At 68.7% G+C, this 56,599-nt stretch carries 52 protein-coding genes and 1 riboswitch (2 of these 53 running past the window's edge); of the genes, 30 read left to right on the top strand and 22 right to left on the bottom strand.

What is annotated here, in order from left to right:
- The 6 genes from U5817_RS02965 to U5817_RS02940 all read left to right on the top strand — a co-directional run.
- On the top strand, window positions 1-1,402 hold the 3' portion of the coding sequence (locus U5817_RS02965) for a glutamine--tRNA ligase/YqeY domain fusion protein (RefSeq protein WP_407279667.1). The gene continues 335 nt to the left of window position 1, outside the view; 1,402 of the gene's 1,737 nt are visible here — the last part of the coding sequence; its start codon lies off the left edge, out of view; it ends in the stop codon at window positions 1,400-1,402.
- An 88-nt stretch (window positions 1,403-1,490) separates the two neighbouring features.
- Window positions 1,491-2,654 carry an efflux RND transporter periplasmic adaptor subunit gene (locus U5817_RS02960; protein WP_407279666.1) on the top strand — a complete coding sequence of 388 codons (1,164 nt, stop codon included), beginning with the start codon at window positions 1,491-1,493 and terminating at the stop codon, window positions 2,652-2,654.
- A gap of 8 nt (window positions 2,655-2,662) precedes the next feature.
- Complete coding sequence (locus tag U5817_RS02955) at window positions 2,663-3,355, top strand: ABC transporter ATP-binding protein (RefSeq protein ID WP_407279665.1); 693 nt, start codon at window positions 2,663-2,665, stop codon at window positions 3,353-3,355.
- A 170-nt stretch (window positions 3,356-3,525) separates the two neighbouring features.
- Complete coding sequence (locus tag U5817_RS02950; RefSeq protein ID WP_407279664.1) at window positions 3,526-4,734, top strand: ABC transporter permease; 1,209 nt, start codon at window positions 3,526-3,528, stop codon at window positions 4,732-4,734.
- Window positions 4,731-5,930 carry an ABC transporter permease gene (locus U5817_RS02945; RefSeq protein WP_407279663.1) on the top strand — a complete coding sequence of 400 codons (1,200 nt, stop codon included), beginning with the start codon at window positions 4,731-4,733 and terminating at the stop codon, window positions 5,928-5,930. Before U5817_RS02950 ends, U5817_RS02945 begins: the two co-directional genes overlap by 4 nt.
- 133 nt (window positions 5,931-6,063) lie before the next feature.
- Complete coding sequence (locus U5817_RS02940) at window positions 6,064-6,369, top strand: hypothetical protein (RefSeq protein ID WP_169129285.1); 306 nt, start codon at window positions 6,064-6,066, stop codon at window positions 6,367-6,369.
- Here U5817_RS02940 and U5817_RS02935 read toward each other — a convergent pair.
- Window positions 6,313-7,455 (bottom strand): pseudouridine synthase, encoded by a 1,143-nt coding sequence (locus tag U5817_RS02935; protein ID WP_407279662.1) that lies wholly within the window; start codon window positions 7,453-7,455, stop codon window positions 6,313-6,315. The two genes, U5817_RS02940 and U5817_RS02935, sit on opposite strands and share 57 nt — an antisense overlap.
- A 275-nt stretch (window positions 7,456-7,730) precedes the next feature.
- On the opposite strand from U5817_RS02935, the gene U5817_RS02930 reads away from it, so the two are divergent.
- Complete coding sequence (locus tag U5817_RS02930; RefSeq protein WP_211167126.1) at window positions 7,731-8,462, top strand: IclR family transcriptional regulator; 732 nt, start codon at window positions 7,731-7,733, stop codon at window positions 8,460-8,462.
- A 42-nt stretch (window positions 8,463-8,504) separates the two neighbouring features.
- Here the strand turns inward: U5817_RS02930 and pbpG are convergent, their stop codons facing one another.
- The 3 genes from pbpG to U5817_RS02915 form a co-directional block, all read right to left on the bottom strand.
- Complete coding sequence (gene pbpG, locus U5817_RS02925) at window positions 8,505-9,587, bottom strand: D-alanyl-D-alanine endopeptidase (RefSeq protein ID WP_169129279.1); 1,083 nt, start codon at window positions 9,585-9,587, stop codon at window positions 8,505-8,507.
- Window positions 9,588-9,765: 178 nt separating this feature from the next.
- The gene (locus U5817_RS02920) at window positions 9,766-10,896 is read right to left on the bottom strand and encodes a patatin-like phospholipase family protein (RefSeq protein WP_169129277.1); all 1,131 of its coding nucleotides are present in this window, start codon (window positions 10,894-10,896) and stop codon (window positions 9,766-9,768) included.
- A 96-nt stretch (window positions 10,897-10,992) separates the two neighbouring features.
- On the bottom strand, window positions 10,993-13,269 hold the full coding sequence (locus U5817_RS02915) for an NADP-dependent malic enzyme (RefSeq protein WP_169129275.1): 2,277 nt from the start codon (window positions 13,267-13,269) through the stop codon (window positions 10,993-10,995).
- A 333-nt stretch (window positions 13,270-13,602) separates the two neighbouring features.
- Between U5817_RS02915 and U5817_RS02910 the strand changes: the two genes are divergently transcribed.
- Complete coding sequence (locus U5817_RS02910; RefSeq protein WP_407279661.1) at window positions 13,603-15,450, top strand: phosphoenolpyruvate carboxykinase (GTP); 1,848 nt, start codon at window positions 13,603-13,605, stop codon at window positions 15,448-15,450.
- A gap of 109 nt (window positions 15,451-15,559) precedes the next feature.
- On the top strand, window positions 15,560-16,720 hold the full coding sequence (locus tag U5817_RS02905) for a pyridoxal phosphate-dependent aminotransferase (protein WP_407279660.1): 1,161 nt from the start codon (window positions 15,560-15,562) through the stop codon (window positions 16,718-16,720).
- 42 nt (window positions 16,721-16,762) lie between these two features.
- Here U5817_RS02905 and U5817_RS02900 read toward each other — a convergent pair whose 3' ends face one another.
- The 4 genes from U5817_RS02900 to gcvA form a co-directional block, all read right to left on the bottom strand.
- A complete protein-coding gene (locus tag U5817_RS02900) occupies window positions 16,763-17,491 on the bottom strand; it encodes a transglycosylase SLT domain-containing protein (protein WP_246262294.1) in 729 nt (242 codons plus the stop codon).
- 404 nt (window positions 17,492-17,895) lie between these two features.
- Window positions 17,896-18,522, bottom strand: a complete 627-nt coding sequence (ampD, locus tag U5817_RS02895; RefSeq protein ID WP_211167122.1) for a 1,6-anhydro-N-acetylmuramyl-L-alanine amidase AmpD — start codon at window positions 18,520-18,522, stop codon at window positions 17,896-17,898.
- Window positions 18,515-20,701 (bottom strand): YgiQ family radical SAM protein, encoded by a 2,187-nt coding sequence (locus U5817_RS02890; protein WP_407281008.1) that lies wholly within the window; start codon window positions 20,699-20,701, stop codon window positions 18,515-18,517. Before U5817_RS02890 ends, ampD begins: the two co-directional genes overlap by 8 nt.
- Window positions 20,702-20,826: 125 nt before the next feature.
- Window positions 20,827-21,810: a transcriptional regulator GcvA gene (gene gcvA, locus U5817_RS02885; protein WP_407279658.1), complete on the bottom strand. Its 984-nt coding sequence runs from the start codon at window positions 21,808-21,810 to the stop codon at window positions 20,827-20,829.
- Window positions 21,811-21,940: 130 nt separating this feature from the next.
- Between gcvA and U5817_RS02880 the strand changes: the two genes are divergently transcribed.
- A complete protein-coding gene (locus U5817_RS02880) occupies window positions 21,941-22,117 on the top strand; it encodes a hypothetical protein (RefSeq protein ID WP_169129247.1) in 177 nt (58 codons plus the stop codon).
- Between the two features lie 28 nt (window positions 22,118-22,145).
- Here the strand turns inward: U5817_RS02880 and U5817_RS02875 are convergent, their stop codons facing one another.
- Together U5817_RS02875 and U5817_RS02870 are read right to left on the bottom strand one after the other, a co-directional pair.
- Entirely contained in the window at window positions 22,146-22,520 is a 375-nt protein-coding gene (locus U5817_RS02875; RefSeq protein WP_169129245.1) for a DUF2784 domain-containing protein, read from the bottom strand.
- Window positions 22,521-22,530: 10 nt separating this feature from the next.
- A complete protein-coding gene (locus U5817_RS02870; RefSeq protein ID WP_407279657.1) occupies window positions 22,531-23,514 on the bottom strand; it encodes a DMT family transporter in 984 nt (327 codons plus the stop codon).
- Window positions 23,515-23,745: 231 nt separating this feature from the next.
- On the opposite strand from U5817_RS02870, the gene U5817_RS02865 reads away from it, so the two are divergent.
- The 4 genes from U5817_RS02865 to U5817_RS02850 all read left to right on the top strand — a co-directional run bounded on the left by U5817_RS02865 (window position 23,746) and on the right by U5817_RS02850 (window position 27,111).
- On the top strand, window positions 23,746-24,531 hold the full coding sequence (locus U5817_RS02865; RefSeq protein ID WP_169129241.1) for a (Fe-S)-binding protein: 786 nt from the start codon (window positions 23,746-23,748) through the stop codon (window positions 24,529-24,531).
- Complete coding sequence (locus U5817_RS02860) at window positions 24,531-25,937, top strand: LutB/LldF family L-lactate oxidation iron-sulfur protein (RefSeq protein ID WP_169129240.1); 1,407 nt, start codon at window positions 24,531-24,533, stop codon at window positions 25,935-25,937. The genes U5817_RS02865 and U5817_RS02860 overlap by 1 nt, the downstream gene beginning before the upstream one ends.
- Entirely contained in the window at window positions 25,934-26,575 is a 642-nt protein-coding gene (locus U5817_RS02855) for an LUD domain-containing protein (protein WP_169129239.1), read from the top strand. Before U5817_RS02860 ends, U5817_RS02855 begins: the two co-directional genes overlap by 4 nt.
- Before the next feature lie 167 nt (window positions 26,576-26,742).
- Window positions 26,743-27,111: a hypothetical protein gene (locus U5817_RS02850; RefSeq protein WP_407279656.1), complete on the top strand. Its 369-nt coding sequence runs from the start codon at window positions 26,743-26,745 to the stop codon at window positions 27,109-27,111.
- Between the two features lie 9 nt (window positions 27,112-27,120).
- Here U5817_RS02850 and U5817_RS02845 read toward each other — a convergent pair whose 3' ends face one another.
- The 9 genes from U5817_RS02845 to U5817_RS02805 all read right to left on the bottom strand — a co-directional run bounded on the left by U5817_RS02845 (window position 27,121) and on the right by U5817_RS02805 (window position 36,133).
- The gene (locus U5817_RS02845; RefSeq protein ID WP_407279655.1) at window positions 27,121-27,726 is read right to left on the bottom strand and encodes an ACP phosphodiesterase; all 606 of its coding nucleotides are present in this window, start codon (window positions 27,724-27,726) and stop codon (window positions 27,121-27,123) included.
- Between the two features lie 11 nt (window positions 27,727-27,737).
- Window positions 27,738-28,616, bottom strand: coding sequence for a LysR substrate-binding domain-containing protein (locus tag U5817_RS02840; RefSeq protein WP_339380036.1), 879 nt, complete (start codon window positions 28,614-28,616; stop codon window positions 27,738-27,740).
- The gene (locus U5817_RS02835; protein WP_407279654.1) at window positions 28,613-29,203 is read right to left on the bottom strand and encodes a DNA-3-methyladenine glycosylase I; all 591 of its coding nucleotides are present in this window, start codon (window positions 29,201-29,203) and stop codon (window positions 28,613-28,615) included. The genes U5817_RS02840 and U5817_RS02835 overlap by 4 nt, the downstream gene beginning before the upstream one ends.
- Window positions 29,204-29,445: 242 nt before the next feature.
- Window positions 29,446-30,735, bottom strand: a complete 1,290-nt coding sequence (locus tag U5817_RS02830) for a cobyrinate a,c-diamide synthase (RefSeq protein ID WP_407279653.1) — start codon at window positions 30,733-30,735, stop codon at window positions 29,446-29,448.
- Entirely contained in the window at window positions 30,732-31,580 is an 849-nt protein-coding gene (gene cobA / locus U5817_RS02825; protein ID WP_407279652.1) for a uroporphyrinogen-III C-methyltransferase, read from the bottom strand. The genes U5817_RS02830 and cobA overlap by 4 nt, the downstream gene beginning before the upstream one ends.
- A gap of 288 nt (window positions 31,581-31,868) precedes the next feature.
- Window positions 31,869-32,480: a cob(I)yrinic acid a,c-diamide adenosyltransferase gene (cobO, locus tag U5817_RS02820; protein ID WP_407279651.1), complete on the bottom strand. Its 612-nt coding sequence runs from the start codon at window positions 32,478-32,480 to the stop codon at window positions 31,869-31,871.
- Window positions 32,481-32,482: 2 nt separating this feature from the next.
- Window positions 32,483-33,268 (bottom strand): ABC transporter ATP-binding protein, encoded by a 786-nt coding sequence (locus tag U5817_RS02815; RefSeq protein WP_407279650.1) that lies wholly within the window; start codon window positions 33,266-33,268, stop codon window positions 32,483-32,485.
- Window positions 33,265-34,245 carry a FecCD family ABC transporter permease gene (locus U5817_RS02810; RefSeq protein ID WP_407279649.1) on the bottom strand — a complete coding sequence of 327 codons (981 nt, stop codon included), beginning with the start codon at window positions 34,243-34,245 and terminating at the stop codon, window positions 33,265-33,267. The genes U5817_RS02815 and U5817_RS02810 overlap by 4 nt, the downstream gene beginning before the upstream one ends.
- 13 nt (window positions 34,246-34,258) lie before the next feature.
- On the bottom strand, window positions 34,259-36,133 hold the full coding sequence (locus U5817_RS02805) for a TonB-dependent receptor domain-containing protein (RefSeq protein ID WP_407279648.1): 1,875 nt from the start codon (window positions 36,131-36,133) through the stop codon (window positions 34,259-34,261).
- A 131-nt stretch (window positions 36,134-36,264) separates the two neighbouring features.
- Window positions 36,265-36,514, bottom strand: a riboswitch (cobalamin riboswitch).
- Window positions 36,515-36,588: 74 nt separating this feature from the next.
- Between U5817_RS02805 and cobU the strand changes: the two genes are divergently transcribed.
- The 15 genes from cobU to U5817_RS02730 all read left to right on the top strand — a co-directional run bounded on the left by cobU (window position 36,589) and on the right by U5817_RS02730 (window position 52,460).
- On the top strand, window positions 36,589-37,131 hold the full coding sequence (gene cobU, locus U5817_RS02800) for a bifunctional adenosylcobinamide kinase/adenosylcobinamide-phosphate guanylyltransferase (protein ID WP_407279647.1): 543 nt from the start codon (window positions 36,589-36,591) through the stop codon (window positions 37,129-37,131).
- 150 nt (window positions 37,132-37,281) lie between these two features.
- Complete coding sequence (locus tag U5817_RS02795) at window positions 37,282-38,718, top strand: diguanylate cyclase (protein WP_169129218.1); 1,437 nt, start codon at window positions 37,282-37,284, stop codon at window positions 38,716-38,718.
- An 85-nt stretch (window positions 38,719-38,803) separates the two neighbouring features.
- Window positions 38,804-39,853: a nicotinate-nucleotide--dimethylbenzimidazole phosphoribosyltransferase gene (cobT, locus tag U5817_RS02790; RefSeq protein ID WP_169129210.1), complete on the top strand. Its 1,050-nt coding sequence runs from the start codon at window positions 38,804-38,806 to the stop codon at window positions 39,851-39,853.
- Window positions 39,854-39,861: 8 nt separating this feature from the next.
- Complete coding sequence (locus tag U5817_RS02785) at window positions 39,862-40,632, top strand: adenosylcobinamide-GDP ribazoletransferase (RefSeq protein WP_407279646.1); 771 nt, start codon at window positions 39,862-39,864, stop codon at window positions 40,630-40,632.
- Window positions 40,617-41,168 carry an alpha-ribazole phosphatase family protein gene (gene cobC, locus U5817_RS02780; RefSeq protein WP_407279645.1) on the top strand — a complete coding sequence of 184 codons (552 nt, stop codon included), beginning with the start codon at window positions 40,617-40,619 and terminating at the stop codon, window positions 41,166-41,168. The genes U5817_RS02785 and cobC overlap by 16 nt, the downstream gene beginning before the upstream one ends.
- A gap of 67 nt (window positions 41,169-41,235) precedes the next feature.
- Entirely contained in the window at window positions 41,236-42,186 is a 951-nt protein-coding gene (rfaE1, locus tag U5817_RS02775; RefSeq protein ID WP_169129207.1) for a D-glycero-beta-D-manno-heptose-7-phosphate kinase, read from the top strand.
- A 13-nt stretch (window positions 42,187-42,199) separates the two neighbouring features.
- Window positions 42,200-43,162 carry an ADP-glyceromanno-heptose 6-epimerase gene (gene rfaD / locus U5817_RS02770; protein ID WP_169129206.1) on the top strand — a complete coding sequence of 321 codons (963 nt, stop codon included), beginning with the start codon at window positions 42,200-42,202 and terminating at the stop codon, window positions 43,160-43,162.
- Entirely contained in the window at window positions 43,159-44,208 is a 1,050-nt protein-coding gene (gene waaF / locus U5817_RS02765; protein ID WP_407279644.1) for a lipopolysaccharide heptosyltransferase II, read from the top strand. Before rfaD ends, waaF begins: the two co-directional genes overlap by 4 nt.
- A complete protein-coding gene (waaC, locus tag U5817_RS02760) occupies window positions 44,208-45,350 on the top strand; it encodes a lipopolysaccharide heptosyltransferase I (protein ID WP_169129204.1) in 1,143 nt (380 codons plus the stop codon). The genes waaF and waaC overlap by 1 nt, the downstream gene beginning before the upstream one ends.
- Window positions 45,350-46,471, top strand: a complete 1,122-nt coding sequence (locus tag U5817_RS02755) for a glycosyltransferase family 4 protein (RefSeq protein WP_169129202.1) — start codon at window positions 45,350-45,352, stop codon at window positions 46,469-46,471. The genes waaC and U5817_RS02755 overlap by 1 nt, the downstream gene beginning before the upstream one ends.
- Entirely contained in the window at window positions 46,468-47,292 is an 825-nt protein-coding gene (rfaP, locus tag U5817_RS02750; protein ID WP_407279643.1) for a lipopolysaccharide core heptose(I) kinase RfaP, read from the top strand. The genes U5817_RS02755 and rfaP overlap by 4 nt, the downstream gene beginning before the upstream one ends.
- Window positions 47,289-48,059, top strand: coding sequence for a lipopolysaccharide kinase InaA family protein (locus U5817_RS02745; RefSeq protein WP_407279642.1), 771 nt, complete (start codon window positions 47,289-47,291; stop codon window positions 48,057-48,059). The genes rfaP and U5817_RS02745 overlap by 4 nt, the downstream gene beginning before the upstream one ends.
- Before the next feature lies 1 nt (window position 48,060).
- Window positions 48,061-48,834, top strand: coding sequence for a lipopolysaccharide kinase InaA family protein (locus tag U5817_RS02740; RefSeq protein WP_169129196.1), 774 nt, complete (start codon window positions 48,061-48,063; stop codon window positions 48,832-48,834).
- Window positions 48,831-50,291 (top strand): lipopolysaccharide kinase InaA family protein, encoded by a 1,461-nt coding sequence (locus U5817_RS02735; protein WP_407279641.1) that lies wholly within the window; start codon window positions 48,831-48,833, stop codon window positions 50,289-50,291. Before U5817_RS02740 ends, U5817_RS02735 begins: the two co-directional genes overlap by 4 nt.
- Window positions 50,292-50,405: 114 nt before the next feature.
- Window positions 50,406-52,460 (top strand): LTA synthase family protein, encoded by a 2,055-nt coding sequence (locus U5817_RS02730; protein WP_407279640.1) that lies wholly within the window; start codon window positions 50,406-50,408, stop codon window positions 52,458-52,460.
- Between the two features lie 337 nt (window positions 52,461-52,797).
- On the opposite strand, the gene msbA is transcribed toward U5817_RS02730, so the two are convergent.
- Window positions 52,798-54,660, bottom strand: a complete 1,863-nt coding sequence (gene msbA / locus U5817_RS02725; protein WP_407279639.1) for a lipid A export permease/ATP-binding protein MsbA — start codon at window positions 54,658-54,660, stop codon at window positions 52,798-52,800.
- 41 nt (window positions 54,661-54,701) lie between these two features.
- On the opposite strand from msbA, the gene U5817_RS02720 reads away from it, so the two are divergent.
- Complete coding sequence (locus U5817_RS02720) at window positions 54,702-55,364, top strand: toluene tolerance protein (RefSeq protein ID WP_407279638.1); 663 nt, start codon at window positions 54,702-54,704, stop codon at window positions 55,362-55,364.
- Here the strand turns inward: U5817_RS02720 and U5817_RS02715 are convergent.
- Together U5817_RS02715 and U5817_RS02710 are read right to left on the bottom strand one after the other, a co-directional pair.
- The gene (locus tag U5817_RS02715; protein ID WP_407279637.1) at window positions 55,348-56,517 is read right to left on the bottom strand and encodes an O-antigen ligase family protein; all 1,170 of its coding nucleotides are present in this window, start codon (window positions 56,515-56,517) and stop codon (window positions 55,348-55,350) included. The two genes, U5817_RS02720 and U5817_RS02715, sit on opposite strands and share 17 nt — an antisense overlap.
- A 7-nt stretch (window positions 56,518-56,524) precedes the next feature.
- A protein-coding gene (locus U5817_RS02710) for a polysaccharide pyruvyl transferase family protein (RefSeq protein WP_407279636.1) crosses the window boundary here: on the bottom strand, window positions 56,525-56,599 show its 3' end. It continues 732 nt past the right edge of the window; 75 of the gene's 807 nt are visible here — the last part of the coding sequence; its start codon lies beyond the right edge, outside the window; it ends in the stop codon at window positions 56,525-56,527.

The raw sequence follows: 56,599 nt of genomic DNA, 5'->3' as shown, positions 1-56,599 counted from the left end.
CGACAAGATGTACGCCTGCGCCGAATACCTGATCACGGCCGGCAAGGCCTACGTGGAGTCGCTCTCCGCCGAGGAGATGCGCGCCTACCGCGGCACCCTGACCGAAGCCGGGCGCGAGAGTCCCTACCGCGGCCGCAGCGTCGAGGAGAACCTCGACCTCTTCCGCCGCATGCGCGCGGGCGAGTTCGCCGACGGCGAGCATGTGCTGCGGGCGAAGATCGACATGGCCTCGCCCAACATCAACCTGCGCGACCCGGCGATCTACCGCATCCGCAAGGCGCACCACCACCGCGCCGGCGACAAGTGGTGCATCTACCCGATGTACACCTTCGCGCATCCGATCGAGGACGCGATCGAGGGCATCACGCACTCGATCTGCACGCTGGAGTTCGAGGATCAGCGTCCCTTCTACGACTGGCTGCTGGATGCGCTCGCGACGGGCGGCTTCTTCCCCCGCCCGTTGCCGCAGCAGATCGAGTTCGCCCGCCTCAACCTGACCTACGTGGTGCTCTCGAAGCGCAAGCTGATCCAGCTCGTAGAGGAAGGCCACGTCGCCGGCTGGGACGACCCGCGCCTGCCGACGCTGATGGGCGCGCGCCGGCGCGGCTTCACGGCCGGGGGCTTCCGCCTCTTTGCCGAACGCATCGGCGTCACCAAGTCGGACACGTGGATCGATTTCAGCGTGCTCGAGGAATGCATGCGCGAGGACCTCAACGAGGCCGCCGAGCGCCGCGTCGCCGTCCTCGACCCGCTGAAGCTCGTGATCACGAACTACCCCGAAGGCCGGAGCGAGCTGTGCGAGGCGCCGAACCACCCGCTCAAGCCCGAGCTGGGCAAGCGCACGATGCCCTTCTCGCGCGAGCTGTGGATCGAGCGCGAGGATTTCATGGAGACGCCGGTCAAGGGCTTCCATCGCCTCTATCCGGGCAACATGGCGCGCCTGCGCTACGGCTACGTCGTGAAGTGCATCGGCTGCGAGAAGGACGCCGACGGTAACGTCACCGCCGTGCTGTGCGAGTACCTGCCGGACACCAAGTCGGGCACGCCGGGCGCCGACAGCGTCAAGGTGAAGGGCAACCTGCACTGGGTGTCGGTCGCGCACGGGTATGAAGCGGAGGTCCGCCTCTACGACCGCCTGTTCGCCCATCCCTACCCCGGCAATCGCCGCGAGGGCGACCCCGAGGGCTTCGAGCGCGGCTTCCTCGACGACCTCAACTACGACTCCAAGCGCACCATCACCGCGTGGCTCGAACCCGCGCTGCGCGAGGCGGCACCCGAGGAGCGCTTCCAGTTCGAACGCCACGGCTACTTCGTCGCCGACCGCGTCGACTCGCGGCCGCAGGCGCCGGTGTTCAACCGCACCGTGACGCTGAAGGATTCGTGGGCCAAGGCCAAGGGCTGAGGCGCCCCCCCCTGCGCGGTTGCACGCATCCGGCGAAGGGCGGATCATCGGCCCCTGACATGCCGTTTGGAAACCGCGCAGGAACCCCATGAAGCCCTTCGTCCGACGCAGCCTGATCGTCTTCGTCGTCCTCGCCCTGATTGCCGGGGGAATCTGGTGGCTTACCCGGCCGAAACCCATCCCGGTGCGACTCGTCGAGGTCGCACGCGGAACCGTCGAGGCGACCTTGTCGAACACGCGCGCGGGCGAAATCGAGGCCTGCCAGCGCACCAAGCTGTCGACCATCATCGGCGGACGCATCGATTATCTCGGCGTGAAGGAAGGCGACCGCGTGCAGGCCGGCCAGGTGCTGCTGCGGCTGTGGAACGAGGACCAGGAAGCGCGCCTCGCGGTGAATCGCGCGCAACTGGAAAGCGCACGCAGACGCGTGCAGGAGATCTGCACGCAGGCCGACAACGCCGAGCGCGAAGCACGGCGGCAAGAGGAATTGTTCGGGCGCAATTTTGTCTCCCGTTCGCGCGTCGAACAGGCGCAGACCGAAGCGCGGGCGCGCCGCGCCGCATGCGAAACCGGCCGAGCCGACACGCGCACTGCCGAAGCCCAGATCGCCGCGACCTCGACCGACCGCCAGCGCACGGTACTGATCGCGCCCTTCGCGGGCACCGTCGCGAAGATCACTGGCGAACTGGGCGAGTACTCGACACCGTCCCCCCCGGGCGTGCCGACGCCCCCTGCGATCGACCTCATCGACGACAGCTGTCTGTACGTAAAGGCGCCGATGGACGAGATCGACGCTCCCAAGATCCACCCCGGCCAGACCACGCGCGTGACGCTCGATGCCTTGCCGGGCAAGGTCTTCGAGGCACGCGTGAAACGCATCGCACCCTACATCACGGCAGTCGAGAAGCAGGCGCGCACCGTGGAGGTCGACATCGACTTCGCGAACCCCGAGGAAGCCATGGGGCTGCTCGTCGGCTACAGCGCGGATGCCGAGATCGTGCTGGCCGTACGCGAGAACACGCTGCGCGTGCCGACCTCCACGCTGCGCGAGGGTAATCGCGTGCTGCTTTACCGCGCCGATGACGGCCTGCTCGAGGAGCGCGTGATCAAGGCCGGCGTCTCGAACTGGGAATTCACCGAGGTGCTCGAAGGCCTCGCCGAAGGCGACCGCATCGCCGCTTCGCTCGAACGCGAAGGCGTGAAGGACGGCGCCCGCGTACGGCCGGAAAACGGGGCCGGGGCCTCGCGCTGAGGGCGGCGATGGCGCAGATCGAACTCTCGGGCATCGAGCGCGTCTTCAAGCTCGGCGACAGCGAGGTCCATGCGCTGCATGAACTGAGCGTGACGATCGAGCGCGGGGAGTACGTCGCCGTGATGGGCCCGTCGGGCTCGGGCAAATCGACGCTGCTGAATCTGCTGGGCCTGCTCGATCGCCCCAACGCAGGCACCTACCGCCTCGAAGGGCGCGACGTGACGACGCTCTCGCCGGACGAACAGGCCGAGGTGCGCCGTACGCGCATCGGTTTCGTGTTCCAGAGCTTCCATCTGGTGCCGCGCCTCACGGCCGCCGAGAACATCTCGTTGCCGCTGATGCTCGCCGGCATCCCTCCCGCAGAACGCCATGCGCGCGTGGCGCAGGCGCTGAAGGACTTCGGCCTGGAGTCGCGCGCGAGCCACCGCCCCGACGAACTGTCAGGCGGGCAGCGCCAGCGCGTCGCGATCGCCCGCGCGACCATCATGCGCCCGGCGGTGATCCTCGCCGACGAGCCGACCGGCAACCTCGACCGTTCGACCGGCCAGGACGTCACGCATCTGCTGGAAGAATTGAACGCCTCCGGGGTGACGCTGATCGTCGTCACCCACGACCCTGTCATGGGTGGACGCGCCCGCCGGCGCCTGATGATGGAAGACGGGCGCCTGCTGCAGGACGTGCGCGAGCCGGCCCCCGCATGAGATGAAGCCACTCCCACGCTCGCGTTACCCGCTGCCCCCAATAGGGGACGCAGGCCTCCCTTGGGGCAGCCCGGCGGGAGGCCTGAGATGAGACGCCCCCCACGCTCGTGTTACTCGCTGCCCCCCAAGGGGGCGCAGGCCTCCCTTGGGGCGGCCCGGCGGGAGGCCTGATGACACCCGCCGACACGCTGCGCTTCGCGACCCGCGCCGCCACCGGTTATCCGCTGCGCACCGCGCTGATGGTGCTGGCGATGTCGATCGGCGTGGCAGCGGTCGTCGTGCTCACGGCGCTCGGCGACGGCGCGCGCCGCTACGTCGTGAATGAATTCTCGGCCCTCGGCAGCAACCTCGTGATCGTGCTGCCCGGCCGCACCGCCACGGGCGGGCTCGGCCTCGGCAACATCATCACGAGCACACCGCGCGACCTCACGGTGCGCGACGCCGAAGCCCTCCTGCGCGCCCCGCTGGTCACCCGCATGGCGCCGCTGTCGGTGGGCAACTCCGAGATCGCCTGGGGCGGACGGTTGCGCGAGGCGATGGTCGTGGGCACCAGCGGCGACTACGTCGACATCCGCGCCTTCCGCATGGCCGAAGGCAGCTTCCTGCCACGCGAGGACCTCGGCCGCGCCTCGGCGGTCGCCGTCCTCGGCACCAAGCTCCGCGCCGAGATCTTCGGCAGCGCGCCGGCGATCGGCCGCATCGTGCGCGTCGGCGACCGGCGCCTGCGCGTGATCGGCGTGCTCGACAAGACCGGGCAGGGCCTGGGCATGAACACCGACGAACTGGTGTTCGTACCGGTCGCGACCGCGCAGGCGATGTTCAACACCAACAACCTCTTCCGCATCATCGTCGAGGCGCGCAGCCGCGAGGCGATCGGGCCGGCGAAGCAGCAACTCGAGGACATCATGCGCCTGCGCCGCGAAGGCGAACTCGACGTCACGCTGATCACGCAGGACGCGGTGCTCGGCACCTTCGACCGCATCCTCGGCGCGCTGACGATGGCGGTCGCGGGCATTGCGGCGATCAGCCTCGCGGTGGCCGGCATCCTCGTCATGAACGTGATGCTGGTCGCGGTGACGCAGCGCACCGCAGAGATCGGCCTGCTCAAGGCACTCGGCGCCACCGGACGCAACATCCGCCTCGCCTTCCTCACCGAGGCCGCACTGCTGTCGCTCGCGGGTGCGCTCGCCGGCTTCGCGCTGGGGCATCTCGGCGCATGGGCGCTGCGCCTCGCCTTCCCGGTCCTGCCCGCGTGGCCGCCCGACTGGGCGGTGTTCGCCGGCATCGGCACCGCGCTCGCGACCGGCATCCTGTTCGGCGTGATGCCCGCCCGGCGCGCGGCACGCCTCGACCCCGTGCAGGCCCTGTCCCGCCGATGAGCCTGCGCGATTTCATCCAACTCGCGCTGCGCTCGCTGCTCGCCCACCGCCTGCGCAGCTTCCTGACCCTGCTGGGTATCGGCGTCGGCATCGCCGCGGTGATCCTGCTGACCTCCATCGGCGAGGGCCTGCACCGCTTCGTGCTCAACGAGTTCACGCAATTCGGCACCAACATCATCGAGATCACGCCGGGCCGGCAAGGCACACGCGGCGGACCGCCCGGCCTGCCGAGCACGGCCCGCCAGCTCACCCTCGACGACGCGCTCGCGCTCGAACGCGTGCCGCACGTCACGGGCGTAACCCCGATCGTGTGGGGCAATTCGGATGTCGAAGGCGCGGGCCGCGTGCGTCGCACGAGCGTGTATGGCGTCGGCCCGGAAATGCATCGCATCTTCTCGATGCATGTGCGCGTCGGGCGCTTCCTCCCGCCCGACGACCCGAACGGCGCGCGCGCCTTCGTCGTGCTCGGCGCCAAGCTGAAGTACGAACTCTTCGGCAACGCCAACGCGCTGGGCGAGCGCCTGCGCATCGGCGGCGAACGCTACCGCGTGATCGGCGTCATGGAGGAAAAGGGCCAGTTCCTCGGTGTCGACCTCGATGACACGGCCTACATCCCGACCTCGCGCGCGCTCTCGCTCTATAACCGCGAAGGGCTGATGGAGATCAACGTCACCTACGACGAAGCGCTTCCCGCGTCGCTCGTCGCGCCCGGAATACGGAAGGTGCTCGTCGCCCGCCACGGCCAGGACGACGTCACGCTCACGACGCAGGAAGACATGCTCGCGCGCCTGTCCAACATCCTCGACATCCTCACCGCCGCGGTCGGCGCGCTGGGTGGCATCTCGCTGCTCGTCGGCGCAGTGGGCATTGTCACGATCATGACCATCGCCGTCACCGAGCGCACCAACGAGATCGGGCTGCTCGTCGCGATCGGCGCGCGGCGGGCGACCATCCTGGGCCTCTTCCTCGCCGAGGCGGTCGCCCTCGCCGCCATCGGCGGCGTGCTCGGGCTGATTGCCGGGGCGGGCTCCGCCCGGCTCGTCGGACTGATCCTGCCGGCCCTCCCGGTCCATACGCCCTGGCATTTCGTTGTCATCGCGGAGGGTCTCGCGGTGGTGATCGGACTCGTCGCCGGCGTGCTTCCCGCGATCCGTGCCGCACGCCTCGATGCGGTCGCGGCACTGCGCGCCGAATAACCATTTGTGCATCGCGGGATTTCTTGAGCCAGATCAATTCCACGCGATTCGGGCGGGCACCCCGAGCCGATGCTGACTAGATTGGAATTACAAAAATTCCCTTTTTCTGCATAACCGCTTGAAGGAGTTCGTCATGACCTTCCTCGACTCTCCCATCGGCCGCTGCGAAGCCGTCCGGGAAATGGTGCTGCTGGATGAAACGCAGAAGGAGTGCGCCCACGAGCATGGCTGCCCGGACGGTTTCGACTGCCCGCTCAAAGGCTGGTTCACGGAACAGTCCGGGGTCAGCGATCCGGCCAGCCTGCCGGTCAAGCGCGCAGCGCGGCGCCGTCGCGGCGCCGCGGCGACCAGGCCCACACCCCTGAAGGCACGGGCGAAGATGTCAAAACCGCTCGTCTTCGTGGAGAAAGCGCCATTGCCCGAGCGGAAGGTCGCCTAGCCGGACCCGCCCGATCCGTATGCGCTTGAGGCCCACCACCTTCAGGCCGACCAGCTCGCACATGCGCCGGATCTGACGCTTGCGGCCCTCGCGCAGAACGAAGCGCAGCTGATCCTCGTTGATCCACTCGACCTTGGCGCGCCGCAGCTTGCGGCCGTCGAGCTCGAGGCCGTGGTTCAGCAGCGCGAGCCCGCGCTCGTCGAGCTCGCCCTCGACGCGGACGAGGTATTCCTTGTCCACCTCGGAATCGTCGCCGATCAGCTGGCGCGCGATGCGGCCGTCCTGCGTCAGCACGAGCAGGCCGGTCGAGTCGATGTCAAGGCGTCCGGCCGGCGCCAGGCCCTTGAGATGCGCAAAATCGAAGGGCTGCGCGGTGTCGCGGTCAAACTGGTTGGCCGCACCGATCAGGGAAACGGCCGGCTCGTAGCCGGGTTCGGGCTGGCCCGACACGTAGCCGACCGGCTTGTGCAGCAGGATCGTGACGCGCTGGGACTGGCGTCGGCACGCCTGCGGTGCGAGCGTGATCTCCGCGTTCGGGTCGATGCGGGTGCCGAGTTCGGACACGCACTGGCCATCCACGAGCACCCAGCCACGTTCGATGAACTCATCGGCCTCGCGGCGCGAGCACAGGCCGCGTTCGGCCATGACTTTCGACAGGCGCACGCCTTCGGCCGCAGCCGCCGGCGAGGCAGTCGCACGGGGCGCCGGCGCGCCCGAGGCGGCCTGCCTGCGCTCGGTGCGTTCGCCCCCCGGCTTCGCTGGCGCCTTGCCGCCGTCCCTGCGCGGACGGGGCGCGGCAGCCGCCCCGGCGCCTGCCTGCGGACGCGGCTTGCGCCCCGGCGCCTCGCCCGCGTCGCGCCCGGCCTTGCGAGCCTGCGCCTTCTCGTCGCCGGCCGCCGGTTTAGACTTCGCGATTGCCTTCGCATAGCCGGGCTGGAAGCGCGCACGCACGCCAACGCGGCGCTGCGTCTCGGCGGTCGGGGCGTCGTCCTGCTTCTTCACGCCAAGCGTGCGGCGCGGCGCGGCAGTTGCGTCTTCCTGTTCGGGGGCGTCGCCGGGCGTACCGGCATCCTTTGAGCGCTTCATGGTGACAATCCGGGTCACAGGCACACCCGCGCATCGTGCGGACGAAGCCTTGAAAAAACAATGCCCGGCATCGCCGGGCGCAATCCTCGAAGTATATCGACAGGCCGCTGCAGCTTCCAGCGACGCAACGGCGGCATTGCAGGAAGCGCCGCGGCATTTCACTAGGCGAAATCAACCCGGCCGGCTAGAATGCGCGCAACTGCACATCCCTTAGCGATCGCGTGAGCACCAACACCCCCACCGAAACCAAGAATCCGATCCAGGTCGTCGAGCGCATGATGAAGCTGCTCGACGTGCTGGCACAACACCCGGACCCCGCCGCGCTCAAGCAGATCGCCCAGGAAACGGGCTTGCACCCGTCGACCGCGCACCGCATCCTGAGCGCGATGGCGCAGAGCGGTTTCGTCGAGCGCGGAGAAGGGGGCACCTATCGCCTGGGGATCCGGCTGCTTGAACTCGGCAGCCTGGTCAAGTCGCGCATTTCCCTGCGCGAAACGGCAATGCCGGCGATGCTCAAGCTGCATGCGGCCACGGGTGAGAGCGTGAACCTCGGCATCCGCGCCGGCGACGAGATCGTCTACGTCGAGCGGACCTCCAGCGGCCGCTCCGCCGTGCGTGTCGTGCACATCGTCGGCGCACGTGCCCCGCTGCACACCACCGCCACCGGCAAGCTCTTCCTCGTCGAGGACGGCTCCGAGCGCGTGCGCGAGTACGCACGGCGCACCGGCCTGCCCGGCTCGACGCCGGCCTCGATCACCGAGATCGGCATGCTCGAGAAGGAGCTCGACAAGGTCCGGCGCCACGGCGTGGCCTTCGACCTGGAAGAAGTGGAGATCGGGGTGCGCTGCATCGCAGCAGGCGTGCGCGACGACAGTGGCGAACTGATCGCCGGCCTGTCGGTGTCCACCCCCTCGGAGCGCTTCAGCCCCGACCGCGCCCCGCTCGTGCGCGAGGCCGCGGACGAGATTTCCCGCGCGCTGGGCTACGTCAAACGCCCCGCTCGCTGAGCGCCGCCCCGGCACTGCCGGGGGAGGCGCGTTCACGCAAGCTCAGATGTTTTCCTTCCCGGCCGCCGTCGCCACGCGCTGCGGGCCGGCGGCCTCGAGCCATTTCTTGATGCGCACCGCGTCCGCGGTGCGCGAGTAGCGGCCGTCGGAGTCCATCAGCACGATGATCACCGGCTGCTTCAACAGCCAAGCCTGCATCACGAGGCAGCGGCCCGCCTCGCGAATGTAGCCCGTCTTCTGGACGCCGATTTCCCAATCGGGGTTGCGCACGAGCGAATTGGTGTTGCCGAAGCGGTGCATGCGCGAACCGATCTGCACGTAACGCTCGGAAGTCGTCGAGAACTCGCGGATCAGCGGATACGTGGACGCCGCCGACACCATGCGCGCGAGGTCGTGCGGGCTCGACACGTTTTCCGGGGTAAGGCCGGTCGGATCGGCGAAATGCGTTTCGGTCAGGCCGATCATGCGCGCCTTGACGTTCATCGCCGCGATGAAGGCCGCCTCGCCCCCGGGATAGTGGCGCGCGAGTGCCGACGCAGCGCGGTTCTCCGACGACATCAGCGCGAGATGCAGCATCTCCTCGCGCGTCAGGCGGGTGCCCAGCGCGAGGCGCGAGCCCGTGCCCTTGAGCGTGTCGATGTCGCCTTCGGAAATCGTGATCTCCTCCGACAGGCTCTGGCCGGCATCGAGCACGACCATCGCCGTCATCAGCTTCGTGATCGACGCGATCGGCAGCACGGAATCACTCTTCCTCTCGAGGATCACATGGCCGGTGTTCTGGTTCATGACGAGGAAGGCCGAGGAGCGCAGATGCGGCAGGCCGGCGGCATCAAGCTGCAGCGGCGCACTGTCGATCGCCGCTTCGGGGATCACGGCATCACGACGCAGCGACACCTTGACGCGGCGTGCTTCCTGACGCGCGACCGCCTTGCGGCTCACGCGCTTCTTCACCGTCTTCTTGGCCGGCGCGCTGACCGAGCGCTTCGCGGACTTCTTGACGGACTTCGTCACGGTTCCAGTCGAATCGGACCCGGCCGCCCGCGTGGCGGCGGAAGCGGGGAGAGTCCAGCCCGCCTGCATCATCGCGAGACTGACCATCGCGATCGCCAGATTACGGAATTTCATGTTGTGGCCTGAAACAAAAGTAACACGGAAGGGAACAACATCCGTCTCATTACTATTCTTATGCAAATTAAGCAGATATCAAGTCTTTTTGAAGTATTTCGCGAAAAATTTCTTACATCGCGTCACACGTCCGTCCAAACTAATAGTTTAGATGACCCTGCGCCGCACATGGCGAACGTTACACACGGAGGAAAGCCGCCACTTCGCTGCGCCGGTCCATCGTGTCCTTGTAACCGAGCTCGATGAGCGCCTGCGTGAAGGGCGGTTCGAACAGCAGGTAGGACAGCAGCGTCGATCCGTCGCGGCGCATCGCGCCGATGCCGCGCAGCACCGTGCGCAGCGCGAGTGGCAGGCTTTCGCGGTGGCGCCCGGCGATCGCATCGAGCCGCTGCGACGGTGAAATCACGAGGGTTTCGATCGGCCGCAGGTTGACGCCGGCTGCGGCGCGCTGTTCCGGACTCATCGCCCCGGCCGTGATGTTGATGCGCTGGAGCCGCTCGAGGTCCACGGACAGGCTGTCGAGGAAGATGCTCGACAGGGCATGGCCGGCGATCTGCGCGAGCGAAGGGTAGCCTTCGGAGCGCTGGCGCCCCTCCTCCGCCAGCCGCCCTGAGCCGATCACGAGGATGCGGTCGGCCCCCAGATGGATCGCGGGACTGACCGGCGCGAGCTGGCGCATGGAGCCGTCGCCGAACCATTCGCGGTTGATGCGCACCGGCGGAAACACGAATGGAATCGCGCTCGTCGCCAGCAGATGATCGACGCCGATCGACGCCCGCATGCCAAGCCGCTGCATGCGCCGCCACGCCTGCACCTCGGGCACGGCCTCGAAGAAGGTGAGGCTCTCGCCCGAGGAATAGCCCGATGCCGCCACGCTCACCGCGTGCAGGTGACCCTGCTCGATGCTGCGGCCGATGGCCGAGAAGTCCAGCACTTCGGTGAGCAGACGACGCAGCGGGGAATTGTCGAGCAGGGAGCGCGGCGTCTGGTGTATCGCCCAGCCCAGCGTCAGCGCCGATGCCCAGCGCAGGCCGTTCGCAAGCAGTGCCGCGGCGTCCGCACGATACACCTGGTCGACGTGGAACTGGCGCCAGATGCGCGCGAGCATGCGCACGCCGCGGGTGAAATCGCTGGAAAAAACCGCCAGCGCGACGGCGTTGATGCCGCCCGCCGAGGTGCCGCACAGGATTGGAAACGGATTGCCCGCCTGCCGCCCGCGGATCTCGCGGATCGCCGACAGCACCCCTACCTGGTAGGCGGCGCGCGCGCCGCCTCCCGTCAGTACCAGCGCAGCCTTGCCTTCAGCCATCGAGCCTCCGGTCGCTTGCGGACACTACCGGGAAAATCTTGCCACGCGGGTGCCGGCCGGGAAAGGCCCGCACCCGCGTTTTCACGGCCAGGTGCGTCAGATTTGACGCTGCGCCGCTTCGACGGCCGTCAGTGCGGTCATGTTGACGATGCGGCGCACGGTCGCCGAAGGCGTGAGGATATGCACCGGACGTGCCGCACCGAGCAGGATCGGGCCGACCGTCATGCCTTCACCCGCCGCCGTCTTGAGCAGGTTGAAGGCGATGTTGGCGGCGTCCAGCGTCGGGAAGATCAGCAGGTTGGCAGCATCGCGCATGCGCGCATTGGGGAAGATGCGCAGGCGCAGCTCGGCGTCGAGCGCCGCGTCGCCATGCATCTCGCCCTCGACCTCGAGCTCGGGGTGACGCTCGTGCAGCAGACGCAGCGCGGCGCGCATCTTCTCGGCAGTCGGCGAGTCGGCGCTACCGAAGGACGAGTGCGACAACAGCGCGACCTTGGGCGAAATGCCGAAGCGCGCCATCTCCTCGGCCGCCAGCAAGGTCATCTCCACGATCTGTTCCGGCGACGGGTCATAGTTGATGTAGGTGTCGGCGAGGAACAGCGTGCGCTCGGGCAGGTTCACAACGTTGAGCGCGTAGCAGTGCTTCACACCCTCGCGCCGGCCGATGACCTTCTCGATGAAGTCGAGGTGCAGCCGGTGCATGCCGTAGGTGCCGCAGATCAGGCCGTCGCCATAGCCCTGCTTGAGCAGCAACGCGCCGATGAGCGTGGTGCGGCGGCGCACTTCCTTCTTCGCGTACTCGACCGAGACGCCCTCTCGCTCCATCAGGCCGTGGTAGTAGGTCCACAGCTCCTTGAAGCGCGGATCGGAATCCGGGTTTACGAGCTCGAAGTCATGGTCGGCGCGCATGCGCAGGCCGAAGCGCTCGATGTTCGCATTCACGACATCGGGGCGGCCGATCAGGATCGGGCGCGCGAGGCCTTCATCGACGACGGTCTGCACCGCGCGCAGCACGCGCTCGGACTCGCCTTCGGCGAAGATGATGCGCTGGTTCTGGCCGCGCGCGGCGGCGAACACGGGCTTCATGATGAGGCCCGAATGCCACACGAAGTTGTTGAGCTGGGTGCGGTAGGCGTCCCAGTCGGTGATCGGGCGCGTCGCCACACCCGAGGCCATGCCGGCCTCGGCCACCGCCGGGGCGATCTTGACGATCAGGCGCGGATCGAAGGGGCGCGGGATGATGTATTCGGGACCGAAGCCCGACACCTTCTCGCCGTAGGCGGCGGCGACGATGTCGCTCTGCTCGGCGCGCGCGAGCTCGGCAATCGCCTTCACCGCGGCGAGCTGCATCTCGTCGGTGATCGTCGTCGCGCCGACGTCGAGCGCGCCGCGGAAGATGAAGGGGAAGCACAGGACGTTGTTGACCTGGTTCGGATAATCCGAACGGCCGGTGGCGATGATCGCGTCGTCGCGCACCGACTTCACCAGTTCCGGCAGGATCTCCGGGGTCGGATTCGCGAGCGCGAGGATCAGCGGCTTCGCCGCCATCTTCGCGACCATCTCGGGCTTGAGCACGCCGCCCGCCGACAGGCCCAGGAACACGTCCGCGCCCTCGATGACCTCGGCGAGCTTTCTCGCCTCGGTCTTCTTCGCGTAGCGCGCCTTGATCGGATCCATCAGGGCAGTGCGGCCTTCATACACGACGCCTTCGAGGTCGGTGACCCAGATGTTCTCGACCGGGATGCCGAGCTTCTCGAGCAGGCCCAGGCAGGCGAGCGCCGCAGCGCCCGCGCCGGAAGTGACGAGCTTGACCTTCTTCAGGTCCTTGCCCAGCAGGTGCAGGCCATTGAGGATCGCCGCGCCGACGACGATCGCCGTGCCGTGCTGGTCGTCGTGGAAGACCGGGATCTTCATGCGCTCGCGCAAGCGCGACTCGATGTAGAAGCACTCGGGGGCCTTGATGTCCTCGAGGTTGATGCCGCCGAAGGTGGGCTCGAGCGCAGCGATCATGTCGATCAGCTTGTCGGGGTCGTTCTCGGCGATCTCGAGGTCGAAGACGTCGATGCCGGCGAACTTCTTGAACAGCACCCCCTTGCCTTCCATGACCGGCTTGGCGGCGAGCGGGCCGATGTTGCCGAGACCGAGCACTGCCGTGCCGTTGGTGACCACGCCGATCAGGTTGCTGCGCGCGGTCAGGTTCGCGGCTTCCGCCGGTTCTTCCACGATCGCGTCGCACGCGGCGGCAACGCCGGGCGAATAGGCCAGCGACAGGTCGCGCTGGTTGGAAAGCACCTTCGTGGGGGTAACCGAGATCTTGCCCGGCCGCGGATAGCGGTGATAGTCGAGCGCCGCAGCGCGGATCAGTTCGTCCATGTGATGTCCCGTCATTGTTGTAATCAATCTCTCGCGGTCGTCGCCGACCGTCTCCCGAACCTGCAATGATGCCGCGGATTGCAGCCGGGAGACAGCCCCGCCGGAATGCGGCGGAACGACCGAACGCCGGGGAGCGAAGAAGCTGTTTTCCGTCGGCCCCGCTGGCGTGGCATAATATTAGGCTTTCGCCGACTGCGGTTTACCCTAGTAGTTTCCGCAAGGCCGGCACCACAAGAAGGTCCGAAGACCCGTTCAAAACCCCGCCAGGACGCGTGGCTGCGAGCTCCAGGTGGGTTACCGCTTTTGCTTCTGCAATCTGGAGAGCTTTTCACCATGACTCAACGCTTGTCCGCCGAGACCATCCTGGCCGGCGCGCCCGCTTACATCCGCCACGCCGGCCTGAAGAAGTGGGTCGCCGAAATCGCCGCACTGACCGAGCCCGACCGGGTCTACTGGTGCGACGGATCGGTCGAGGAATACGACCGCCTGTGCGCCGAAATGGTGGACGCGGGCATGCTGATCAAGCTCAACCCGGAAAAGCGCAAGAACTCCTACCTCGCATGGTCCGACCCCTCGGACGTCGCGCGCGTCGAAGACCGCACCTACATCTGCTCGAAGAACAAGGACGACGCCGGTCCGACCAACAACTGGGAAGACCCGGCCACCATGCGCGAGACCCTCAACGGCCTGTTCAAGGGCTGCATGCGGGGCCGCACGCTGTACGTGGTGCCGTTCTCGATGGGCCCGCTCGGCTCGCCGATCGCGCACATCGGTGTGGAGATCTCCGACAGCCCCTACGTCGTCACCAACATGCGCACGATGACGCGCATGGGCAAGGCCGTGTATGACGTGCTCGGCACCGACGGCGAGTTCGTGCCCTGCATCCACTCGGTCGGCGCCCCGCTCGGGCCGGGCGAGAAGGATTCGCGCTGGCCGTGCAACCCGGACACCAAGTACATCGTCCATTACCCCGAGACGCGCGAGATCTGGTCCTACGGCTCGGGCTACGGCGGCAACGCGCTGCTGGGCAAGAAATGCTTCGCGCTGCGCATCGCCTCGACGATGGCGCGCGACGAAGGCTGGCTCGCCGAGCACATGCTGATCCTCGGCGTCGAGTCGCCCGAAGGCGAGAAGACCTACGTCGCGGCGGCCTTCCCGTCGGCCTGCGGCAAGACCAACTTCGCCATGCTGATCCCGCCGAAGTCCTTCAACGGCTGGAAGATCTACACCGTCGGCGACGACATCGCATGGATCAAGCCGGGCAAGGACGGCAAGTTCTACGCCATCAACCCCGAAGCGGGCTTCTTCGGCGTCGCCCCGGGCACGTCGGAAAAGACCAACTACAACGCGATGGCGACGCTGAAGGAGAACATCATCTTCACCAACGTCGCGCTGACCGACGACGGCGATGTGTGGTGGGAAGGCATGAGCAAGGAAGCCCCCGCGCACCTGATCGACTGGCAGGGCAAGGACTGGACACCGGAGCTGGCCAAGGAAACCGGCCGCAAGGCGGCGCACCCGAACTCGCGCTTCACCGCGCCGGCTAGCCAGTGCCCGTCGATTGATCCCGCCTGGGAAGATCCCGCCGGCGTGCCGATCTCGGCCTTCATCTTCGGCGGCCGCCGCGCGACCACCGTGCCGCTGGCCTACCAGGCCTTCAACTGGAACTTCGGCGTCTACATGGCGGCGACCCTCGGCTCGGAAACCACTGCCGCCGCCTTCGGCGCGCAGGGCGTGGTGCGCCGCGACCCGTTCGCGATGCTGCCCTTCTGCGGTTACCACATGGGCGACTACTTCAACCACTGGCTGAAGATGGGCCACGTGGTCGAGAACACGCCGAAGATCTTCTGCGTGAACTGGTTCCGCATCAACGAGAAGGGCGAGTTCATGTGGCCCGGCTTCGGCGAGAACATGCGCGTGCTGAAGTGGATCGTCGACCGCGTGCGCGGCCGCATCGGCGCGAAGGAAACCTCGCTCGGCTGGATGCCCAAGTTCGAGGACATCGACTGGACCGGCTCCGACGTGAGCAAGGAGGAGTTCGAGGCCCTGACCCAGGTCGACGCCGACGCCTGGAAGAAGGAACTGGAGCTGCACAAGGAATGGTTCGACAAGTTGCAGGATCGCCTGCCGCGCGCGCTGACGCTCAAGCGCGAGATGTTCGAACTGGCCTTGTCGGTCTGAGTTCTCCGGCCGGCCCAGGCCGGCTGAACGAGCAAAAGCGCCGCGTGTCGGCGCTTTTGTTTTTTTCCGTCCCCTACAATTTCACACCGATCGCACCCGAGGATTCCGCATGAGCCCGCATCTCGCCCGCCGCACCGTCGACATCCAGCCCTTCCACGTGATGGAGCTGCTACGACGCGCACGCGAGCTCGAAGCGCAGGGGCGCGACATCATCCACATGGAAGTCGGCGAGCCGGACTTCGCGACGCCGCAGCCGATGATCGATGCGGCGACGCGCTTCCTCGCCGGCGGCGACGTGCATTACACCGCGGCCCTCGGCCTGCCGCCGCTGCGCGCGGCGATCGCACGTTTCTACCAGGAGCGCTTCGGCGCGGACGTCGCACCTGAGCGCATCATCGTGACACCGGGCGCCTCCGGCGCGCTGATGCTGGCGCTGGCCGCCACGACCGACCCGGGCGACGAGTGGCTGCTGCCCGACCCCGGCTACCCGTCCAACCGCCACCTCGTGCGCAGTTTCGAGGGCGTGCCGCGCGCGCTGCCGGTGGGCGCGGAGACGCGCTACCAGCCGACACCCGACCAGGTGGCCGGCGCGTGGACGGCACGCACGCGCGGGCTGATCGTCGCCAGCCCGTCCAACCCCACCGGCACCCTGCTCGAGCAGGCCGAACTGGCCGCATTGCGGACGGCGGTGCTCGCGCGCGGGGGCACGCTGATCGTCGACGAGATCTACCAGGGCCTGACCTACGGCGTCGACGCGAGCACCGTGCTGAAGAGCATGGACGACGTGTTCGTTGTGAACAGCTTCTCCAAGTATTTCGGCATGACGGGCTGGCGCCTGGGCTGGTTGGTCGCTCCGCAGGCCTACGTGCGCGAGATCGAGAAGCTTGCGCAGCACTTCTTCATCTCGCCCTCGACGCCGGCGCAGCACGCCGCGCTGGCCGCCTTCGCGCCCGCGACGATAGAAATCCTGGAGGCGCGCCGGCACGAGTTCGCGCAGCGCCGTGACACGCTGCTGCCAGCCCTGCGCGAACTGGGGTTCGTGGTTGCGGCGGAGCCGCAGGGGGCCTTCTACATCTACGCGGACGTGTCACGCCTCGCCGACGACAGCGAAGCGCTCGCGCAGCGCCTGATCGAGGAAGCCGGAGTGGCGGCGACGCCGGGGCTGGACTTCGGCGACAACCAGCCGCGCCGCCACCTGCGCATCGCCTACACGAACCGCAGTGAGCGCCTGCTGGAAGCGGCCGAACGCATCGCGCGCATGCTGGCCTGAGGAAGATCGGCGCGACGGGGAGACGCTCCCCGCCGCTGCGGATCAGACGCCGGTTTCGGTCTTGGCGCGGGATGCTGCCGCGACCAGGCGCTTCTTCATCGCCAGCACCTTGTTCGCGTAGCTCGCGTTCGGATCGCGGAGCGCGCCGCCGTAGTACTGCAGCGCGGTTTGCAGGGTGCCGAAGCGCTGCATGCCTTCGACGAGCACCATCGTGCCGACGCGGATGTTGAGCGTGGGGTCGAACAGTGCGTCCTCGCCGGCGTTGCGGCCGATCTTGTCCATATGGAAGCGCGGGATCACCTGCATCAGGCCCTGCGCGCCCATGTTGCTCTCGGCGAACGGATTGAAGCTCGATTCGATCGCCATCACCGCGACGATCAGCAAGGGGTCGATGCCGAGCTTGCGGCCACTGAGTTCGGCTGCCGTAAGCAGCGGCTCGAGCGTGCGCGTGGAGACTTTGTAGCGCTGCGCGACGAAATCGCGCACGCCGCGCATCTCGATGGACAAGCCGCCTGCCGATGCGACGGACTTCGGCCGCGGTGTTTCGGTGGGCGCATGCGCGACCGGCGCCTGTGCCGCGTCGCCTGCTGCGACGGACTCCGACGCCCCCGCGGCGAGGTCAGCGTAGCTGACGGGATCCTTCTGCAGATAAGCCGCTCCGACGAACGCGACGAGCGCGAAGGCGGTGAGCATCAGACTGCCGTGGACGAAATGCACGAAGAACGCGGCCGCGCCGTGAGGCCTGCGGCCAGGACAAGTTGCGTGAGTCATCGGTACCTCCCTGCTGCGACCATGCTCCCCGACCGCGGCGCCAACAGCACGCCCAGGCAGACTTCGCCTGTCAGTCGGATGATCACGTCTTCAGTGGTTGTTCGAGCGCGCGATCGCAACCAGATCTCACGCCCGGCGAGGATGGGATGCGCTCTCCGGCGCTGCCCCAGGGCACCCGATTTCGCTGGAAATCGCGCACCGCCCCGCGTCCAATTATTGAAAAACCACGTTGCTGCACCGCAGCAACGACCCTACTTTATTGATTTGATTGGGCTTGGTCAACCAGGCACACGGCCTGGGAAGTCCCTCCGCCCTCCTCCTGGACGCGAAGTCTTGCACAGGCAGGCATTCGAAGGCTGCGGAAAAATTGTCACAAAAGATGTAACAACATCATTCGGAAGGGCTCAGACCGTCCCTGACGCCGGTCCGCAGGCGAGCTTCGGCAGGTCGAGCGCCAGCCGCAATCGCTGCCAGTCGAAGCACGGACCGGGGTCGGTCTTGCGCCCCGGAGCGATGTCCGAATGGCCGGTGACCGCCTCGACCGGGTAGTGCGCACACAGCACGCGCAGCAGCGCGGCGAGGCGGGTGTACTGCGCCGGCTCGAAGGGCTGGGTGTCGCAGCCTTCCAGCTCGATACCGATCGAGAAGTCGTTGCAGCGCTCGCACCCGTTCCAGCTCGACACGCCGGCATGCCATGCGCGCGCGTCCGTGGGCACGAACTGCATCAGGCGGCCGTCGCGGCGGATGAAGAAGTGCGCCGACACGCGCAGAGGGCTGATCGCAGCGTAGTACGGGTGTTCCGCGGGATCGAGGGCGTTCGTGAACAACTGCTCGACGCCCGGACCGCCGAACTCGTCCGGCGGCAGGCTGATCGCATGCACGACGATCAGCTTCACCTCGTTGCCGGCGGGGCGCGCATCGCAGTTCGGCGACGGACAGTGCTGCGCCCCTTCCAGCCATCCGCCCGCGAGCGGTCCGAGGCCGTCCTCGACCGGCTCGCGGAACATGAGCTCCGTCGTTGGCCTACGCATGGCGCTTGCCCGTGCGGGCGGGCTTGCCGCTCGCGGCCGCAGCGGAACGTGCCGGCGCACGCCCCGCCGGCGCACCACGGTTGCCTGCCGGCGCCGGCCTGCCGCCGGGCTGACGCTTGCCTGCCGGGCCTCCGGACGGCGGGCGCCCCGCGGATGCCGCAGGGCGCTCGGCCGCGCCCAGCGGCACGCCCGGCTGATGGCGCGGCACGAGGCAGTGCGGCCCGTTGCCGATCAGGTCGGCGCGCCCCATGTGCTGCAGCGCCTCGCGGATGAGCGGCCAGTTCTCCGGGTCGTGCCAGCGCAGCAGGGCCTTGTGCAGCTTGCGGACCTTGCCGGAGCGGGCGGTCTCGACGACCTCGGAGTCCGCCGATACCTTGCGCAATGGGTTGCGACGGCTGTGGTACATCGTCGTCGCCATCGCCATCGGCGTGGGCAGGAAGGTCTGCACCTGGTCGGGCCGGAAGCCCTGTTTCTTGAGCCATAGCGCGAGGTTCACCATGTCCTCGTCGGTCGTCCCGGGGTGCGCGGCGATGAAGTAGGGCACGAGGTGCTGCTTCTTGCCCGCCTCCTGCGAGTATTTCTCGAACATCGCGGCGAACTTCTCGTAGGTGCCGATGCCGGGCTTCATCATCTTCGACAGCGGCCCCTCCTCGGTATGCTCGGGCGCGATCTTGAGCAGCCCGCTGACGTGGTGCGTGACGAGCTCCTTCACGTACTCGGGCGATCGCACCGCGAGGTCGTAGCGCAGCCCCGAGCCGATGGTCACGCGCTTGACGCCGGGAATCGCGCGCGCCTTGCGGTACAGCGACACGAGCGGCGCGTGGTCGGTGCCGAGGTTCTCGCAGATGTCCGGGTACACGCAGGACAGGCGCCGGCACGAGGTCTCGATCTTCTTGTCCTTGCACGCGAGGCGGTACATGTTCGCGGTGGGGCCGCCAAGGTCGGTGATGTGACCCTTGAAGTCGGGCGTGCGGTCGCGGATCTCCTCGATCTCGCGCAGGATCGATTCCTCCGAACGGCTCTGGATGATGCGGCCCTCGTGCTCGGTGATCGAGCAGAAGGTGCAGCCGCCGAAACAGCCGCGCATGATGTTGATCGAGAACTTGATCATGTCCCAGGCCGGAATGCGCGCGTCGCCGTAGGCGGGGTGCGGGCGGCGCGCGTAGGGCAGGCCGTAGACGAAGTCCATCTCCGGCGTGGTGAGCGGGATCGGCGGCGGGTTGAGCCACACGTCGCGCCGGCCCGGCCCTTCGCCGTGCGCCTGTACCAACGCGCGGGCGTTGCCGGGGTTGGATTCGAGATGGAAGATGCGCGAGGCGTGCGCGTACATCACCGGATCGGCGCTGACGGTCTCGTAGGACGGCAGGCGGACGGCGGTCTTGCCGCGGGCGGCGCGGCGCGCGGCGACGCGCTCGGCGGCGGGAACGATGCGCACCGGCTGGGCACCATCGCCCGTGGGCTGCGCGGCCGGCGCAGTGCTCTTCTCCGCCTCCATCGCGTAGGGGTCGGCATGCGGCTCGATGCGACCGGGGCGGTCCAGGCTCAGCGAGTCGATCTCGCTCCAGTCCTCCCCCGGCAGCCAGCCTGGCTTCACCATGAAGGCGGTGCCGCGCAGGTCTCGGATCGCCGCGATCGGCTCGCCGGCATCGAGGCGGCGAGCGAGATCGACGAGCGCACGCTCGGCATTGCCGAAGATCAGCAGGTCGGCCTTGGAGTCGGGCAGCACCGAGCGGCGCACCTTGTCGGACCAGTAGTCGTAATGCGCGATGCGACGCAGCGAAGCTTCGATGCTGCCGATCACGACGTTCACATCCGGGAAGGCCTCTCGCGCGCGCTGCGCGTAGACGGTCACCGCGCGGTCGGGGCGCTTGCCGGCTTCGGCGCCGGGGGTGTAGGCGTCGTCGGAGCGGATCTTGCGGTCCGAGGTGTAGCGGTTGACCATCGAATCCATGTTGCCGGCGGTGATGCCGAAGAACAGGCGCGGCCGGCCGAGCGCGCGGAAGGGCTCGGCGCTCTTCCAGTCGGGCTGGCTGATGATGCCGACGCGAAAGCCCTGCGCCTCGAGCAGCCGCCCTATCAGGGCCATGCCGAAGCTGGGGTGATCGATGTAGGCGTCGCCGGTCACGAGGATCACGTCGCACGCGTCCCAGCCGAGCGCCTTCATCTCGGCGCGGGACATCGGCAGGAAGGGCGCAGGGCGGGCCGGCGGACGGGCGCCCGCGGTGATGCTGGGGGGAGAATCGGGGATCATTGTCGCGTGCATTGTACTCGGACGCCCGGAGGCGCCATTCGGTTCAGTTCGACTCAATCGGCGAGCGCAGGCTGCGCATCGGCCAGGCGGATGGCGTCGCGGCGGGCCTCGTCCAGCAGCCAGTCGCGGAACGCGGCGACGTGGGCACGCGGGGCCACAGCCTGCGGCGTCACGATGTAATAGGCAAAACGGCGCCGCAGGCTGATGCCGAAGGGCACGACGAGGCGGCCGGCGGCGACTTCCGCGGCAACCAGCGGCTTGGACACCAGCGCGACGCCCAACCCGTCGAGCGCCGCAGCGATGGCGAGGCCCGAGTCGCTGAAATGCAGGCCGGCATCGGCACGCACCGCGGACGCCCCGGCCGCCTGCAACCACTCCGCCCAGGTCGGCCGCTCGCGCGTGTCGGGCACGGTATCGTCGTGGATCAGGCAGTGGCGCCGCAGGTCGGACGGCTGGCGCAGCGGAATCTTCGCGCGCAGCAGCGCCGGGCTGCACACCGCGGTGTATTCGGGTTCGAGCAGCAGCTCGCAGCGATAGCCGGGATACGTGCCCGTGCCGAAGCGGATCCACAACTGGCCGCCCTCGGCGCGCGCGGTGAGCGGCTCGATACCCAGCCCCGCGGCGTCGCGGCCGTCGATGGCCTTGGTGGCGCTCGCCAGATGCAGCTCGACCTGCGGGTGCACTTCGGCGAAACGTTGCAGGCGCGGGACCAGCCAGCGCGAGGCGAAGGATGGCGGGGCGACGACCGACAGGCGGCTCAACGGCCGCATCGCGCGGACGGCCTCGACCGACTCGGCGATCGCGCCCATCGCTTCGCGCAGCTTGGGCAGCATCGCCGCCCCCTCCGGGGTCAGTTCGAGCGCGCGCGTCAGGCGTCGGAACAGGGGCACGCCCAGATCCTTCTCGAGGCCGCGGATCTGGTGGCTGACAGCGGTCGGGGTAACGGACAGCTCCTCGGCGGCGCGCTTGAAGCTCAGGTGACGCGCCGCGACCTCGAAGGCGCGCAGGGCGTTGAGCGGCGGGAGACGGACGGCCATACGCGGACGATCACATGGATGAATTTTTCTAAGGCATCACATGATGAACGATCGTTTGTTGCGACGCAACAAGCTCCGTACAGTCGCGTCCATGCCCTCACGAAGGGCTGCAACGTCAAGGAGCCGCACGATGGACAAGGACTATCTCTTCTACCAAGGCCGAATCCGCGAAGCGCAGCGTCTGCGCAACGAAGCCCTGGGCCAGCTCCTGGCCGACGGCTGGCACGGCACGAAACGCGTGGTCACCCGCATTGCACGGGCCGCAGTCGGCCTGCTGCTGGGCGTGCGTTACCCCCAACCCCACTGAAACGCAATGCGCCTCACGAGGGCGCCGGTCACTCGCCCGCCCTGCGCCTCCGACGCAGGGCGACGATGCCGTACACGAGCACGTTGACCACCAGCACCAGCAGGCCGAGCACGAGCTGGACCCGCGGCGTGAGGCCCGCGGGATAGATCAGCGGGATCAGGTAATGCTCGATGAAGCCGCCGCGGTAATCCACACCGCCCGCAGCCAGGCGCAGCGTCTTCTCGAGCGGAGTCAGCGGACAGGTCCAGCCGATCAGTTCGATCGCCGCGCCGTAGGCGGCCACTGGCAGATGTGCCCACTTCGCGCGCGGCCAGCGCAGCGTCAATAGGCCGCCGAACACCACGAAGGCGATGAAGAGCGCGTGCACCAGCACGACGAGATCGGCCGCCATCAGCGCAAGCACGCTTTTCTCCTCAGGATCCGGTTGCGGCCGGCCGGAACACGCGCACCCCGAGCAGGACGCCCGCGACCAGCAGGACGATGCCGACGGCCTCGCCGAGGCCCGGCCAGCGGCCGTACCACAGGAAAGCATAGAGCAAGGCCGCCAGCGTTTCGAACACGATCAGCTGGCCAGCGAACGCCGGCGGCAGCAGGTGGCTTGCGCGGTTCCACAGCAGGGTGCCGAGCCACGATGCGGCAAGGCCCGTGAGCAGCATCAGGCCGACGAAGGCCAGGGGTCGAGGCCCGAACGGCCACTCGAATGCCGCGGCCGACGCAGTCGCGCCTTCCCACAGCGCGAAACCGGCGGCGGCGGCGAGCGCGAGCGGCAGCGTCACCAGACCCTGCGCAGTCGCCCAGGGACGCGCGAGGCCCGCACCGCGGGCACGCAGCCAGCGTGCGTTGCGAATCGGATACCAGGTCCACGACGCGACCGCGACGGCGGCCAGCAGCAGACCGGCCACGTAGCGCAAGCCGCCGCGGGCGCCCTCCTGCCCGCCCGCATCGGTCGCATGCGCGGCAGAGTCGAACTGCACGACCACGAGGCCGGCAAGAATCACCACCAGCGGCAAGGCGAGGCGCCGCCACGCGACGACGTCCGCGGCATTGCCGGCACGGCGCTCGGTGAGGTTCGCACAGATCGCGATCACGACCGGCAACGTGCCGATCATCAGCGTCGGCACCGGAGCGCCCGCGAGCTGGATCGCGCTCGCGAGCGTCGCGTAATAGAGGAGGTTGCCGACCAGCGCGAGCTTGCCGGCCTCGATCCAGTCGGCCCGCGAGAGCCTTGCCAGTGCCGCGCGGTCCATCCACGCGAGGGCGACGGCAAGGACGCCGAAGGCGATGTAGCGGCCGAACGCGAGCACGATGCCGGGGTATTCCCCGAGCATCAGCGGGACGACGAACACGAGCCCCCACAACATCCCCGCGCCGAGCGCCGCGAGCAAACCAGCCAGCATGGATTCCTTCCCCGTATCGAAGGCGCGCAGTGTGCCATGCAATGCCGATCCGGGGGTGCGGGGAAACCCTGAGCGTGCGCGATTCGGGCGCGGCAGCTGCTATGCTGACCAGGACATGAATCGGGCTCATCACAGGGCTGAAAATCCCTCGCTGCGCCCAGGCGCGGAGCTTGTTAACATCGCGCCACCTCGTTCCACACCATTTCCGAACAAGAACCGGAGACCTCCCTCATGACCGAATCGCCCACCCGCGGGCCGCGCGTCGGACTGTTCGCCACCTGCCTGATGAACGTGTTCCGCCCGAACGTCGGCTTCTCGGCGGTGAAACTCCTCGAAGACGCCGGCTGCACCGTCGAGGTGCCCGCAAACCAGACCTGCTGCGGCCAGCCCGGCTACAACAGCGGCGACTACGACGCGGCGCGCGCGCTCGCCCGCCAGGTGATCGAAGCCTTCGAGAACTACGACTACATCGTCGGACCGTCCGGTTCGTGCATGGCGACCATCCGCCACGACTACCCGGTGCTGTTCCAGGACGACCCGGTGTGGCTGCCGCGCGCGCAGGCGCTGTCGGAGAAAAGCTGGGAATTGCTGTCCTTCCTCGCCGACGTGCTGCATGCGGCGCCGTCCGACTCGCGCTACGAAGGCACGGTCACCTACCACGACTCCTGTTCGGGCTTGCGCGGCCTGGGCATCAAGGGCCAGCCGCGCGCGCTGCTCGGCGAGGTCGACGGCCTCAAGCTCAAGGAGATGGAGGACAGCGAGGTGTGCTGCGGCTTCGGCGGCACCTTCTGCGTGAAGTATCCGGAGATCTCCGAGAAGATGGTCGAGGACAAGGTCAGGAACGTCCTCGCGACGGGCGCCGACACGCTCGTCGGCGGCGACCTGGGCTGCCTGATGAACATCGCCGGGCGACTGAAGCGCGTCAATGCGCCGGTGAAGGTCTTCCACACTGCCGAAGTGCTCGCCGGCCTCGCCGACGGCCCCGGTCTCGCCGGCGCCGCGAAGGAGAGCGAGTGATGGAGATCCGTTCCAAGGAATTCAAGCAGCGCTCGGTCTTCGCGATCCACGACGCGAACCTGCAGACCGCGCTCGGCCGCGCGCGCTACGGCTTCGTTGGCAAGCGCGCGCTGCAGGTCGCCGAACTGCCGGAATTCGAGCGCCTGCGCGAGGAAGCGAAGAACACCAAGAATCACATCCTCGACAACCTCGACCATTACCTCGAGCGCTACGAGGCGGCCGTGACGGCCGCCGGCGGCCATGTGCACTGGGCGCGCGACGCCGAGGAGGCGAGGAAGATCATCCTCGACATCTGCAAGCGCGTCGACGCGAAGACCGTCACCAAGGGCAAGTCGATGGTATCCGAGGAGATCGGGCTCAACGAGGCGCTGATCGAGAACGGCATGGAAGTCGTCGAGACCGACCTCGGCGAATACATCATCCAGCTCGCGCACGAACCGCCCTCGCACATCATCGCGCCGGCCGTTCACAAGACCAAGGACCAGGTCTCCGACCTCTTCGAGGCCGCGCACGGCGGCCCGCGCAAGACCGAGGTGCCGGACCTCGTCAATGAGGCGCGCCTGGTGCTGCGCGACAAGTACTTCAAGGCCGACGTCGGCATCACCGGCGGCAACTTCCTCGTCGCCGAGACCGGCTCGTCGATCATCGTGACGAACGAGGGCAACGGCGACCTCACTCAGACGCTCGCGAAGGTGCATATCGTCACCTCCGGCATCGAGCGCGTGGTGCCGACGCTCGACGACGCGACGCTGTTCCTGCGCCTGCTGGCGCGCAGCGCCACCGGCCAGGAGACCGAGACCTACACGACGATCTCGACCGGCCCGCGCCGCGCCGAGGACCTCGACGGCCCCGAGGAGTACCACGTGGTGCTGGTCGACAACGGCCGCTCGAAGATGCTCGCCGGGCGCTTCAAGGAGATGCTGCGCTGCATCCGCTGCGGCGCGTGCATGAACCACTGCCCGGTGTATGGCGCGGTCGGCGGCCACGCCTACGGCTGGGTCTATCCGGGGCCGATGGGCTCGGTGCTCACGCCGCTGATAAAGGGCCTGGACAACGCCTACGACCTGCCCAACGCGTGCACGCTGAACGGCCGCTGCGCCTCGGTGTGCCCGGTGAAGATCCCGTTGCCGGACCTGTTGCGCGAGCTGCGCCACATGCAGCACCAGCAGGACATCACGCCGGTGATGCAGAAACGCGCGCTGAAAGTGTGGCGCTACGTCGCGACGCGGCCGAAGCTCTACCACGCGCTCGAACAGGTCGGCGCCCGCTTCCTGTCGGCGATCGCGAAGAACGGAAGCATCCGCCGCCTGCCGCTCGCGAGCGGCTGGACCGACGTGCGCGACCTGCCGGCACCGGCGGGCCGCACCTTCCTGGAACTGTGGCAAGGCAAGCGAGGCCAGAAATGACTGCAGCAGCGAACGCCCGCGAGGCGATCCTCAATTCCGTCCGCTCCGCGCTGCGGCGCGGACCGCTCGACGACGCACGACGCGCCGAACTCGACGCGCGCCGCCCGCAACACACCCGCCCGGCGCAGGACGAGGAACTCGTCGCGCGCTTCATCCGCAAGTTCGAGAGCCGCGCCGGCACCACCGCGCGCGTCGCGAGCCGTGCCGACGTGCCCGCTGCGGTCGAGGCCTATCGCGCCGACAAGGGCCTTCCCGCGCGCGCCGCGGTCGGCGCCGCACTGAACGACCTGGCGTTCGCGAGCCTCGAGACTCACCACGCCCCGGCCGGCATCGACGAGGCGATGGCCGTGTCTCAGGCCTTGTGCGGCATCGCCGAGCCGGGCAGCCTGATGATGGCCTCCGGTCCGGCGAGCCCGATCACGCACAACTTCGTGCCCGACGACCACATCGTCGTGCTCGACGCGAACGCGATCGTCGGCCACTTCGAGGAGGCCTGGGACATCCTGCGCGCCCGCCCGGAAGGCATGCCGCGCGCGACCAACATCATCTCCGGCCCCTCGCGCACGGCCGACGTCGAGCAGACCATCCAGCTCGGCGCGCACGGCCCGCGCCGCGTGCATGTGATCATCGTCGGCTGAGACCGGCAGGCACGCCCGGGGGCCGTTTCAATGCTCCCGGGCTAACCCGTTTCATGCATATCCGCTTACAACTCGGCGACAACTTCTCCCTTCGATCTCGCGTTTAATGCGCATGGGGACAACGGTACGCGCTGCGTGACGGTGTCCGGTTCGTCAGGAGAAGAATCATGAAATCGAAAACCCTCAAACTGCTTGCCGCAATGATCACCGGGGGTGCCCTGATCGCTGCCACGCCCGCCCATGCCGACCGCGACCACTGGCGCGACGACGGCTACCGCGAGTGGCGCGACCACGATCGCGGCCACCGGCACGGCCACTACAAGAAATTCCGCGACCGCGAGCGCGTCGTGATCCGCGAACGGATCGTCGAACGCCGCCCGGTGGTGCGCGAATACCGCTATTACGAGCGTCCGATCGGCTATTACGCCCCGGCGCCGGTCTATGCCGCCCCGGTTTACGCGCCGCGCATCTATCCGCGCGATCCGGCGATCACCATCGGCGTCGACATCCCGCCGCTGGTCATTCCGTTGCGCTGACGCAACACTTCACAACGCCCGCTCGCCGGGTCCGCGCAGGGCCCGGCGCTCCGCGGCGAACGCTTCCGCCGCGCCGATGAACTCGAGGAAATCCGCCTCGAAGCCGGCATAGTCGGCGAGGAGTTCCGCGCCGCTGCCGGTCAGCGGATTCGCTCGGCGCAGCCTCAGCGCCATGCGGTCGAGCGCCATCGCGATGACATCCGCCGAGCGATAACTCCCCAGCCAGTCCGATTCGCGCATGCGCGGCAGGATCGCCGCCAGGCGTGGCGGCAGCAGCGCGCCGTTGGCGTCCAGCAGCGCGTACATCGCCGCGCTGAAGCGCTCGAGCGGCTCGTCGTGGTAACGCTCCCAGTGCAGCGCGAGGAAGTGGTCGTAGAACATGTCGACCATCACCCCGGCGACGCGACGCCGTTCGGGCGAGACCCGCGCACGGCTGCGCAGGAAGGCGGGATGGGTTTCGGCGAAGAGGTCGATCTGGCGATGCAGGCGCACGCCTGCCGCGAGGTCCGGCGGCAGGCCGGCCGGCAACGGCCCTTTCACGAAGTCGCCCATCAGCCCGCCGAGGCGATCAGCGGGGGCTCCGCCGGCGAGCCAGGCGTGCGCGAGGAAGTTCATGTCGGGTTTGCCTAGGCGAACGCGGCCGCGAGCCAGTCGATGAATCCCTGCACCACCGCGCGCTTGCTCTGCGCCGGCGTGCTCACCGCGTAGTAGGTGAACGGGGCCGGCGCGGACACACCGAAGAGCGGCACCAGCCGGCCCGTCTCCACCCACGCCGCCGACAGGCGCCGCGTACCCACCGCCGCGCCCAGACCGGCCGCGGCGATCTCCATCAGCATGCCGAGATCGTTGAACACGGCACCGCGCTCGGGCTCCGCCCAGTCGAGACCGGCCGCGAGGAAGCACGGCCGCCATGGCAGCAGCGGCGAGCGCAGTAATTCCAGACCGGCAAGATCGGCCATGCCGGCGGGCGCATGCGCGGCCACCCATGACGGCGCGGCGAGCGGCACCATGATGTCGTCGAAGAGCTTGCGCACGACCCGCTCCGGGTATTCGCCGCGCCCCCAGCGCACCTCGACGTCGGCCGCCTCGGCCGTCACGTCCTGCAGCGGGATCGACAGGTGCGCCTCCAGTTCCACCTCGGGATGCGCGCGCAGGTATTCGGGCAGGCGCGCCATCAGCAACTGCCGCGCGAAGGTCGGCGGCAGCGACACGCGCAGGCGCTCGCGCTCGGGCCGCAGCACGGCGCCCGCCTGCGCGAGCCGGTCGAAAGCCGCGCGCACGCTGTCGAGGTACAGTCGTCCGGCGGTGGTCGGCCGCACGCCGCCGGGCCCGCGCTCGAACAGCGCAGTGCCGAGCTGGGTTTCGAGCTGGCGGATGCGGTGGCTGACGGCACTCGGCGTCACGCACAGTTCCTCGGCCGCCTGCGCGAAGCCGCCCAAGCGCGCGGCCGCCTCGAAGGCCGCGAGCGCGTGCATCGGCGGCACGTGGCGCAGCGGTGCGCTCACGCCGGGCTCCGCAAACGAGCGAGTTCCGCGACTTCGCGGTGGCGCGGGCAGGTGACGACATGGTCGTTCGTCATCCCCGCGGCCTGCATCAGCGCGTAGCAGATCGTGCTGCCGACGAACTTGAAGCCGCGCGCCTTGAGCGCCTTGCTCATCACGTCGGACTGCGGCGTGGTCGCGGGGATCTCGGCGAGCGCGGCGAACGCATTCTGCACCGGCCGGCCGTCGACGAAGCCCCACAGCCAGGCGGCCGGGTCGATGCCGGCGTCCCGCAGGTCGAGCCACGCGCGCGCATTGAGGATCGCCGCGTCGATCTTCGCACGGTTGCGGATGATGCCGGGGTCGGCGAGCAGGTCCGCCTTCTTCGCGTCGTCGTAGCGCACGATGCGCTCGGGGTCGAAGCCGTCGAACACGGCACGGTAGCGCTCGCGCTTCCGCAGCACCGTGATCCACGACAGCCCCGCCTGCGCGCCTTCGAGGACGAGGAATTCGAACAGCGTGCGCGCATCGTCGGTCGGCACGCCCCATTCGGTGTCGTGGTAATGGACGTAGAGCGGGTCATTGCCCGCCCAGGCGCAGCGCTCGGTCATGGGGTTTCTCCGGTGGGCGCATCCGCGGCCCGGCTCACGCTGAAGTTTATTGAACCAGCCATCAAACGCAATCGTTCGCGCCCGATGCGTCGATGAGGATCGTGGGAGTCGATTCTCCTGTGGGAGCGGCTTCAGCCGCGAAGCAGCGGTGTTGCGGAGTGATCCGCCGATTCGCGGCTGAAGCCGCTCCCACAGTTGCTCCCACACTGCAGCCCCCACGCTCCGCGCTCCATGCCCCGAGTTCAGCCAAAGATCCGGGCCACCGCCTCCGCATCCGACGGGAAATAGAAATGCACGTAGGAGGCCGTCAGCCGCCCCTGGCGGTAGATCGCCTCGCCCTCACGTCCGTCGGGCGTCTGGGCGCGCACGAGGGGCGCGAGCGGGGTGTCGCTCTTCGAATAATGGAAGGTGTGACCGCGCAAGCGCCCTTCGGGCAGTTCCGCCACCTGCATCCCGAGCGCCGCGAGCCGTTGCTGCATCACTGCGCGCCCCGGCAACAGACCGGCGAAGGCGTGCTCCCGCCCGGCCTTGTCGACGACGGTTTCGAACAGGCTCATCATCCCGCCGCACTCGGCGAGCAGCGGCTTGCCTGCCGCCGCGTGCGCACGCAGAGCGGGAAAGAAATGCGGATTGGCGGCGAGCGTTTCGCCATGCAGCTCAGGGTAGCCGCCCGGCAGCCACACGGCGTCGCAGTCGGGCAACGCGTCGCCGGCAAGCGGCGAGAAGAATTCGAGCCGCGCGCCCAGCTTGTGCAAGGTGTCGAGGTTCGCCGGGTAGATGAAGCCGTAGGCCGCATCGCGCGCGATCGCGATCGTGCGCCCGGCCAGCAGCGGCGTCAGTTGCGGCGGCAGCGTGGCGGGGAATTCGACCGGCTCCGGCAGATCGGCCGCGCCGGTCGCCGCGATGCCGTCGGCGAAGCGGTCCAGCCGCGCTTCGAGGTCGGCGATCTCGGCCGCCTGCAGCAGCCCCAGGTGGCGCTCCGGTAGCCCCGCCTGCGCGTCGCGCGACAGCGCGCCGTACCAGCGCATGCCCGCCGGCAAGGCGTCGCGCAGCATCTCCGCATGGCGCACGCTGCCGACATGGTTCGCGAGCACGCCGGAGAACGGCAGGCCGGGCTGGTAGTGCGCGAGCCCGTGGGCCACCGCACCAAAGGTCTGCGCCATCGCGCGCGCATCGATCACCGCCATCACCGGCAGGCCGAAGCGGCGCGCGATGTCCGCCCCCGAGGGATCGCCATCGTAGAGGCCCATCACCCCTTCGACGAGGATCAGGTCGGCCTCGCGCGCGGCCGCATGCAGGCGCCACGCCGCGTCGGCCTCGCCGCACATGCCGAGGTCGAGGTTGTACACCGGCGCGCCGCTCGCAACCGCGTGGATCTGCGGATCGAGAAAGTCCGGGCCGCACTTGAACACGCGCACGCGCCGCCCCTGCCGTGCGTGCAGGCGTGCGAGGGCGGCGGTGACGGTGGTCTTGCCCTGGCCAGACGCTGGCGCAGCGACGAAGAGCGCGGGACAGCGTGCAGTCTCGCTCATCGCTCATCCCCTGCGCGATGCACCGCGCTGCACCCGGCATGCGGCGGATGCGCCGTCGGCGCGCTGTCCGGCGCGAACCACGCGAGGCGCGGATACAGGCCGACGACATCCCCGACGATGGTCAGCGCCGGCGGGCGGATGCCCTCGTCCGCGACCACCTGCGGCAGGTTCGCGAGCGTGCCGACGGCAACGCGCTGCGCCGGCGTCGTGCCGCGCTCGACGACGCCGGCCGGCGTTTCCGCCGGCAGGCCGTGGGCAACGAGTTCGCGGCAAATGTCGGGCAGGCGCGAGATGCCCATGTAGATCACCAAGGTCTGGCCGCGGCGCGCGAGCATCGGCCAGTCGAGGTCCAGCGCGCCGTCCTTGAGGAAGCCGGTCGTGAACACCACCGAGCGGGCGTGGTCGCGGTGCGTGAGCGGGATGCCCGCATAGGCGGCGATGCCCGCTGCGGCAGTGACGCCGGGCACGACCTCGACGGTGATGCCGGCTGCGACCAGCACCTCCATCTCCTCGCCGCCGCGGCCGAAGATGAAGGGGTCGCCCCCCTTCAGGCGCACGACGCGCTTGCCCGCCTGCGCAAGGCGCACGAGCAGCTGGTTGATGTCGTCCTGCGGCAGCGTGTGGTCGGCGGCCTTCTTGCCGACGTAATGGCGCTCGGCGGTCGCGGGCGCGAGGTCCACGATCGCCGGGCTGACGAGGTTGTCGTAGACGATGGCGTCCGCGCCCGCGACAAGGCGCGCGCCGCGCAGGGTCAGCAGCTCGGGGTCGCCGGGGCCGGCGCCGACGAGGTAGACGTGGCCCGCGGCCGGGCCGGGGCGGGGATTCGGGAGGTCGGGAAGGGACATGGGGGTCTCTTCTGTGTTGTCGCGATTTAATTTAGACAGCTGGAGGGTATTGCGGGCTGCAAGCCGGCGGCATTGTCCTGGACTCGCGGCGGCTTGTCCCCCAGCCCTTCGACGGGCAAGGGACGACGCAATTTTTCCCCCTGCGTTGCTTGCGGAGCGAACCCGTGGGAGCGGCTTTAGCCGCGAAATCGGCGCCCATTCGCGGCTGAAGCCGCTCCCACTGTCATTCCCCTTGCTTCCGAAGGCCGACATGAGCCCGGCCGCACGTAGTTCCGCGATCGCCCTGACTCAGAACTCCAGCCCCGGCATCGCCCTCACGCCGGCCGCGAACGCATGTTTCACGAGCCCCATGTCGGTCACCGTATCGGCCGCCTCGACGAGCTCCGGCGGCGCCGCACGGCCGGTCACGATCACGTGCTGGTGCGCGGGCCGCGCGAGCAGGTCGGCGACGACAGCGGCCACTTCAAGATAGCGGTACTTCAGCGCGATGTTCAGTTCGTCGAGCACGACGAGGCCGATCGCGGGATCGCGCAGCAGCGTGCGCGCCTGTTCCCACGCGGCCTCGGCGGCCGCGACGTCGCGCGCGCGGTCCTGCGTGTCCCAGGTGAAACCCTCGCCCATCACGTGCCACACGACACCCGGCTGGCGGCGGAAGAAGGCCTCCTCGCCGGTGTCCGAGCGCCCCTTGATGAACTGCACGACGCCCACCTGCATGCCGTGGCCGAGCGCGCGCGCGACGACGCCGAAGGCGGCGCTCGACTTGCCCTTGCCGTTGCCGGTATTGACCAGCAGCACGCCGCGCTCGATCTGCGCGGCGGCGATCTTTTCGTCCACCACCGCCTTCTTGCGCTGCATGCGCTCGGCGTGACGGATGTTCTTCTCGTTGTCCTGTTCGTTCATGCTCAATCGGGGATGAAGAGGATCCGCTCGCCCACGTCGAGGCGGCGGATCGGGTGGTCGAAGGCGCGACTGAGGTGATCCGCCTGCAGGACCTCCTCGCGCGCACCGGCAAGCACGCCGCCCTTGCCGTCAAGCAGGATCACGTGGTCGGCGAAGCGCGTCGCGAGATTGATGTCATGCAGCACCATCACCACACCGCACCCGTTGCGCTTGAGGCGCGCAAACAGCTCCAGTACGGCGATCTGGTAATGCAGGTCGAGGTGGTTGGTCGGCTCGTCGAGGAGGAAGAGCCGCGGCGCCTGTGTCAGCAGCGTCGCGATCGCCACGCGCTGGCGCTCGCCGCCGGACAGGCTGAGAACGTCCCGCCCGGCGAACTCGGCGAGGCCCACTTCGGCCAGCGCCGCCTGCGCGATGGCGATGTCGGCGGCCGTCTCCCAGCCCCAGCGGCCGAGATGCGGATGGCGGCCGACCAGCGTCGTCTGCAGCACCGAGGCGGAAAAGTGGTCCGGCTGCTGCTGCGCGAGCAGGCCGCGGAAACGCGCCGCCGCGAGGCTGTCCCAGTCCGCGTAGGAGCGTCCGCCGAGGCGCACGCTGCCCACCGTCGCCGCGCGCAGGCCGGCAAGGGTTTGCAGCAGCGTGGTCTTGCCGGCACCGTTGGGACCGAGCAGCACGAGACACTCGCCCGCGGCAAGCCGCAGGCTGAACTCGCAGCACAGCCAGCGTTCGCCGACCTGCAGCGCGAGGCGCTCGGCCTCGAGCAGGACGGACGGATCGCCGACCCCCGTCATCGTGAACTCCGCGACAGCAGGAACAGGAACACCGGCACGCCGATCAGCGCGGTGAGCACGCCGACGGGCAGCTGGACAGGCGCCATGACCGTGCGCGCAGCCGTGTCGGCGAGCGTGAGCAGCGTGCCACCTGCGAGCAGCGCCGCCGGCAGCAGCAGGCGCTGGTCGTTGCCGATGGCGAAGCGCACCAGATGCGGCACGACCAGGCCGACGAAGCCCACGGAGCCGACCAGCGTCACGGCCGCCGCAGTGAGCAGCGACGCGAGCACGTAGAGCAGGTAGCGCAGCCGCCGCACGCGCACGCCCAGAGCGGAGGCCGTCGTCTCGCCGCGCGCGAGCACGTTGAGGTCGCGCGCGACCGGCAGCACCACCGCGAGTCCGGCGACGAGCACCACCAGCGCCGGCCACGGCCGGCTCGCGCCGCTGGCGTCGCCCATCAGCCAGAACAGCATCGACTGCAGGCGAGTGTCCGTCGCCAGCGACAGCATCAGCGTCACCGCCGCGCCGCAGCCGGCCGCGACGATGACGCCGGTGAGCAGCAGCCGTGTCTGCGTCCACGAGCCGTCGCCGTGCGCGAGCCCGAACACCACCAGCATCGCCGCCAGCGCGCCGCCGAAGGCCGCCCCATCGACGACCCAGGATGACGCGCCGACCAGCATCGCCGCCAGCGCCCCGACCGCGGCGCCACCGGAGACGCCCAGCACGTAGGGATCGGCCAGCGGATTGCGCAGCAGCACCTGCATCAGCGCGCCGGCCAGCGCCAGCAGCCCGCCGCACACGAACACCGCTACCGCACGCGGCAGGCGCAGCTCGCGCACGACGTCTGCCGCCATGCCTTCGGCGCCGCGAAACAGCGCGCCGAAGACGTCGGCCAGGCCGATGGGCAGATCACCGGCGGACAAAGCCCACACCAGCGCGCACACGCCCGCGAGCGTCAGCCCTGCGATCACGAGACCCGCCGATCCGCGGCCCGGCATGCCTCACGGCCCCTTATTTGGGCGCGTAACGTACGCCCACGAAGGCCGTGGCGCCGAGCGTATTGAACCCTTTCGCCAGCTCGTAATCACGATCGAGCACATTGTTCGCCCTTGCCTCGATCGCCCAGTCGCGATTGACGGCATACCGCGCAAATAGGTTCAGCAGCGAATAACCCGACAGCTCATTGACCTCGCCGGCACGGTCGAATCGCTTGCCGACGCCGATGAGCTCGCCGCCGAAGCGGAACGGCCCCACTTCGCGCGAAATCGCCAGCCGTCCCTGCTCCCGCGCACGCCGATGCAGGCGCTTTCCGGTCTCGAGGTTCTTCGCATCCATCAGATCGATACTTGTCGAAACGTCGAAACCATAAAGCTTTGCGGCGTATGCGAACTCCCAGCCCTCGATCCGGGCATCATCGGTCTGCTCCGGCACAAACGCGAAGGTGGGGGGTGCGGCATTCCATTCGATGAGGTTGGATATCCTGTTGTGGAAATAGGTCACGGACGCGCTATGGCTCCCGTCGTCGTACTTCAACGCCGCCTCGCGATTGCGTGAGCGTTCCGGCTTCAGTGACGGATCACCGTGGTTTCCGAAGGTGTCCACGTAATAGAGGTCGTTCAGCGTCGGCGCCTTGAACGCGGTTCCGAGGGCTGCCGAAACTGACCACAGGGGCGTCAACTTGTATCCGTAAGACGCGAGATAGGTCGTTTCGTCACCGAACTGGCTGTTCTGGTCCTGGCGTACGTTGAGTTGCCACTGATGCCGGCCAAGGGTGGCACTCCAGCCGGCAAGCAGCGACTCGATCCAACGCCCCTTCTTCGCGAAGGCGGTGGTGCTGTCTACGCGCTGGTCCAGATACTCGTAGGCGAGAAGCGCCGACCCGAGCGGCAGCTTGACGTCGTTCTGCCACACCGCCTGGCTCTGAAGCGTATCGAACTGGAATGAATCGCGGAAGCCGCTCGACTCGTCCTTCGACTGCGCGATCCGGACGGTGCTCGTCCAGTTCGACGTCAGCCGGTTGCGGCTCGCCAGGCCGATCGACTCCGCCACGTCGTCATTGCCCACGTCCGCGCCGCCGCGGGAATTGAAGCCGTTCCCGTCATACCAGTTGCGCGTTTGTGCATGCAGGACATTCAGTTCGAGATCGTGGTCGTTGTTGAACTTGAACCCCAGGCTGCCCGAGGCCGTCGTGGCACGGAAGCCGTCGCGGTCCGCGTCGAGGGCCGGATCGTAATCGTGAAAAAACTGGCGGGCAGCGAAAGGTCCCTTCTTGGCTGACACGCCGTCGGTCTCGTACTGCCCTGCCCGGAAGGCGTACGACCACGCGCCTGCAGCGCCCGAGACGCCGGCGCTCACATCGGTCGTCTCGTAAGTGCCCGCACCAACGAAGAGTTCGGGCCGAAAACCGCCCTCCCCCTTCTTGGTGAACACCTGCACCACGCCGCCGACAGCGTCCGCGCCATACAGGGCAGAGGCCGGTCCGCGCAGAATCTCAACACGTTCGATCTGGTCGAGCGAAATGTTTTGGAACGGCGCCTGTCCGGTCGTCGCCGAACCGAGGCGCACGCCGTCGACGAACAGCACCGTGTGGTTCGAGTTCGTGCCACGCATGAACAAGGAGGATGTCTTTCCGGGCCCACCATTGCTCGAGATCTGCACACCGGCCCTGTTGCCGAGCAGTTCGAGCAGCGAGGATTGTCCGGATTGCTCGATTTCGTCCCGCTCGATGACGTCGACGCTGGCGAGGACTTCGGACGCGCGCTGAGGCTGACGGGTTGCGGTCACGACGACGGTTTCACCGGTTTTCTCTTCGGCGGCCACAGCGGCGGAAGCAAACGGCAATGCGGCAGCCACCGCGACGGCGGTGGCGGACAGGCGGATGTTCATCTGGGTTATTCTCCCTGCGCCGGCAGTCGCGTCCCCGCGCCACCGGTCATCTTCACAATGGAAGCACCGCTCGGGGAAATCACGCCTTGAGCCGCTGCAATGCACGCCCGTCGCCGCCTCCCCGCGGCACTTCCGCCTTCTCGTGTCCGGGCCGGTATCCGGGCTCGTGGGCTGGGCGGCGCTCCCTTGCGGGGCCCACTCCGGGCGCATCGCCTTCCCGGACTCTCGTCCAGTGGCGGTTGGATGCGCCTTGCGTCCACTTACCGTTGCGGGGGCAGCACAGGCATTGCAAGGGCGGCTCGGGGAGCCGTTCGCGCACCTGTTTCCCGTTTAACCCTCGGGCGGGAATCGCCGTCGGGCACCTGCAACACGTCGCACCCGAAATCGGGCGCGGGGCGGATAATAACGCGTTCCGCAACTTTGCGCAGCGCGAAAAAACGCGTAATTCCAAAGACATGCCCGCACACCTCATCCTCGGCGGCGCGCGCTCGGGCAAGAGCCGCCACGCCGAAAACCTCGCCGTCGCGAGCGGCCTGCCCGTGACCGTGATCGCCACTGCCGAAGCCCTCGACGACGAGATGACGGCCCGCATCCGCCGCCACCGGGAAGACCGCCCCACTGGCTGGCGCACGGTCGAGACGCCGGTCGCACTCGCGGCGGCGCTGGCGCGCGAGGCCGGCGACGGCCGCTGCGTGATCGTCGACTGCCTGACCCTGTGGCTCTCCAACCTGATGGCAGACGCCGGCAACCCGGCCGGCGCCGACTTGCCGGCGGCGCTCGAAACGGAGCGCACCGCGCTGCTGGAGATCCTGCCGACGCTGCGCGGCGAGGTGCTGCTCGTCGCCAACGAGGTCGGCCTCGGCCTCGTCCCCGACACCCCCCTCGGTCGCGACTTCCGCGACGAGGCGGGCCGGCTGAACCAGATGACGGCCGCTGCCTGCGCGCGCGTCACCTTCGTCGCGGCGGGCCTGCCGCTGACACTCAAGGGCAGCGCCTGAGGGCAAACCGCTACAATGCGGCACGGCGGCTACCCATGCCGGGGCGGATTTCTTGTACGCAGAACGCGTTTGCCTCCTAGAATTACAGATTCGTAACAAGATCTATTCGACAGGGCAGTCATGGACGTTGTCGCGCAACCGGCTAACGCGATGAACGAACGCCACACGGCGTTCGATGCGGCACACCTGCGCCTCGCCGTTCTGATCCCGCTGGCCCTGCCCTTCGCAGCCTTCGCGCAGGCCGATGTCCAACCGGCAGCCGGGAACATCCTCGCGACCCTGCTGGCCACCGTCTGCTATGCCGGCTTCGCCGCCGCGCTGCTGCTCAACAACCTGCTGCAGTATCTCGCCAACCGCGACCGCTGCTACCTCGTTTACGCGGGATTCGCGCTGGGCACGGGCATCAGCCTGCTCGCCGTCGGACTGCTCCACGGTATCGAGCCCGGCGGGTCCGACGGCGGCTGGACCGGAACCGCAGAGCCCTTCGGCCTGGCACTCGCCGGAGTGTCCGCAGCCCTGTTCAACCGCGAATACCTGCGCACCGCAACCCTCTCGCCGCGCCTCGACCTTGCGCTCAAGGTATTCACTGCGCTGTTCGGGATCGCACTGGCAGGCGTCTTCGTGCTGCCGGGCGACTACCCGAACACCCTGATCGCCGGCATCAGCCCGGCCTTTGCACTGCTGGCGATCGCGTGCGCGGCACATGGCCTCCGGCAAAGACTGCCGGGAGCGCGGCTGCTCATTGCCGGCTGGACGGCGATGCTCATAGGAGCGATTCTGTTCCTCGCCACCCACACCGGACTTCTGCGCGCGGAAGGCTGGCCGATCCACGCGATCCAGTTCGTCTGGAGCTTCGGCGCGCTGACGATGTCCCTCGCGCTGGCCGAGCGCACCGGCTCGAACTGGCGCGAAGGCGCCGCACGTCACGCTGACGAACTCGCCAGCCTGGAGCATTCGATCGAGACCCTGCAGGCGTCGGAACAGCTCCTCACGCAAGGCATGGCGCAACGCAGCCAGGAGATCGAATCCCTGACCCATCGCCTGCAGGAAAGCGAGCGACGCTTCCAGGAGATGGCGCATCACGACGCGCTCACCGGCCTGGCCAACCAGCTCCTGCTCACCGACCGCATCGACCAGGGCATCATCCGCGCCAAGCGTCACAACACCCGCATCGGCGTCGTGATGCTCGACCTCGACGAGTTCAGCTCGATCAACGACAGCTACGGGCAGCACGTCGGCGACGAGATCCTCAAGATCGTCGCGCAGCGGCTGCGCAGCATCGTGCGCGAACAGGACACCGTCGCACGCCCGGAGAACGACCAGTTCGTGATCGTGCTGGAGGAAGTGTTCGACATGGATGACCTGCAGCGTGTCGCGAACGCGGTCACCACGGTGGCTGGAGAGTCGATCCAGATCGAAGGGCAGACCTTCATGCTCGACGTCTCGATGGGCAGCGCGATCTCGAGCAACGAAGGCGCCAATGCCGTCACGCTGCTCAAGCAGGCCGGCAAGCTCATGCGCCGCGCCAAGGAAGGCAAGCGCCTCAACCGCCAGCACGGCACCGCCCGCAGCATCGCCCAGGCATGAAGCTTGCGGCGCAGGCCGCGTGCCACCGCGGCACAGGCTGCGTGCTACCATCGCAGCCCTTTCAGGGCACATGCATACCGCAATCATGACATTCCAGATCTGCGCGCCCGACCGCGCGCTCGCAGCCGGCCTCCAGCACCGCATCGACAACAAGACCAAGCCGCAGGGCGCCCTGGGCCGCCTGGAGCCGCTGGCGCTGCAACTGGGGCTGATCCAGCAGACCCTCACCCCGGAACTGCGCCAGCCCCACATCATGGTGTTCGCCGGCGACCACGGCGCGGCGCGCGCGGGCATTTCCGCCTTCCCGCAGGACGTCACCTGGCAGATGGTCGAGAACTTCCTCGCCGGCGGCGCGGCGATCAACGTCTTCAGCCGCCAGATGGGGTTGGGCCTGACGGTCATCGACTGCGGCGTGAATCACGAGTTCGGGACCCGTCCGGGCCTCGTCAACGCGAAGCTCGGGCCGGGCACCGCCAACTATCTGGAACAAGCGGCGATGAGCGCCGAGCAGTGCGAGGCGGCACTCGCCCGCGGCCGCGAGCTCGCCCACGCGCTGGCCGCGAACGGCTGCAACGTGGTCGGCTTCGGTGAAATGGGCATCGGCAACACCGCCGCGGCCTCGCTGCTCACGCATTGCCTGATCGGAGACGCCGGCGGCGCCGATCTCGTCACCGTGACGGGCCGCGGCACGGGCCTCGACGACGCCGGCCTCGTGCGCAAGCGCGAACTGCTGGGACAGGCGCTCGCGCGCGGCGGCCGCCCGAGCGATCCGCGCAAGGCGCTCGCCGAGTACGGCGGCTTCGAGATCGCGGTGATGGCCGGCGCGATGCTGGGGGCCGCGGAAAAGCGCATGACGCTGCTGATCGACGGCTTCATCGTCACCTCGGCCTTGCTCGTGGCGCAAGCGATCGCCCCGGAGATCCTGCCCTACTGCGTCTTCGCCCACCGTTCGAAGGAGCCCGGCCACACGGCGCAGCTCAAGCACTTCGGCGTCGATCCGCTGATGGAGCTCGACCTGCGCCTCGGCGAAGGCACCGGCGCCGCGCTCGCCTTCCCGCTGGTGCAGGCGGCGGCGAACTTCCTCAACGAGATGGCGAGCTTCGATTCGGCCGGCGTCAGCGACAAGAGCGCCTGACGGCCCGGATGCGCTACCAGCTCGAGCTCTTCTTCACCGCGCTGGGCTTCTTCACGCGCCTGCCGGTGCCCGCATGGGTGCCGTGGTCGCCCGAGCGGCTCAACCACGCCGCGCGCTACTTCCCGCTCGTCGGCTGGGTGGTCGGCGGCATCGGCGCTGCGAGCTGGCTGGCGCTCGCGCAGCTCTTCCCGCCCACCGTCGCCGTGCTGCTGTCGATGGCGGTGACGATCCGCGCGACCGGTGCCTTCCACGAGGACGGCTGGGCCGACGCCTGCGACGGGCTGGGCGGCGGCTGGGACAAGTCCCAGGTGCTGACGATCATGAAGGACTCGCGCATCGGCAGCTACGGCACCGTGGGCCTCGTGCTGATGCTGCTGGCAAAGGCGGCGGCGCTGATCGAACTGGCCGCTGCGGGCGAGGCCGCGGTCGCCATCGCGCTGCTCGTCGCGCATCCGCTGTCGCGCCTCGCCTCGACCAGCCTGATCCACACCCTCGAATACGTGCGCGAGGACGAGACGGCGAAGGCCAAACCGCTCGCGCGCCGGCTCTCGACCCCGGAACTCGCCATCGCGACGACCTTCGGCTGCCTGCCGCTCGCCTTGCTGGCGCCGCGGGAAGCGGCCGCCGTGCTGATCGCAGCCGTCGCCGTGACCGGGTGGGCCGCGCGCTACTTCGTGCGCCGCCTCGGCGGCTACACCGGCGACCTGCTCGGGGCGACGCAGCAGGCGTCCGAGCTGGCGGTCTATCTGGGCATCCTCGCGGCATGGAACTTCACCTGATCCGCCACCCCCGGCCGGACGTGCCGGCGGGCGTGTGCTACGGGCAGGCGGACGTCGGCCTCGCCGAATCCGCCGCGGAGGTCGCGACGCGCCTGCGCCCGCTGCTGCCGGCAGACTATGTACTGCACGCGAGCCCGCTCTCGCGCGCGCGCCTGCTCGCCGCCGAACTGGGCGCCCCGGTGCTCGACGATCGCCTCAAGGAGATGCACTTCGGCGAATGGGAGTTGCGCCCCTATGCCGAACTCGGCCCGGCGATCGACACCTGGGCGACGGACCCACTGGGGTTTCGCGCCCCCGGTGGCGAATCGGCGCGCGACATGAGCGCACGCGTGCTGCAGTGGCTCGACGCCCTGCTCGCCAGCCCGCCTGCCCCCCCGGTCGTGGTCGTCGCCCACGGCGGCCCGCTGCGTGCGATCGCCGGCCACCTGCTGGGCCTGCCGCCCGAACGCTGGCTGGGCCTCGATTTCGCCTGCGGCCACGTCACCCGCCTCGACGTCGAGGACTGGGGCGTCGTCTTGAAGTGGTTCAACCGCTGAATCGTCGCGTCACCCCCGGTTCGTGGGATAATTGCCGACTTTTCAACGCACTGCCTGCCTTCGCCCCATGCATCCGCCCCTGCCCGATTTCTCTGCCGGTCGCGTCCTCGTCGTCGGCGACGTGATGCTCGACCGCTACTGGCACGGCTCGACAACGCGCATCTCGCCGGAAGCCCCCGTGCCCGTCGTGAAGGTGGAAGGGGACGAGTTCCGCGCCGGCGGCGCGGGCAACGTCGCGCTCAATGCGGCCTCGCTCGGCGCAAGCGCCGAGCTCGTCGGCCTGGTGGGCCGCGACGAGGCGGCGCGTCTGCTGCGCGAGCGGCTCGAAGCAGGCGGCGTCGCATGCCATCTGCTCGAGGCGCCGCAGCACCCGACGATTACCAAGCTGCGCATCATCAGCCGCCACCAGCAGTTGATCCGCCTCGATTTCGAGGACAACTTCGCGGTGCTTGAGAGCGCCGGCATCGAGCAGGCTTTCGAGAGTGCCGTCGGTGCGAGCGGTGCGGTGGTGCTGTCCGACTACGGCAAGGGCACGCTGGCGCAGGTCGGCAGCCTGATCCGCGTCGCGCGCGAACGCCAGGTGCCGGTGGTGGTCGATCCCAAGGGCACGGACTTCGGCCGCTATTGCGGCGCGACCGTGATCACGCCGAACCAGTCCGAATTCGAGGCGGTCGTAGGCCATTGCGCCGACGAGGCGACCCTGCGCCAGCGCGGCGAGGCATTGCGCGAGGCGCTGGATCTCGAGGCCCTGCTCGTCACCCGTTCCGAGCGCGGAATGACGCTGCTGCAGAAAGGCCAGGCGCCGCTCGACCTGCCGACCCGCGCACGCGACGTGTTCGACGTCACCGGCGCCGGCGACACCGTTGTCGCGGTGCTGGGTGCGGGGCTCGCCTGCGGCCTGTCGCTGCCCGAAGCAACCGCGCTCGCCAACGTCGCCGCCGGCGTCGTCGTCGGCAAGCTCGGCACCGCGACCGTCAGCTGCGAGGAACTGCGCGAGGCGCTCGGCGCCGCGCACTGATCAAGGAGTCATCATGTACATCGTCACCGGCGGCGCCGGCTTCATCGGCAGCAATATCGTGCAGGGCCTCAACGCCCGCGGCATCACCGACATCCTGGTCGTCGACGACCTCACCGACGGGCGCAAGTGCCTCAACCTCGCCGACGCACACATCCGCGACTACGCCGACAAGGACGACTTCCTGCGCCGCCTCCAGGCCGGCGAGGACTTCGGCCGCGTCGAGGCGGTGTTCCACGAGGGCGCCTGCTCCTCGACCACGGAGTGGGACGGCCGCTTCGTCATGACGGTGAACTACGAATACACCAAGACCCTGTTCGCCTGGTGCGTCGAGCGCGGCATCCCCTTCCTGTACGCGTCCTCGGCCTCGGTCTATGGCATGGGCCCGACCTTCCGCGAGGCACGCGAGTTCGAGCGCCCGCTGAACATGTACGCGTACTCGAAGTTCCTCTTCGACTGCCACCTGCGCCCGCTGCTGCCGAACATCAAGAGCCAGGTCGCCGGCCTGCGCTACTTCAACGTCTACGGCCCGCGCGAGCAGCACAAGGGCAGCATGGCGAGCGTCGCCTACCACTTCAAGAACCAGCTCGCGGAAAGCGGCCGCCTGCGCCTCTTCGAAGGCTCGGACGGCTACGGCCCGGGCGAGCAGCGGCGCGATTTCATCCATGTCGACGACGTCGTCGCCGTGAACCTGTGGCTGCTCGACAACCCGCAGGTGTCGGGCATCTTCAACGTCGGCACCGGCCGCGCCCAGAGCTTCAACGAGGTCGCCCGCGCCGCGATCAACTGGAGCAAGGCGGGCGGCGGGGGCGGCGGCATCGACTACATTGCCTTCCCGGAGCACCTCAAGGGCCGCTACCAGAGCTTCACCGAGGCCGACATGGGCGCCCTGCGCGCAGCCGGCTACGCGGAGGAATTCATGCCGGTCGAAATCGGCGTGACGAAATACATGGAATGGCTGGCGCAGAACCTGGGATGACGCGACCGCGGCAGATCCTGGTGGTCGGCCCCTCGTGGGTCGGGGACATGGTGATGGCGCAGAGCCTCTTCATGACCCTCAAGGCGGAGGGCCCGTGCGAGATCGACGTACTCGCGCCGGGCTGGTCGCTGGCAATCCTCGAGCGCATGCCCGAGGTGCGCGGCGGCATCGCGATGCCGCTCGGCCACGGCCAGCTGGGACTCAAGGAGCGCTGGCGGCTGGGACGCGAACTGGCGAAGCGCCGCTACGACCAGGCCATCGTGCTGCCCGGCTCGCTGAAGTCCGCGCTGGCCCCCTTCTTCGCCGGCATCCCGCGGCGCACCGCATTCCGCGGCGAGATGCGCTACGGCCTCGTCAACGACATGCGCCGCCTCGACAAGGCCGCGCTGCCGATGACGGTGCAGCGCTTCGTCGCGCTCGGCCGCGCCGCCGGCAAGCCCCTGCCCCTGCCGCTGTCTTTCCCGCGCCCGCGCCTGGTCGCCAACCCGGCCAACCAGGCGCGCCTGCGCAGCGAACTGGGCCTCGACGCGATGCGCCCTGCGATCGCCTTCATGCCCGGCGCCGAGTACGGCCCCGCCAAGCAGTGGCCGCTCGCGCACTACGGCGCGCTCGCGGCAAAGCTCGTCGCGCGCGGCTACCAGGTCTGGGTACTGGGCTCCGCCAAGGATGCGCCGGCCGGCGAGGAGATCGCCGCGCACGCGGCCGAGGGTGTGCATAACCTGTGCGGCCGCACCCAGCTCGGCGATGCCGTCGACCTGCTGGGACTGTGCGCCGCAGCCGTCACCAACGACTCCGGGCTGATGCACGTCGCTGCGGCCCTCGACCGCCCGCTCGTCGCCGTGTACGGCTCCTCGACGCCTGACCACACGCCGCCGCTCTCCGACCGCGTCGCGGTGCGCTACCTGCGCCTCGAATGCTCGCCGTGCTTCGAGCGGGTGTGCCCGCTCGGCCACACCCGCTGCCTGCACGAGATCACGCCCGACAGCGTGCTCGCCGCCCTCGCGACGCTGGGCGTCGCGGCGCAGGACGCACGCGGAGCCGCCTGATGCGCGTACTGGTCGTCAAGACCTCGTCGCTCGGCGACGTCATCCACACGCTGCCGGCGCTCACCGATGCCGCGCGTGCGATCCCCGGCATCCGCTTCGACTGGGTGGTCGAGGAAGCCTTCGCCGAGATCCCGTCCTGGCACCCGGCCGTCGACGAGGTGATCCCGGTCGCGGTGCGGCGCTGGCGCAAGTCGCCGCTGGCGGCGCTGCGCAGCGGCGAATGGCGGCGCTTCACCCGCCGCCTGAAACAGGTCCGCTACGACGCCACGATCGACGCGCAGGGCCTGATCAAGAGCGCCTTCCTGACGCGCTACGCCAGCCGTCCCGTGCACGGCCTGGACCGCAACTCGGCGCGCGAGCCCTTCGCGACGCGCTTCTACACCCACACCCACGCCGTACCCGTCGGCCGCCACGCGGTCGAGCGCGTGCGCGAACTGTTCGCCCGCGCGCTCGGCTATCCGCTGCCCGAAGGCCCTGGCGAATACGGCCTCGACCGCCGCCGCGTGCTGCCGCCCGGCCGCGACGCCGACGACTACCTGCTGTTCCTGCACGGCACGACGTGGACGACCAAGCACTGGCCCGAAGTCTATTGGCGGCGCCTGCTCGAACTCGCCCGCGACGGCGGCTGGGCCGTGCGCCTTCCCTGGGGCAACGACGAGGAACGCGCACGCGCCGAACGCCTCGCGCGCGACCTCCCCAACGTCACCGTGCTGCCGCGCCTCAAGCTCGCCGGCATCGCCGCCCAGCTTGCCGGCGCGCGCGCCTGCGTCGCCGTCGACACCGGCCTCGGCCACCTCGCGGCGGCCTTCGACGTGCCGACCCTGTCGCTGTTCGGCCCGACCAACCCCGGATTCACCGGCGCCTGGGGGCACAACCAGTTCCATTTCGCCTCGAACATGGCCTGCGCCCCCTGCCTGCAGCGCCGCTGCACGCACGAGCCGAGCGCCGATGAACGTGCCCGCTTCGACCTCGCCACCGAGCAGCCGCTGTGCTTCACGCGCCTCGCCCCGGATCGCGTGTGGCGGGCGCTGCAATCGGTGATCGCCGACGGCGCGCCGTGCGCGGAAGCCCTGTGCGCCACGGCGGAACAGGACGACGGCCGTCCGGTGCTGCGCCCTGTTTTCGACCGCAAGGCCCGCTGATGCAGCTCGCTTTCTGCCTGTACAAGTATTTCCCCTTCGGCGGCCTGCAGCGCGACTTCCTGCGCATCGCGCTGACCTGCCAGGCGCGCGGCCACGACATCCGCGTGTACGCCCTCGAATGGGATGGCGAAGTGCCGCCGGGCTTCGAGCTCGTGCGCGTGCCGGTGAAAGCCTTCGCCAACCACCGCCGCTACGCCAAATTCACCGACTGGGTGCAGGCCGACCTCGCACGCCGCCCCGCAGACCGCGTCGTCGGCTTCAACAAGATGCCGGGCCTCGACGTGTATTACGCCGCCGATCCGTGCTTCGAGGACAAGGCGCGTCGCCTGCGCAAGCCGCTGTATCGCTACAGCCCGCGCTACCGCCATTTCTCGGCTTACGAGCGCGCGGTGTTCGCGCCCGAGGTGCATACCGAGATCCTCACCATCTCGCCCGCGCAGCAAGCCCTGTTCGCGCACCACTACGGCACGCCGCAGCGCCGCTTCCACCCGCTGCCGCCGGGCATCGCCCCCGACCGCCGCGCCCCGGCGAACGCCGCCGAGATCCGCGCCGCCTTCCGGCGCGAATTCCGCCTCGACGACGGCGACCTCTTGGTCGTGCAGATCGGCTCCGACTTCCCGCGCAAGGGTCTCGACCGCACCCTCGCGGCGATCGGCGCCCTGCCCGAAGCGCTCAAGCGGCGCACGCATCTGTTCGCGCTCGGCGCCGACGACCCCAAGCCCTTTCTCGAGCAGGCACGCACGTTGGGCATCGCAGAGCGCGTGTCGCTGCCCGGCGGGCGCAGCGACGTGCCACGCTTCCTGCTCGGCGCGGATCTCTTCACCCACCCGGCGCGCCACGAGAACACCGGCACGGTGCTGCTCGAAGCGCTCGTCGCGGGGCTGCCCGCGCTGGTCAGCGGCGCCTGCGGCTACGCGCACTACATCGCGGACGCCGATGCCGGCCATGTCATCGCCGAACCCTTCGACCAGGCCGCGATGAACGCCGCCCTAACGCGCATGCTCGGCGACGACGCGGCGCGCGCGCAGTGGCAGCGCAACGCCCTCGCGTATGCGGACAGCCACGACCTCTACAGCCTGCCCGAGCGCGCCGCCGACGTGATCCTCGGCACACGCGGATGAGCACGGTCGTCCTCACGGAACCCTTCGCCACCCTGTGGGCGGACCGCGACCCCTTCGAGGCCGCCGCCGCGCTCACCGGCACGGTGGTGCGCGAACTTGAAGGCCGGCGCACCTTCCGCTTCGAGATCGACGGGCGCGGCTACTACGCCAAGCTGCACCGCGGTATCGGCTGGGGCGAGATCCTCGAAAACCTCGTGCGCCTGCGCCGCCCGGTGCTCGGCGCCGAGAACGAATGGCGCGCGATCCAGGCCTTCCACGCGCACGGCCTGGGCACGATGACCGCCGTGGCCTACGGCGACCGCGGCCACGGGCCGGCGCGACGCGAATCCTTCCTGATCACCGAGGCGCTGGAACCGACGGCGGACCTCGACACCTACACCCGCGGCTGGGCCGACACCCCGCCGCCGGTCGCGCTCAAGCGCGCGCTCCTCAAGGAGGTCACGCGCATCGCGCGCGGCATGCACGAGGCCGGCATCAACCACCGCGACTTCTACCTCGTACACTTCCTGCTCGACCTCGACCCGCCGCCCGCCCCCGATCGCCTGCGCCTGTCGGTGATCGACCTGCACCGCGCCCAGCTGCGCGAACGCACGCCGCGACGCTGGCGCGACAAGGACCTCGCCGCGCTGTACTTCTCGGCGCTCGACATCGGCCTCACGCAACGCGACAAGCTGCGCTTCCTGCGCGACTATTTCCCCGGTCCGCTGCGCGACACGCTCAAGCGCGAGGCACGCCTCCTCGCCCATCTCGAACGCGAGGCCGCGCGCCTCAAGCGCCGCTACGAGCGCAAGTTCGCCCACCGGCCGGCCTTGCAGCGATGAGCGGTTGGAAACTGAACGCCGATTACCTGCGCACCAGCGGCAGTGAAGCCGCATTGCGCACCGCCTTCGGCTCGCTCGACGCGGTGTTCGCGCTCGCTGGCCAGCGCGTCGCACGCGATCCGCTCTCCGAAGTGCTGAAGGTCGAGGTCGCCGGCCGCCACTACTACGTCAAGCGCTACCACGGCGCCGGCAAGCACCTGCGGCGCTGGCTCGGCCGACCGCGCGTGAAGGCGGAATGGCAGAACCTGCGCCACTTCGCCGCCTGGGGCATCCCCACCGCGACGGTCGTCGCCTGGGGGATGGAGCGGCAGCTCGGCGCCTTCGACCGCGGCGCGATGATCACCGCCGAGCTGCCGCGCACGACCGACCTCGCCAGGCTCGCGCTGGACGATGATCCGCGCCTCAAGGACCGTCACTGGGTCGCCGGCATCTCCCGCCAGCTCGCGAGTATCACGCGCACGCTGCACGCGCACCGCTTCGCGCACAACGACCTGAAGTGGCGCAACCTGCTCGTCGACGAGGGCAGCGAAGGTGTCGGACCACGCATCTACCTCATCGACTGCCCCGGCGGCACCTTCTGGTGGGGCCCCTTCCTCGCCTATCGCGTGATCAAGGATCTGGCCTGCCTCGACAAGCTCGCCAAATACCATCTCACGCGCACGCAGCGCCTGCGCTTCTACCTCGACTACGCCGCCAAGCACCGCCTCGACGCCGCCGACAAGGCACGCATCCAACGCATCACCGCCTTCTTCGAAGGACGCGAGTAAGGTGACGGACGACTACCTCGCCGACTCCGCCCGCGCGCTCTTCGCGCAGCACGGCCTCGACCGCTTCGACGCCCTGTGGGCACTCGAACTCGACAGCGTCGACACCCCCAACACCGGCCGCGGCGGCTGGAGCAGCGTGAGCCGGCTGGAACTTGCGGACGCCGACGGCCGCTCGCAGGCCTTCTACCTCAAGCGCCAGATCGACCACCTCAGCCGCAGCCTGCGCCACCCGCTCGGCGAAGCCACTTTCGCACGCGAATTCCGCAACATCCGCCGCTACCAGCACGACGACGTGCCCGCGCTCGAGGCGGTGTTCTTCGGCCAGCGCCGCATCGCCGGCAAGGTCTGCGCGCTGCTCGTCACGCGCGCGCTCGACGACCACCGCCCGCTCGACCGCTGGCTCGCCGACTGGCCGACGCTGCCGCGCGCGACCCGCCGCGCAATCGTCGACGCCGTGGCCGGCCTCGCGCGCACGCTGCACGGCGCCGGCCACCTGCACAACTGCCTGTACCCCAAGCACGTCTTCGTGCGCGTCGATGGCCCGCTCGCCAGCGCCCGCCTGATCGACCTCGAGAAGACGCGCCGCATCGTCCTCGGCACACGCGACCGCGCGCGCGACCTCGACGCGCTGAACCGCCACACCAGGGGGCCCGCCGCCACCGAGCGCCTGCGCTTCCTGCTGCGCTACCTGGGGCGCGACGCCCTCGACGACGACGCCGCACGCCTCGTGGCCCGCATCCTGCGCCGCCACCACCGCAAGGCCGCCCGCCGATGACCGACGATCTTCAACCTGCGCCAATCGCGACCGACGCTCCGCTCGCCGACGCGGCCACGCTACGCGCCGCCGGACGCACGCCCGCCGTACCTTTCCGCGTCGCCCTCGGCGGGAGGAGCGAACTCGTCACGACGCGCCTCCTGCGCGTACTGCCCGGCCGACGCGTCGTCGGCGACAGCCTGCTCGACGGCCGCCGCGTGCTCGCCAAGCTCTTCATCGACAAGGACAGCGCCCGCCGCGCCGAACGCGAACGCCGGGGCATCGCAGCGCTCGCCGCGGCCGGCATTCCGACCCCGGCCCTCATCGCCGCGGCCGCGCTGCCCGGCGGCGGCCACCTGCTGACCACCGAATTCCTCGACGGCGCGACGACGCTGCTCGAACACTGGCGTCCCCTCGCCGACCGCCTACCCGGCGACGCCGATGCGTGCGCGCTACTCGTGCCCGCCTTCCGCCTGCTCGGGCAACTGCACCGCGCCGGCCTCGCCCACGACGACCTGCACTTCGGCAACTTCCTGCTGCACGACGGACATCTTTACGTCATCGACGGCGACGCCGTGACGAGCGCAACTGCCCCGCTCGCCGCCAAGCCCGCTGCACGCGACCTCGCGATGCTCATCGCACAGTTGCCGCGCACCTGGGATGGCGCGCTCGCGCCGCTGCTCGCCGCCTACCGCGACGGCGGCGCGCAATCCCTAGACGACGCCGTGCTTGCCCGCGCGCTGCGCCACGAACGCGCCTGGCGCCTGCGCGACTACCTCGCCAAGACCGGGCGCGACTGCACGCTGTTCCGCGTGCAGCGCAGCCTGCACCGCTTCGAGGCCGTGGTGCGCACGGAGGCCGACACCCTCGCCCCCCTGCTCGCCGACCCCGACCACTGGGTCGAGACCGGCCACCCGCTCAAGCGCGGCAACACCTGCACCGTCTCGCTCGTCGAACTCGGCGAGCGCCGCTTCGTCATCAAGCGCTACAACCTCAAGCACTTCGGTCACGCGCTCTCGCGCGCCTGGCGCCCGACGCGAGCCTGGCACTCGTGGCGCGAAGGGCACCGGCTTGCCCTGTTCGGCATCCCGACGCCCACGCCACTGGCACTGATCGAGGAGCGCTGGGGCCCGCTGCGCGCCCGCGCCTGGCTCGTCACCGAATACTGCGGCGGCCCCGACATGCTCACGCAGCTGCGTGCCGACGAGGAACCCGCCCCCGCGGAAGCCGCGTCCCTCAAGACGCTCTTCGCCACCCTGTATCGGGAACGCATAAGCCATGGTGATTTGAAGGCCACCAACCTGCTGTGGGACGGTAACAAGGCCTTGCTGATCGACCTTGATGCGGTCCGCCAGCACGCTACAATCGGCGGCTTCCACCGTGCCTGGCGCCGCGATTGCGCCCGCTTCCTACGCAACTGGCCCGCGGATTCGCCACTCCATCGCTGGCTAGCCGCGATGCTGCCCGGCCGCCCCTGAGCGCTCGTATACAACCTGAAGTCGAACTTCCGTTCGCCCTGAGCTTGTCGAAGCCCTGCAAATGCCCTTCGACAAGCTCAGGGCGAACGAAAATTAACTGATAACCGCACCCCCATGCTCCTGACCGATTGGCTCCACTCCCGCCGCGTGCGCTACCTCCTTGGCGGCACGGCCCTGCTCTTCGCCGTCTTCGCGCTGCTGCGCGGCGCCTTCCTGATCGGCTTCGCCGATTTCGACGCGATGGGCGGCATCGACCGCGAGCGCATCGTCGAGGCGGTCGGCATCGGCCTGCGCTTCGACCTGCGCCTGGCGATCCTGATGATGCTGCCGGTCGCGCTGCTGGCCTTCCTGCCGCGCGCGAACCTCGTGCGCTGCGGCCTCGTGCGAGGCCTCTCGCGGCTGTACCTGGGCCTCGCAATCCTTTTCGTGCTGCTCGTCTACGTGCTGGACTTCGGCCACTACGACTACCTCGGCCTGCGCATCAATTCGACCATCCTGCGCTTCCTCGGCAACAAGGACATCTCGGCGGGCATGCTGTGGCAGAGCTACCCGGTATTGCAGATCACCGCCGGCTGGCTCGCCGCATCGGTGCTCGTGCTGTGGGCCGCGATCCGCCTCGAACGCCGACTGCTCGACCGGCCCGCACGCGTGAGGCCGACGATCTCACGCGCCGCCGTCGGCGCGTTCGCGCTCGCCATCCTGACCCTGCTCGGCCTGATCGGCCGCCTCACCAGCATCAACCCCTCGAACCCCGTGCCGCTGCGCTGGAGCGATGCCTTCGTGTCGGGCAACTCGGCGGTCGGCGCGTTGGGCCTCAACCCGGTGATCTTCATCTACGACACCATCCGCACGCCACAGGAAACCTTCGACCGCGCCCAGGTCGCGAAGCACTACGAGCTGATGACGCGCTACCTCGGCGTCACTCAGCCCGACCCCGAGAAGCTCAACGTCACGCGCCACATCGGCCCCCAGCCGCACCGCCTGCAATTCCAGCGCACGCCCAACGTCGTCTTCGTGATGCTCGAATCGCTCGGCGCGAGCCGCGTCGGCAGCTTCGGCAACCCCCTGAACCCGACCCCCAACCTCGACGCGATCGCGCGCGACGGCTGGCTGTTCCGCAATTTCCACGTCCCGGTGTCCGGTACCGCAAAAACCGTGTGGGCCAGCATCACCGGCATCCCCGACGCCGCCCGCGCCGAGAGCGCGACGCGCAACCCCTTCATCAGCAACCAGCACACGGTCATCAACGCACTGAAGGAGCACCGCAAGGTCTACGCGATCGGCGGCAGCGCCGGCTGGGCCAACATGAACGCGCTGATCCAGAGCAGCATCGACGGCATCGAGCTCGTCGAGGAAGGCGCGTGGAAGTCGCCCAACGACGACGTGTGGGGCATCTCCGACCTCAACCTGTTCCGCGAGAGCAGCGCCCTGCTCAAGGACGACGCGAAGAAGCGCCCCTTCTTCGCCTACATCCAGACCGCCGGCAACCACCGGCCCTACACCATCCCCGCCGACAACGAGGACTTCGAAATCCGCAAGCCCTCGCTGCAGGAAGTGCAGGACGCGAGCTTCCAGGACGTCGACCAGTACAACGCCGTGCGCCTGCTGGACCACAACATCGGCCGCCTGATGGAGATCGCCAAGCGCGACGGCTGGTTCGACAACACCATCTTCGTGCTCTTCGGCGACCACAACGGCCGCATCAGCCGCCTGCCCTTCATGCCGCCCGCCTTCGAGCAGCTGAACCTCGAGAGCACCCACGTCCCGGCGGTGATCTACGCGCCCAAGCTGCTCAAACCGCGGGTGTTCGAGGAAGCCGCGAGCCTCGTCGACCTGCTGCCGACCGTCGCCGGCCTGCTCGGCGTCGAGTACCGCAACGGCGCGCTCGGCCGCGACGTGCAACTGCCCGCGCCCGAAGGCGAGCGCGCCGTGCACGTGATCCTGCGCGAAGGCGCCTTCCCGCTGATCGGCGCCGTCACGCGCAATTTCCTCGTGCAGATGAACCACGACGGCAGCCACGCGACCATGCACGACCTCGCCTCGAAGACCCCGACCGACAACGTCGCCGACGCCCACCCCGAGGAATTCGCCCGCCTCGCAGCGCTTGCGCGGGGGCTGCACGAGACCTCGCGCTTCATGATGTACGACAACCGCCGGGCGGCGCAATAAAGCGCAGGAGCCAATTAGGAAGTACCTTCCCCTTCAAGGGGAAGGACAGGATGGGGATGGGTGTGTTGCGAGCGCCGTCGAGCCCCTCATCCCCACCACAACCCTCCCCTTAAAGGGAGGGAACTCCGCAGTGCCGACTGGAAGGCCAAGCGGCTTGCGACACTAGTGGTCTGCTTCGCAAATACCGGGACACGAAAGCGCGTCTTGCAACCCGTGGCGGCGTTGCTCAGCCTCGCAATAGCTACTGCTATGGCTGCCGAAGTTGGCAACTGAGGCGCCTTGCCACAGGCTGCAATCCATCGCTTTCGTCCTGTCCCTTGATTTACGAAGCAGACCACTAGCCCTCGACAACCTGCTCCGCGAACTGCATTGCATGCAGCCGCGCGTACGCCCCGTCCCGCGCGAGCAGTTCCGCATGCGAGCCGCGCTCGACGATCCGCCCCTGCTCCATCACCATGATCACGTCAGCCTTCTCGATCGTCGACAACCGATGCGCGATCACCAGCGTCGTGCGGCCCGCCATCACGCGATCGAGCGCCGCCTGGATGTGGCGCTCGGACTCGGTGTCGAGTGCCGAGGTCGCCTCGTCGAGAATCAGTACCGGCGCGTCCTTCAGCAGCGCGCGCGCGATCGCCAGGCGCTGGCGCTGGCCACCGGACAGCATCACGCCGTTCTCGCCGATCTCGGTATCGTAGCTCTGCGGCAGACGCTCGATGAACTCCGCCGCGAAGGCCGCCTGCGCCGCCGCCTCGACCGCCTCGCGCGGCGCGCCGGCGAGATCGCCGTAGGCGATGTTGTTCGCGACCGTATCGTTGAAGAGGGTCACCTGCTGCGTCACCAGCGCGATGTGGCGACGCAGGTTCTTCAGCGTGTAGTCCTCGACATCGACGCCGTCGAGCAGGATCTGCCCGCTCTCGTGGTGGTAGAAGCGCGGGATCAGGTTCGCGAGCGTCGATTTGCCGCTGCCCGAACGCCCGACCAGCGCCACCATCTGCCCCGCCTCGACGGAGAAGTCGATGCCGTCGAGCACCAGGCGGTCGGAGCCGGGATAGCGGAAGCTCAGATCGCGCACCTCCAACCGCCCCGTGACGCGCTCGCGCTCGACCGTGCCGCGATCCTCTTCGGGCGGAGTATCGAGCTGCTCGAAGATGCTCTCGGCCCCCGCGACGCCCTTCTGGATCGTGGAACTCACTTCGGAGAGCTGACGAATCGGCTTCGGCAACAACCCGGCCGCCGTGATGTAGGCGACAAGGTCGCCCGCCGACGAGTCGCCGCGCAACCACAATACGAGGAACAGCAGCACCGACATCGCCGTGTAGCTCACCAGCTGCAGCATCGGCGTGTAGGTCGCGCCGGTCTTCACCATCTTGAGCTGCTTGCGCGTGTTGTCCTCGCTCGCCGCGCGGAAGCGCCGCGACTCGTACGCCTCGCCGCCGAAGCTGCGCACGACGCGGTAGCCGTGGATCGTTTCCGACGCGACGTGCGTGACGTCGCCCATCGCCGCCTGGATCTTCTTGCTCTGCTTGCGGAACTTGCGGCTCGCGCTCGTCACCATCAGCCCGATCACCGGCAGGATCGCGAGCATCACCAGCGTGAGCCTCCAGTTCATCCACAGCAGGTAGCCGAACAGGAACACGATCGTGAGCCCCTCGCGGATCACGACCTTGATCGCGTCGGTGGCCGCGCCGGTCACCATCGTCACGTTGAAGGTGATGCGCGAGATCAGGTGCCCGGAGTTGGTCTCGTCGAAATAGCGGTTCGGCAGCCGCAGCAGGCTGTCAAAGAGCGCCAGCCGCAGGTCCTGCACGAGGCCGAGCGAGACCTTGGCGAGGAAGTAGTTGCCCAGATAGGACCCCAGCCCCTGCCACACCGCGATCGCCACGATCAGAACCGGCACCGCCTTCATCAGCGGCAGGGACTCCAGCAGCGGCACCCCGGCGAACAGCGCCGCATCGGGATTCGACAGCCCGTCCACGAAGTACTTCAGGATGCCCGCCAGCATCGGCTGGGAGGACGCGAAGATCAGGAAGCCGACGATGCTCAGCGCGAACGCCGGCACATAGGGCCGGACGTAGCCCAGCAGACGGAAATAGATCTTGAGGCTGGAAGCGGACTGCGTGTCTTTATTGCGCTTCAAGTTGTAGGGGTTCCGGAAAGGGGATTCGTGCACCGCCGCGAAAACCGGCCTGCACTGCAACATGCGGGTTAAAATTGTACCTTTGATTCTCGCGGCAGCGCCCAGTGACCCCACTCAACCGTGAAGCCTTTTCCGCCTTGCGCAAGGGCGCGACGGTCATCGAGGCCGACCCGCGCGGCGAAAAGGTCCTGCGCCTGGCCGACGGGTCCTTCCTCAAGCTCTTCCGCCGCAAGCGCTTCCTGTCCTCGGCGCTGTTCTTCCCGCCCGCCGACTGCTTCCGGCGCAACGCCGAAGCGCTCGCCGCACGCGACATCCCCTGTCCGCAGGTGCTCGAAACCTACGCCATCGACAGCGAGCGCAAGACGGCGGTGCGCTACTGGCCCCTGCCCGGCGACACCATCCGCAGCCTGCTCCCCGACTTGGGCGCCGAAGAGCGCGCCGCGCTGCTGCTGCGCCTCGCGGGCTTCATCGCCAAGCTCCACGACGAAGGCATCTACTTCCGCTCGCTGCATCTGGGCAACGTCCTGCTCATGCCCGACGGCGGCTTCGGCCTGATCGACGTCTCCGACATGAGCGTGCAGCGCGCCCCGATCAGCCGGCACAAGCGCGTGCGCAACTTCCGCCACGTGTTCCGCTACAAGGCCGACACGCGCCTCATAAACGAAGTCGGCGCACTGCGCTTCCTCACGCACTACAACGCGGCTTCCGGCATCCACCTGGAGCCGCAGCACATGACCCGCATGCCCAACCTCAACCGCGCCGGCTGATCTCGTCCCGCGCGCGGTAATAGGCTTCCAGCGCCGGCCTGCCGCTTTCGAGCACCGCCATCAGCGTCGGGATCCAGAAGAACACCCACAGCGTGCGCGGAGAAACAATCACTCCCGGCGTCGTCGTCGCCACGCCGGCCCAACCGACGAGTGCGACCAGCGTCCAGCGCGAACCGCTCCGCCACGCGGTAATGAAGAACGCGATGGACATCGCGAGGAAGAGTGCCAGGCCGATCACTCCCCCCTCGTAGAGAATCGAAACGTAGGCGCTGTGGGCATGGAAGAACTGCCCGACGAAGAGATAGTCGTCCTTGCCGCAACCGACCCATATGTTGCAGTCGGACGACAGGCGTCGCAGCGCGTCGTGCCAGATATCGAGGCGAAAGCTCAACCCGCGCTCGAGCAATGCATCGCCCAGCCCGGAGAAGGACAGAGCCGCCGCGACCGCCGTCCCGAGGATGACTCCGGCAACGATGAGGCGACGTTGAACCAGGTAGGCGGCAAAGAAGGCCGCAAAACCGATGAGTGCGGAGCGGGCCTGAAAGACGACCGCGCACATGCCGCAAAGCGCGGTCAGGAGCGCCAGCGCGCCCCAGAAAACCCAGCGCGGACAAGACGCCAGCCGACGCTCGAGGAAAAAAAGCCACAGAAACGTGAACGAGGAGATTGTCAGCAAGGCCGCATAGACGGGGTTCTTCCCCTGCCCCGACAGGACCACCCGCGGCCAGAAATCGAGCGTGCCGACCAGGCGAAGCCAGTCGAAGACGGCGAACGCGAACAGTCCCGCGCTGACGAGGGCGAACGCGCCGAACGCCGCGACTACTCCATGCCCCCGCCGCTCGAGCATCGCACAGCACACGAACAGCGCGATCAGGTACAGCGAGTCCTTCAGGAACGCGATGTCCACCAGGCTGAGCCACACCGCGAGCAGCGCGTAGGCGACAGAGAACGCGGGCGCCACACGAAGCAGGCCGAGCGCCGCGCGCGGCCGGTATAGCCACCATGCCAGCGCGGGCAGGCCGAGGCCGGCATAGAAGATGTTGTTCGACGCCTTGGAAGATATCGGCGTGTAGAACGATACGCAGAAGACGAACAATAGGACGGACGCCAGCCAATAGGCTGCACGGCCGTCGCGCAAATCCAGATTTAGCAAGAAGCCCTCAGAGCGACGGAAACACCGCCAACAAATTGTCCTTGATACCCTCGATGCCGGGGCGCTCGCAATCCCCGACCAG

Origin of the sequence: Aromatoleum evansii (assembly GCF_045689615.1) — a bacterium.
GTDB lineage: Bacteria > Pseudomonadota > Gammaproteobacteria > Burkholderiales > Rhodocyclaceae > Aromatoleum > Aromatoleum evansii.
This window is presented reverse-complemented; position numbering and strand designations above follow the sequence as displayed.

Coding starts and splice junctions, on each gene's coding strand:
- U5817_RS02960 (WP_407279666.1), top strand. CDS start 1,491: ATGAAGCCCTTCGTCCGACGCAGCCTGATCGTCTTCGTCGTCCTCGCC.
- U5817_RS02955 (WP_407279665.1), top strand. CDS start 2,663: ATGGCGCAGATCGAACTCTCGGGCATCGAGCGCGTCTTCAAGCTCGGC.
- U5817_RS02950 (WP_407279664.1), top strand. CDS start 3,526: ATGACACCCGCCGACACGCTGCGCTTCGCGACCCGCGCCGCCACCGGT.
- U5817_RS02945 (WP_407279663.1), top strand. CDS start 4,731: ATGAGCCTGCGCGATTTCATCCAACTCGCGCTGCGCTCGCTGCTCGCC.
- U5817_RS02940 (WP_169129285.1), top strand. CDS start 6,064: ATGACCTTCCTCGACTCTCCCATCGGCCGCTGCGAAGCCGTCCGGGAA.
- U5817_RS02935 (WP_407279662.1), bottom strand. CDS start 7,455: ATGAAGCGCTCAAAGGATGCCGGTACGCCCGGCGACGCCCCCGAACAG.
- U5817_RS02930 (WP_211167126.1), top strand. CDS start 7,731: ATGATGAAGCTGCTCGACGTGCTGGCACAACACCCGGACCCCGCCGCG.
- pbpG (WP_169129279.1), bottom strand. CDS start 9,587: ATGAAATTCCGTAATCTGGCGATCGCGATGGTCAGTCTCGCGATGATG.
- U5817_RS02920 (WP_169129277.1), bottom strand. CDS start 10,896: ATGGCTGAAGGCAAGGCTGCGCTGGTACTGACGGGAGGCGGCGCGCGC.
- U5817_RS02915 (WP_169129275.1), bottom strand. CDS start 13,269: ATGGACGAACTGATCCGCGCTGCGGCGCTCGACTATCACCGCTATCCG.
- U5817_RS02910 (WP_407279661.1), top strand. CDS start 13,603: ATGACTCAACGCTTGTCCGCCGAGACCATCCTGGCCGGCGCGCCCGCT.
- U5817_RS02905 (WP_407279660.1), top strand. CDS start 15,560: ATGAGCCCGCATCTCGCCCGCCGCACCGTCGACATCCAGCCCTTCCAC.
- U5817_RS02900 (WP_246262294.1), bottom strand. CDS start 17,491: ATGACTCACGCAACTTGTCCTGGCCGCAGGCCTCACGGCGCGGCCGCG.
- ampD (WP_211167122.1), bottom strand. CDS start 18,522: ATGCGTAGGCCAACGACGGAGCTCATGTTCCGCGAGCCGGTCGAGGAC.
- U5817_RS02890 (WP_407281008.1), bottom strand. CDS start 20,701: ATGTCCCGCGCCGAGATGAAGGCGCTCGGCTGGGACGCGTGCGACGTG.
- gcvA (WP_407279658.1), bottom strand. CDS start 21,810: ATGGCCGTCCGTCTCCCGCCGCTCAACGCCCTGCGCGCCTTCGAGGTC.
- U5817_RS02880 (WP_169129247.1), top strand. CDS start 21,941: ATGGACAAGGACTATCTCTTCTACCAAGGCCGAATCCGCGAAGCGCAG.
- U5817_RS02870 (WP_407279657.1), bottom strand. CDS start 23,514: ATGCTGGCTGGTTTGCTCGCGGCGCTCGGCGCGGGGATGTTGTGGGGG.
- U5817_RS02865 (WP_169129241.1), top strand. CDS start 23,746: ATGACCGAATCGCCCACCCGCGGGCCGCGCGTCGGACTGTTCGCCACC.
- U5817_RS02860 (WP_169129240.1), top strand. CDS start 24,531: ATGGAGATCCGTTCCAAGGAATTCAAGCAGCGCTCGGTCTTCGCGATC.
- U5817_RS02855 (WP_169129239.1), top strand. CDS start 25,934: ATGACTGCAGCAGCGAACGCCCGCGAGGCGATCCTCAATTCCGTCCGC.
- U5817_RS02850 (WP_407279656.1), top strand. CDS start 26,743: ATGAAATCGAAAACCCTCAAACTGCTTGCCGCAATGATCACCGGGGGT.
- U5817_RS02845 (WP_407279655.1), bottom strand. CDS start 27,726: ATGAACTTCCTCGCGCACGCCTGGCTCGCCGGCGGAGCCCCCGCTGAT.
- U5817_RS02835 (WP_407279654.1), bottom strand. CDS start 29,203: ATGACCGAGCGCTGCGCCTGGGCGGGCAATGACCCGCTCTACGTCCAT.
- U5817_RS02830 (WP_407279653.1), bottom strand. CDS start 30,735: ATGAGCGAGACTGCACGCTGTCCCGCGCTCTTCGTCGCTGCGCCAGCG.
- cobA (WP_407279652.1), bottom strand. CDS start 31,580: ATGTCCCTTCCCGACCTCCCGAATCCCCGCCCCGGCCCGGCCGCGGGC.
- cobO (WP_407279651.1), bottom strand. CDS start 32,480: ATGAACGAACAGGACAACGAGAAGAACATCCGTCACGCCGAGCGCATG.
- U5817_RS02815 (WP_407279650.1), bottom strand. CDS start 33,268: ATGACGGGGGTCGGCGATCCGTCCGTCCTGCTCGAGGCCGAGCGCCTC.
- U5817_RS02810 (WP_407279649.1), bottom strand. CDS start 34,245: ATGCCGGGCCGCGGATCGGCGGGTCTCGTGATCGCAGGGCTGACGCTC.
- U5817_RS02805 (WP_407279648.1), bottom strand. CDS start 36,133: ATGAACATCCGCCTGTCCGCCACCGCCGTCGCGGTGGCTGCCGCATTG.
- cobU (WP_407279647.1), top strand. CDS start 36,589: ATGCCCGCACACCTCATCCTCGGCGGCGCGCGCTCGGGCAAGAGCCGC.
- U5817_RS02795 (WP_169129218.1), top strand. CDS start 37,282: ATGAACGAACGCCACACGGCGTTCGATGCGGCACACCTGCGCCTCGCC.
- cobT (WP_169129210.1), top strand. CDS start 38,804: ATGACATTCCAGATCTGCGCGCCCGACCGCGCGCTCGCAGCCGGCCTC.
- U5817_RS02785 (WP_407279646.1), top strand. CDS start 39,862: ATGCGCTACCAGCTCGAGCTCTTCTTCACCGCGCTGGGCTTCTTCACG.
- cobC (WP_407279645.1), top strand. CDS start 40,617: ATGGAACTTCACCTGATCCGCCACCCCCGGCCGGACGTGCCGGCGGGC.
- rfaE1 (WP_169129207.1), top strand. CDS start 41,236: ATGCATCCGCCCCTGCCCGATTTCTCTGCCGGTCGCGTCCTCGTCGTC.
- rfaD (WP_169129206.1), top strand. CDS start 42,200: ATGTACATCGTCACCGGCGGCGCCGGCTTCATCGGCAGCAATATCGTG.
- waaF (WP_407279644.1), top strand. CDS start 43,159: ATGACGCGACCGCGGCAGATCCTGGTGGTCGGCCCCTCGTGGGTCGGG.
- waaC (WP_169129204.1), top strand. CDS start 44,208: ATGCGCGTACTGGTCGTCAAGACCTCGTCGCTCGGCGACGTCATCCAC.
- U5817_RS02755 (WP_169129202.1), top strand. CDS start 45,350: ATGCAGCTCGCTTTCTGCCTGTACAAGTATTTCCCCTTCGGCGGCCTG.
- rfaP (WP_407279643.1), top strand. CDS start 46,468: ATGAGCACGGTCGTCCTCACGGAACCCTTCGCCACCCTGTGGGCGGAC.
- U5817_RS02745 (WP_407279642.1), top strand. CDS start 47,289: ATGAGCGGTTGGAAACTGAACGCCGATTACCTGCGCACCAGCGGCAGT.
- U5817_RS02735 (WP_407279641.1), top strand. CDS start 48,831: ATGACCGACGATCTTCAACCTGCGCCAATCGCGACCGACGCTCCGCTC.
- U5817_RS02730 (WP_407279640.1), top strand. CDS start 50,406: ATGCTCCTGACCGATTGGCTCCACTCCCGCCGCGTGCGCTACCTCCTT.
- msbA (WP_407279639.1), bottom strand. CDS start 54,660: ATGTTGCAGTGCAGGCCGGTTTTCGCGGCGGTGCACGAATCCCCTTTC.